This is a genomic window from Streptomyces sp. NPDC006208, assembly GCF_040613775.1.
GTDB lineage: Bacteria > Actinomycetota > Actinomycetes > Streptomycetales > Streptomycetaceae > Streptomyces.
Genome location: NZ_JBEXSW010000063.1, coordinates 1 through 42,895 on the forward strand (window position 1 = coordinate 1; position 42,895 = coordinate 42,895).

The window sequence follows — 42,895 nt, forward strand, 5'->3', positions numbered from 1 at the left end:
GGCCTCCGCGGCCACTTCGCCCTCGGCCGCCTCGGTCTCGGCCTCGGCAGCCTGACCTGCCCGGCGCACACCTGTGCCGCCGCCCCCGGGAGGGTGGCGAGCGCCTCCTGCGCGCTCGGATCTCGGTGCCGTCGGACGACCCCGGTTGAGCCCGCCGGATCCGAGACGGCCGGCCTCGAGTTCGAGACGTCCTCATCCTGACGTGCGCCGACGGTGGGGAGACGCAGGTCACATTCGTCCATGTCACAGGGGGTCGGGCTACCCCGTCTCAGGGGGTGTAGCCACTGACGACCGCAGAGGAGCACACCATGGACGCGCGACTGAACTACTTCGCCAGCCCGACCGCCGGCAAGGCCCTCAAGTACTTCATGTCGGCGGGCAGGACGCTCAAGGACTCGCCTCTGCCGACGGCCACGCAGGAGCTGGTGGCGCTTCGCGTAAGTCAGATCAACGGCTGCGCCGTCTGCATCGACATGCACACCAAAGAGGCCGCCGCGGCCGGCGAGACATCGGTGCGGCTGAACCTGGTGGCGGCCTGGCGGGAGGCCACGGTCTTCACCGGGGCCGAGCGTGCCGCGCTGGAGGTGGCGGAGGAGGGGACCCGGGTCGCGGATGCGGCAAGTGGGGTCAGCGACGAGGTGTGGGCGTCTGCCGCCAAGCACTTTGACGAGGAGCAGCTCACCGCCCTGGTGGTCCTGGTCTCCTTCATGAACATGGCAAACCGGCTGAACATCATCGCCCAGCAGCCGGCCGGCAACTACGAGCCCGGGCAGTTCCACTGAACGGCATCAGACACTGGCTCGGGGCCCGACTGCGGGCTCCGAGCCCCCGGACTCGCGGCGCTACTCCGGCCTGCCGGTGGGCCGGATGATCACGGAAGACGCCTGCGCCGGCGAGTACGGCACGGGAGGGCGTCAGGGGGAGGGGAGTCGGTGTGAGCAAGATCGAGGAGTTCGAGGAGCTGCGGCCGCTGCTGTTTTCGATCGCCTATCGGATTCTGGGCAGTGTGGGTGAGGCCGAGGATGCGGTGCAGGAGACGTGGCTGCGCTTCGACGGCTCGGCGACCCGGCCCACGTCGACCAAGGCTTTTCTGTCGGCCGCGGTGACGCGGATCTCGATCGATGTGCTGCGCTCCGCGCGGGTGCGGCGGGAGGAGTATGTGGGCCCGTGGTTTCCCGAGCCGCTGCTGAGTGATCCGTATCAGGATCCGGCGCGGTCGGTGGAGCTGGCCGACTCGGTGTCGATGGCGGCGCTGCTGCTGCTGGAGCGGCTCAGCCCGCTGGAGCGGGCGGTGTTTGTGCTGCGGGAGGTGTTCGGATTCGGGTTCGACGACATCGCCGCGGCGGTGGGGCGGTCCGAGGCGGCGTGCCGGCAGCTGCTGGTGCGGGCGCGGCGGCACATGGAGGCCGGGCGGCCGCGGTTCGAAGCGGACCGGCAGGAGCGGCAGGAGCTGGCCACGCGGTTCTTCGACGCGCTGAAGGACGGCGACATGGGCGGGCTGCAGGAACTGCTGGCCGCCGATGTGCAGCTGGTCGGAGACGGCGGCGGAAAGGCCCCGCAGCTTGCCAGGACCGTCATCGGCGCCGAGAACGTGGCCCGGCTCCTTGCCTCCGTCTTCCCCCGGATATGCCGGATCGGCGTGACGTTCGAGCCGCACGAGGTCAACGGTCAGCCGGGCGCGATCCTCCACGCCCGGGACGGCAAGGTGCTCCAGACCTTGGCGCTCGATGTACTCGACGGGCAGATCCAGACGATCCGCTCGGTGATCAACCCCGACAAGCTCGGACACGTGGGCCCGGTGGCGGACGCCTGGGCAATCGCCCGCGAGGTGAAGCAGGCCCGTCGGCAGCCGAAGTGACCTCGAGAAGTGGTCCAGGCCGTCTCGTTCGCCGGTGTGGGGTCATTTGCCCCGGGTAGCGTTGCGGCCGCCGCGCCGTGCCGATCAGGACGTGCATGACGCAATCGCATGGTGAACAGGCGGCCTTCGCCCCGCGGCTGACGGGCACTCCGAAACATACGGGCCATGCCGGCGCCGGCTCGGTGGCCCAGGGCTCGAGCCAGGCGCCCACAGGGCGTCAGTCCAGCGTCGCGTAGACGATGAGGTTGTTCACCGGGTGACCCTGGGCATCGAAGTCGCCGTCGCAGGTGATCAGCCGCAGGGCGTGGTCCTCGGTCGGGCCGTAGACCTTCTCGGTGGGGAAGGAGTTCTTGCTGACGCTCTCGGTGCCCGTGACGGTGAAGTGCACCGACTCTCCACGGTCGTTGGTGACGGTGATGTCCGCGCCCCTGGCGATCTTCTTGAGGTCGTGGAAGACGGCTTTGCCGAATCGGGTGTCGTTGTGGCCGATGATGACGGCGGCACCGGCTTCACCGGGCACGGGACCGCCGGTGTACCAGCCGGCTGTCATGCCCTTCTCGGCCGGCGGGACCTCGACGGTTCCGTCCGTGTTGAGACCGAGCTCCATCAGGGAACTGGTGACCCCGATCGAGGGGATGACGACCTTGGCGGGGGCCGCGCGCTGCTTGACCTCCGGGGGAGTGCCGACTGCGGCAGAGGCAGCCGGGCCAGATGGGTCGGGGGCGGACGAGCAGCCGGTGAGCACGGTGAGGAGCGCGAGCAGGGCGAGGGCCGACCGGGTGCCGAAGCGCCGTACCGGATGGTGTGCAGGGGGCAAAGCGGGCTCCAGAGCAGGACTGGGGAACACGCGTGGCGCCGCCCGGCGAAGGGCGGCGCCACCGTTGTGCCGGGTCAGAGATGTTGTGCCCGGGTCAGCCGTCGTGTCGCTCGGCGGAGCGGCGGCGCAGGACGAAGGTGCCGGCCCCCGCGAGCAGCAGAGCGCCGGTGACCGAACCGGCGAGGGTGGTGATGCCGGTGTCTCCGGCCGGGGCTTCGCCTGCGTCGACGCCGCCCCGCGGGAGCTTCCCTGCCTTCTCGGCAGCGGCCTCCTTCTCGGCGATCTTGGCCTTCTCGGCTGCGGCCTCCTTCTCCTTCTCGGCGGCCTCGGTCTCCTTGGTCTCCTTCTCCTCCTTGGGGGAGGGGGTCGCCGACGCGGCCGCGACCGGTGCCGAAGTTCCGTCCGAGGCGACGGCCGCGGCGGCCGGGACGAGCATCGCGCCGGTCGCGGCGGCGGTCAGAACGGCGAAACGCAGGGTGAGATGGCGGGACATGTATGGCTCCAGTTCCAGCCCGGCCTTGGTGGTACCTGGTTGCCGAGCCGCACCAGGTTCCGGGCATGGGCCAACCCTGGCGACCACTTGTCAAGAATCTGTCAGGACGTCATGGTCATCGCATAAGGGCCGGGCGGTGGTCTCCTCGGTCTCCTGGATCTCCTCCGGTCCGTGGAGCTGCCGGATCCGTGCCGTCCGCCGCTTCGCGGGGCCTGCCCTCCGTCTGTCCTCTACGCCGAACCACAGCCGGGCCGCCCCGCCGTACCTTCGCCTGGCGCGGTCGGCAGCCACAGGGTGAAGACCGAGCCCTGTCCCTCGGTGCTCACCACGTTCGCCGTGCCACCGTGGGCCTCGGCGAGCTTGAGGACGATCGCCAGGCCCAGGCCGCTGCCGCCGGTACTCCGGTTGCGGGACTTCTCCGCCCGCCAGAAGCGGTCGAACACGTGCGGGACGTCACCCGCCGGGATCCCGCTGCCGGTGTCGGACACCTCCACGGTCACGCCGTCTCCGGAATCGGTGACGTACGAGCGCAGCGTCACGCTGCCACCGGGCGGTGTGTGGCGTACCGCGTTGGAGAGCAGGTTGCTGACGGCCTGGCGCAGCCGTACGGGGTCGGCGTCGAGCAGCGGCGGACGAGGGGTGCCGGGCGGCGCCTCGGAGACTGCCAGGGTGACGCCTGCGGTGTCGGCCAGAAACTGGTGTGCCGCGGCGACCTGGCCGAGCAGGTCGTCGACGCGTACCGGCTCCAGGTGCAGCCGCAGTGCGCCCGCGTCGGCCGCCCCGAGGTCCTGCAGATCGTTGATGAGGTGCTGAAGCTGCACCGCCTCCTCGAGGAGCGAGGAGACGAACGCCGGGTCCGGCTCGGCCAGACCGTCTTCCGCCGCTTCCAGCCAGCCGCGGATATTGCTCAGCGGAGTACGCAACTCGTGGGCGACGTCGCTGACCATCACCTTGCGCTGCTCCTCGAGCCGGGCCCGGTGCGCGGCCATGTCGTTGAAGGCCGCCGCCAGCCGTCCGATCTCGTTGTCCGAGCCGACGGGTACGGGCGCGGAGTCCAAGCCGTCCCGCATCCGCTGAGCGGCGCCGGTGAGTGCGTGCAACGGGCGTACGAGCCGGGCTCCGGCGATCACCGATGCGCCGATGGTGAGGGCGAGGACCAGGGCCGTGACCCCGGCGATGCGTGCCTTGTTGGCCGGTGAGAGATCGAAACCGGGCGCGGCGACGGTGCCGGGGCCGTCGATGAACAGCAGTGCGGGCGCGGCGACATGGGCGATGAGCTGTTCGCGGCGGGCGCTGGCGACGCAGGCGGCTACGGCCCGGTCGTCCCCGCTGCTGCGGGCCTCGGGGGGACGCTCGCTGAGCCTGCCCAGCGCAGCCGCTTTCTCCTTGTCCGCTCCTGCCAGGGCTGCTTCATCCGCGGCCGCTTGCTGCTCGCCCGCCGTCTCCTCGGGGATGCCGCTCTCGGGCACAGGGAGCACGGCCGGTTGGCCGATGCCCGTGCCTTTCTGCCCGTATCCCCGTTCCCAGGACAGGTCCAGGTCCAGTTTCACGCCCTTGCGGCCCTGCCGCTTCAGGCAGGCGTCGGCCAGTCGGTTGAGTGCGCGGAGGGCCTCCTCCTCGGTCGGGGTGGGGCCGACCGAGAAGGCCGTCAGACACTTCAGTTCCATGGGGCGGTCGGTTTCGTTGCTGACGAACTGGACACGGGGCCGCCCGCTCGGGCTCTCGACGATGTCCGAGGCGATGCCCGCCAGGCTGAGACACTCCACGCTCGAGGCGGTGGCCTCCCGCAGCGCCGCACGTTCCTTCGCAGGCAGCAGGAAAGGCCCTACAGCGCGTGGGTCGATGCGGTCCGCGCCGGCAGACGCGGCATCGGGCACCAGCACGGTGTCGACCGACAGCGGGTCGACCACCGCCGAGGCCTGCGGGGGCAACGGAGCGGCAGACGCGGCGCTCTTGGAGGAGTCGAAGAGCGGCCGCCGGTCCTGGGTGGTCAGCACGATCCGGCGGTGGGACTGCCGGGCCAGTTCTCGCGCGGTGCCGTCGACGCCCTCCCAGCCAGGGTGGGTGGCCGCGTAACCCAGCAAAGTGTTGTAGATCTTCGCGTCTGTACCGAGATCCTGCCCCTGCTCCTCGCGGATCGCACCAGAGGTCGTTTGCACGGCGAGCCAGGCGGTGGCGGCGACCGAGCACGAGGCCACCAGCGCCGACACGGTCAGCAGCTGGCCGCGCAGGCTCTTGCGGAGCGGCAGGCGCGCCCGCTCGTCACGACGACGCACGGCGCACGTTCTTGGCGGGGTCCGTCAGCTTGTAGCCGACACCGAAAACGGTGAGCAGCCGGGTCGGCCGCCGCGGGGCGCGCTCTATCTTCTTGCGTAGATTCATGATGTGCACATCGACGGTGCGGCCGCTGATGTACTTGTCGAAGCCGTGCAGCTCCTCCAGGAGCCGTTGCCTGGTGAAAACCCGGTCGGGCTCGGCCGCCATCGCGGCGAGGATACGGAACTCGCCGGGTGTGCATATGACCGGCGTCCCTTCGACCGACACCTCGTGCCTGGCCGGATCGACCCTGAGCGTGCCGACCGACGCCGCCTCGTCCCCGTCGGCGGGCGCGGCGCCGGTGGCGGGGCCGGCGGAACGCCGGTTACGGCGCAGCAGCGTGCGTACCCGGGCCATCAGTTCACGTGGGCTGAACGGCTTGGTCATGTAGTCGTCAGCGCCGAGATCCAGGCCGAGCAGCAGATCATCCTCGGTACTGCGGGCCGTCAGCATGAGCACCGGCACCTCCCGGCACTCGGCGCGCAGAATCCGCACCACGTCGAGGCCGTCGGCGCGGGGCATCATCACATCGAGAACGAGAAGGTCGGGTTCCTCGTACCGCACCTCGTCAAGAGTCGTCCGGCCGTCCTCGACGACCGTGACCGTGTGTCCCTCGTGCTCCAGATAGCGGCGCACCAGTTCGGCCTGTTTCGGGTCGTCTTCGGCGACCACGATGTTTGCGCACACGCCGGACATCGTATCGAGCCCGGATTTCGGCAGGGGCGTGCGGCTTCATCGGTCTGAGCCACGCAGCCGCGCGCCGCAGGAGCAGGGGGCGTCGGCAAGAGGCCCGGCGTTCATGGCGTACCGAAGGCCGCCGCAGTGAAGAACGCGGTGCAACGAGTCGGTGCCGCAGGCCGTGTGACGGTCCTTCGCGGCGGGTGAGGAGCCGCCGCGCTTCTGGGCACAAAAACCGTTGGCGTCCGGCTGAAGCCTGAGGCTAAGGTTTGCTTCGTTCCCCTGGCGGCCGGTCGGCCGCCGTCGCCGGCTGAGCAAGACCAGGAGGTGTGACCGATGGCTGTCGTCGAGATGGGCGCTGCCCGCATCCGGAAGTTCATCCAGTCCACCTCCGTGGCCTCCGGCTGACCTCTCTCTTCATCCGCGCCGTCGAGCGCGGAGCCGGGGCCACCCTTGTGAAGGGTCACCCTTGTCTTCCTCTTCTCTCATGGGTTCGTCCTCGTCCTCCTCGCATCCCCTCACTCCCTATGGTTGGGACGAGGGCTGGGAGGCCGAGTTCGCCCCGTACGCGGCGCAGGGTCTGCTGCCCGGCCGTGTCGTACGTGTCGACCGTGGTCAGTGCGATGTCGTCACCCCGGCAGGGATCGTCCGTGCCGATACCGAGTTCGTTGTGCCCCGTGACCCGATGAAAGTCGTGTGCACGGGGGACTGGGTCGCTGTCGACCCTGAAGGCGGCGATCCGCGGTATGTGCGGACGCTGCTGCCGCGCCGCACTGCCTTCGTGCGGTCGACGTCGTCCAAGCGTTCCGAGGGCCAGGTGCTGGCCACCAACATCGACCACATCGTCATCTGTGTGTCGCTCGCGGTCGAACTCGACCTCGGGCGCATCGAGCGGTTCCTCGCCCTCGCGATGTCGAGCTCCAGCGGTGATGCGCTGTTGCACACGTCGGCACGTTCCTGGGCGAGCGGCGCCCAGCCCCTCGTCGTGCTCACCAAGTGCGACCTCGTCCCCGACGCCACCGGGCTGTCCTACCTCGTCCAGGACGTGGAGACGACCGCGCCCGGAGTGCAGGTGCTGCCGGTCAGCTCCACGACCGGAGAAGGCATCGACGTGCTCAGCGCGATGCTCTGCGACGGCGCCAGTGTGCTGCTCGGGGCCTCCGGTGCCGGCAAGTCCACGCTCGCCAACGCCCTGTTGGGCGAGGACGTGATGGAGGTGCAGGCCGCCCGCGACGTCGACGGCAAGGGCCGGCACACCACCACGACGCGCAATCTGCTCGTGCTGCCCGGTGGTGGTGTGCTGATCGACACCCCGGGGCTGCGCGGCGTCGGCCTGTGGGACGCGGAAGCGGGTGTGGGCCAGGTCTTCTCGGAGATCGAGGAGCTCGCCGAGGGCTGCCGCTTCCACGACTGCGCCCATGAGGCGGAACCCGGCTGCGCGGTCCTGGAGGCCATCCAGGACGGGTCCCTGCCGGAACGCCGTCTGGACAGCTACCGCAAGTTGCTGCGCGAGAACCAGCGGATCGTCGCCAAGACGGACGCCCGGCTGCGCGCAGAGGTCCTGCGCGGCTGGAAACTGCGGGGCGCCGAGGGCCGTGCCGCCATGCAGGCCAAGCGCGGACGCGTCCGCTGACACCCCCGGCCGGCTCCGTGTGCGACCCGACCCCCGTGCGGGCCGCACACGGAGCCGGTCACTCCAGACCCCAGCTGTAGATCTTCCCGGGGTGGATACGGATCAGCTCGTCACTGAAGTGCGGGCCCAGGTCGTGCGGGCCCGTCAGCAGCTCCGCCTCGCCGCGGATCTCGACGCCGCGCACCTTCCACGGACGGATGCTCAGGATGTCGTCCACCACGAGGGCGACCTTCGGGTTGGCCTTGAGGTTGCGCCATTTCTTCGTCGTGGCGAGGGCGTAGCCGCCGATCAGGATGGTCCCGTCCGGCTGCGGGAAGAAGCCGACCGGGTTCGCCTGTGGCTGGCCGCCCGGATCGACCGTCGCCAGCCGCCCCAGTCGCTGGGAGGAGAGATACGTGCGCTCGGCTGCGCTGAATTCCGCCATACAGGCAGCCTCACACGGGTACGCCGCCCTCCGCATCGGCTCACGGTCCGAGCCACGGCCTAGGACCTCCGACCGGGCCGGCGAGCGTGACATGGCGTATGCACAGGTCAGGATGTCGGGGCCAGGCTCGGCGGGCGGGACTCGACCTCGGGACTCAGCCCCACATCACCGCGCCCATCCACGCCCCCACCACCAGCAGACACGCGAAGAGCTCTACCAGCACACTCGTCCCCGCGGCCCGCATCACTGCCCGTGTGGCCGCCTTCGCCGGGCCGTGGCCGCCCAGACGGATGCGCTCGGAGCCGTAGATCCCCCCGACGAATCCCGGTACCGCCCCCACCACCGGCACCAGGAAGAAGCCCAGCAGCGCGCCCGCGCCCGCGAATACGGCCATCCGGCGGGTGATGCCCACACCACGCAGCCGGCGTGGCGGCAGCAGCCACACCACGACCTGGGTGAGCAGCAGTACCCCGGTCGAGCCCACCAGCAGCGCCCAGGCGAGACCGGTCTTCACATGCAGCGACCACCACAGCATCGCTGCCCACACCAGCCAGGGCCCCGGCACACCCGGGACCAGCACCCCTAGAAGACCCAGCAGCATCACCCCGCCCACCATCAGCAGCTGCCACACGCCCATCTGCCAAGGGTGCAGGATCAGGAGCGTTCACGCAGGTCGCGAATCACGCAATTCAGGGGCGTTCCTGCAGGTCGCGAGCCACCCAGCCCTTCGCGTACGCATGCCAGCCGAGCTGCAGCCGGGTCGACACTCCGGTGAGCTCCATCAGCCCCTTCACCCGGCGCTGCACGGTCCGCAGCCCCAGGTCCAGCTGCTTGGCGACGGCCGCGTCCGTCATCCCGGCGAGCAACAGCGACAGGACCTCGAGATCCGTGGCATCGGGCCCGGCGCTGTCCTGCTCGCTGACCTCGCCGCGCCCGCCGAGGCGCAGCGGCACAGCATCGCGCCACACCGACTCGAACAGCCCCGTCAGCGACTCAAGCAGCCCGCTCGCATGGACGACCAGGGCCGCGGGTTCGGCGCCGCGGCGGTTCAGGGGCACCATCGCGAGCACCCGGTCGGCGATGACGAGCTTTGTCGGCACCCGGTCCACCACCCGGACCTGCTCGTCCCGGCCCAGAGCCGCGCTCACTTCGGTGATGCCGTCCGGCGGCGCCAGCACCTCGCGCTCGATGACGACCCGGTACGTCACCCCGCGGGTGGCCGCCTTCTCCTCCGCCTCGTTGTCCATGCCGGTGACGGCGATCGGCTTGCCGGTCACCAGTGCGCACACCTCCTCCGTCGCGCCCAGCTGCAACTGCACGAAGCGGTGCGCGACGGCACTCGCCCCCGTCACCACCTCCACCAGGTCGTGCACCGCGGGCTCGTCCGACTCCACCCGGTACTCCTGCGCCAGCAGAGCCGCCGCCAGCTCCGCCTGCTCCAGTTCGTGCCGCTGCTGGTTGAGCAGCGCACCCAGCGCCACGCCCGGAGGCGCGGCCACCCAGCGCCCGGTGCGCGCCGACGACTGCGCTGCGAGCCCGTGCTGCTCCAGCCGGCGCAGGGCACGTTCCGTGTCCGGCTCCGGCAGTGCCAGCCGGTGTGCCAGATCGCCCACCTCGGCCGCGCCCAGCGCGACCAACGCGCGGTACGCCGACTCCTGTTTCTCGTCGAGCCCAATCGCTGCCAGCACCGTGACCCCTCCCGGACGTGCATGTATGGGCCGCCGTGGCGGAAAGTGGCCACGGCGTAAACCCGCCGCGTACATCATCCCTGTACCAACCGTCCCTCTGCCAAGGTGGCGCCACCGCAGCACCAACAGCCTTCGGCCATAGGGCCCTTGTGCCCTTTTCCGGCCGGATTCAGATGGGGAGAGCGATGCGTCCGATTTCGCGTACGGCGTTGGGGGCGGCGACAGCCGCCGTCCTGGCCGTCACGGCGGTCGCGCCGTCGGTGGCCGCAGGGCCGCACGACGACACGACCGGGAAAAGACCATTGGTCGGCAGCGAGGCCGCGACCCGGCACAGCGAGCCGCCGGCGACGGTCACCCTGATCACCGGTGACCGGGTCGCCGTCAGCCGCGACCGTTCCGGTACGCCGTCGGCCGCCGTGCTGCCGCGTGAGGACGGCACCTCCGCGCTGGTGCAGACCCGCCGTGCCGGCGACGACCTGTACGTGTACCCCGAGCAGGCCGTCGACGCCCTCGTCTCCGGCCGCGTCGACGAGGAACTGTTCAACGTCACCGGCCTGATCCGCCAGGGCTACGACGATGCGCACACCACCTCCCTGCCGCTCATCGCGACCTACACCGCGGCTGCCGCCCGCTCCGCGCCCGCCACACCGCGCGGTGCGGACAAGAGACTTGTCCTCGACGCCGTCAACGGCGTCGCGCTCACGACCGACAAGAAGCAGGCGGCCGACTTCTGGGCCGATGTCACGGGCACCCGCTCCCGGTCGGCGGCAGGACTGAAGAAGTTGTGGCTGGACCGCAAGGTCGAGGCCACACTGGAGCGTTCCACCAAGCAGGTCGGCGCCGACCTCGCCTGGGCCGCCGGATTCGACGGCAAGGGCACCAAGGTCGCCGTCCTCGACACCGGAGTGGACGCCGAGCACCCCGACCTCAAGGGCCGCGTCGCCGCGGCCGAGAACTTCACCGACTCCGACAGCACCACCGACCGCCATGGCCACGGCACCCACACCATCTCCACCGTGGGGGGCTCCGGAGCGGCAAGTGACGGGAGGAAGAAGGGCGTCGCGCCGGGCGCGGAGCTGATCAGCGGCAAGGTCCTCAACGACTACGGCAGCGGCGCCGAGTCCTGGATCATCGCCGGTATGCAGTGGGCCGTCGACCAGAAGGCCGACGTCGTCTCCATGAGCCTCGGCAGCACCGCACCGACCGACTGCACCGACCCCATGAGCGTTGCCGCCGAGCAACTGTCCCGGACCGAGGGCACGCTGTTCGTCGTCTCGGCCGGCAACTCCGGGCCGACGCTGAACACCGTCTCCTCGCCCGGCTGCGCCCCGAGCGTCCTGACCGTCGGCGCCACGGACCGCGACGACTCCACCGCGCAGTTCTCCAGCCGCGGCCCGGTCCGTGCCTCGCACACCCTCAAGCCCGAGATCGCCGCGCCAGGCGTCGCCATCTCGGCGGCCGCCGCGGGCGGCCGGGGCGTGTACGCGTACCAGGCGATGTCCGGCACCTCGATGGCCGCCCCGCATGTCGCGGGCGCCGCCGCCGTCGTCAAGCAGCGCCACCCCGACTGGAGCGGGCAGCAGATCAAGGCCGCGCTCGTGTCGTCGGCGAAGAGTTCCGTGCCCGGCGACGTACGCGAGACCGGCGCCGGACGGCTGGACGTCAAGGCGGCCGTCGATGCCACCGTGACCGGCGCCCCCGCGGTCCAGGGCGGCACGTTCAACTGGCCGCAGGACGGCAGCGACCGCACCAGTGTCGAGATCCCGTACACGAACAGCGGCGACAAGCCCGTCACGCTCGACCTCGCCGTCCGCTCGGTCACCGGCAACGACGGCTCCCGCGTCCGCTCCGCCGTCGCCCGCCTCGGCGACGGCTCCGTCACCGTCCCGGCAGGGGCGACGGTCAAGGTCCCGCTGACCCTGGACCCGTCGGCCCGCATCGAGCGCTCCCAGTACGGCGACGTCACCGGCCGCGTCGTCGCCACCGCGCGCGGCGGCGTCAGCGTCTCCACCCCGTTCTCGCTGTACGTGCAGCCCGAGACCGTCACCCTGCGCGTCAAGCTTCTCGACCGCGGCGGCGACCCGGCGGCAGGATCGTCCTCGCTGGATGTCGTGAGCACCGACATCGCGAGCGGCGAGCGCCGTTTCAACAGCGGCGCGGCGGACCAGGTGTACACGCTGCGGCCCGGCTCGTACCTCCTGTCCTCCTTCATCACCTCGCCCGACGGCACCGTCAGCTATCTGGGGCGTCCCCAGTTCGAGTTGACGAAGGACACCACGGTGGTACTCGACGCGCGCAAGGCGCACCGCCTGCGCATCAACACCGACCGCGCGTCCGAGAGCCGCACGACCACGCTCGCCTTCGCCCGCAGCTGGGACGACACCTGGCTGCACGCCGGATCCATCACCGGCTCGCGTCTGGCCACCGGCTTCTACGCGGACGTCCAAGGCCGCGCCCGCGACGGCGAGTTCGAGTTCGGCAGCTACTGGCGCGCCTACGCGCCGCTGATCGAGAGGCTCTCGGCCTCCCCGGGCGGCGACCTCCACCCGCTGGCCGCGAGCGTGGGTTCCGTGAACCTCGACGGCACCGGCGAGGCCGAGGTCGTGAACGCGGGAGGCGGCAGTCCGGCCGAACTCGAAGAGGCCGGTGTCAAGGGCAGGTTCGCCCTGGTCCGGCTGCCGGACGAGAGCACTGTGGCGACCACCGTGGCACGCAACGCCAAGGCCGCCGGCGCCCTCGCCGTCATCGTCCACCGCACCGCCCCCGGCCGCTGGCTGCCGGCCACCGGCTTCGGATCGGCACCGCACCCGGTGCTCGGCATCGAGGCCGCCGAGGCAGCGTCCCTGCTCGAACGTCTCGCGGCCGGCCCGGTCACCCTGCGCTGGAAGGCCACCGCCAAGAGCCCGTTCGTCTACAACCTGGGCTTCACCGAGGACGGCCCGGTCACCTCCCACCGCACCTACCGGGTGCACGACAACAAGCTCGGCCGGAACGAGGCCATGTACCACGCGATGGGAGTGAAGACCGACTACATCGACAGCGTCGTCGCCTACCGGCCGACCGGCACCGGCGCCTCGCTCGGCATCGCCGACCTCGTGCCCGCGCCCGGCACCCGCACCGAGTACTACACGGCCGGGGACACGAGTTTCGACCACTACGTCTCGTCCAGCTTCCCCTGGGGCGAGTTCATGATCGACCCGGCGCGTACCTACCGGGCCGGCAGGGTCGGTGAGGAGACCTGGTACGGCGGTGTCATCACGCCCGTCGCACCCCGCGACGCCTCGGGCAAGCAGGCGCTGGCCGCCGAACGGCAGGGCAACCTCATCGGCGCCGCCACCGCGTTCTGGGGCGACAGCGACCACGCGGGCATGGCCGGGTCGTTCGGCGACATCGGCAATCTGCGCCTCACACGCAACGGTGAGGAGATCGGCAACAGCCCCTACCCGTTCGGGGTCTTCGAGGTCCCGGCGGAGGAGGCCGAGTACGAGCTGACGCAGACCACCATGAAGGTCGGCCAGCCGGCCGCTGTCTGGAAGCGCTCCACGCAGGTGCAGACGACCTGGACGTTCCGCTCGAAGCTCGACGAGAACGTGTACTCGCAGGGCATCCCGCTGCTCTTCCCCGCGTACCGCCTGCCCGAGGACGGCCTCAAGACCGTCGCGGCGAAGGACGGTCAGCGGATCGCACTGAGCGCGAGCGGGCACGCGGGCTACGAGGCCGCTGCCCTGACCGCCGCGAAGGTGTCGTACTCGTACGACGGCGGCGAGACGTGGACCGAAGCGGTCACGCAGCGGCAGGGCGACGACGCCTGGACCGCGACCGTGAACCACGCGGACGCGGCGGGCAGGCCGGTCACCCTGAAGACCGAACTGACGGACGCGCGCGGCAACTCCGTCACCCAGCTCGTGGTCGACGCTTACGCGGTGCGGTGAGCCGCTGACCACGATTCCGGTCCGCCGGGCTGCCTTCCCGTGGGGGGTTGGGCCGCCCGGCGGACCTCTTGGCACACATGTCTTTTTCCGGATGCCCAGTTTTCGGATGCCCCCTGCGGTGGACAATGGGGGCATGAGCGAGCAGGGGGAGAGGCCGCCCGCCGAGGACGACTGGTGGGCACGGCTGTACGACGGTCCGGCCCCGGACACGGGCCCGGCGCGGTCGTCGGACGACACACTCGACGACCGCTTCGACTCCGCGGCCGGCACGGTGTCCCCAGGGGGCCCGCCCCCACCTCCGCCGCCCCGGCCCACCTCGTGGTGGGAAGTGCTTGCCCCGGACGCGTCCGGGCACGCGGGGACACAGGTGCCGCACCCGTCCGGTGCGTCGGACGACGGGTCGTCCGTTCCGCGTCCGACCGGGCCGGCCGGGGCTGCGGACCGGCCGACGGTGCCGCGGCCCGGCGGGCCCGGTGCCGCAGGTGACGGGCCGTCCGCCGAGCGGCCGGCAGGCGGTTCGGGCAGCCGGCCGGCCTGGTGGGAGTCACCCGTGACCGGCACGCCGCACGGCACGAGCGAACCGGACGGGCTTCCGCCGTCTACGCCGGGCGCCACGGGCGACGCCCCGTCCGCGCGGCAGCCGGCTGTTCCGCCCGCGCGGCCGCCCGGCGCCCCCGGCCCGGCCGGGCCAGACCGGCCGGGGCAGTCCGGACGGCCGGACGGCGTGCGCGCCGAGGCGGCACCTCCGGGGCAGGGCGACCTTCCTGACGAGGCGTCCGCGTCGCGCGTGCAGCCGTCGGAGCCGGGCGACACGTCACCACCCCCGCCCGGGCGGGTGTACGTACCCGCGCAGACGCGGGCCGAGCCCGACCCCGTGGCCGACCCGCGCTCGGCTGGGCCCGAGACCCCGCTGCGGCCTGTCGCCGGGGTGGTCGGGGGCGGGCCGCCCACCCACGATTCCGAGCCCGCCGCGCTGCCGGCCGCCCAGCCGGACGCTCTGGGCGAGCTCGTTGCCGACACTGTGCTCGACGGGGCCCGGTACGGGTCGTACACGCTCCGGGCCGCATCCGTCCGGGGGGACTCGGCACGCTTCCGGGGCGAGCCCCGCCGCGACGCCCTGCTCACCGCCCGCTTCGGCGACGGGCCGGACGGGCTCGTCCTGGTCGTCGTCGCCGCAGGGGCACGGGCCGCCGAGGGCGCCCATCTCGCCGCGTCCGACGCCTGCCGCCTGGTCGGCGGGGCTGTCGGCCGCAGTCACGCCCGGCTCGTCGAGGACATCAAGGCCGGCCGCCGGGGCAACCTCAAGTCGGGGCTGCACCGCCTGGTGGACCGCAGCTACGGCAAGCTCCGGGCCCGCGCCGCCGAGCTGGGGGTGGAGCCGGAGGAGTACACCGCGAACATCCGCTGCCTCCTGCTGTCCGCGGACCCCGACTGCCGCACCCGCGTCTTCTTCGGCGTCGGCGGCGGCGGGCTGTTCCGCCTCCGCGACGGCGCCTGGCAGGACATAGAGCCCCTGATCCCCGAGCCCGACGCCGTCACCGGCGCCCCTGTGGTCGGCTACGGCTCCCCGCGCGCGGGCGACGCCCCGTCCGAGAGTCCGGAGGGGGACCGGCTCACGATGGACCTGGGCATCCCCACGCCCCCGTCGCCGTACGTCGAGACGCCGCCCCCGCCGCCCGCCGAACCGTTCCGTTTCCGGGCCTCCGTGGCCCGCCCGGGCGACACTCTCCTGCTGTGCAGCACCGGCCTCGCCGACCCCATCCGGGGCGAGCCCGCCCTCGCGAAGGAGCTCGCCGCACGCTGGCGCAGCCCCGAAGCGCCGGGGATGGCGGCATTCCTCGCCGACACACAGCTGAGAGTGAAGGGGTACGCCGACGACCGTACAGCGGTGGCCGTCTGGGAGGCGTAAGGGCTCCGGCCATGGGTTGATGGACCTTCAGGCCGACGAAGCCGGCAGAAGGGTGCGCCTCCCATGGCCAAGCAGAATGTGGCGGAGCAGTTCGTCGACATCCTCGTCCGCGCGGGCGTCGAGCGTTTGTACGGAGTCGTCGGCGACAGCCTCAACCCGGTCGTCGACGCCGTCCGCCGCAACCCCGCCATCGACTGGATCCACGTCCGCCACGAGGAGGCCGCCGCCTTCGCGGCCGGCGCCGAGGCCCAGCTCACCGGGAAACTCGCCGCCTGTGCCGGCTCCTGCGGTCCGGGCAATCTCCACCTGATCAACGGCCTGTACGACGCACACCGTTCCATGGCGCCCGTACTCGCCCTCGCCTCCCACATCCCCTCATCCGAGATCGGCCTCGGCTACTTCCAGGAGACCCACCCGGACCAGCTGTTCCGCGAGTGCAGCCACTACAGCGAGCTGATCTCCCACCCGAGCCAGATGCCCCGCCTGCTCCAGACCGCGATCCAGCACGCCATCGGCCGGGGCGGCGTCAGCGTGGTCTCGCTGCCCGGCGACATCGCCTCCCGGCCGGCCCCCGAGAAGTCGATCGAGCACGCCCTGGTGACCACCCGTCCCACCGTCCGTCCGGGTGACGCAGAGATCGACAGACTCGTCGCCATGATCGACGAGGCCGACCGCGTCACCCTGTTCTGCGGCAGTGGCACGGCCGGCGCGCATGCCGAGGTCATGCAGTTCGCGGAGCGCATCAAGTCACCGGTCGGACATGCGCTCCGCGGCAAGGAGTGGATCCAGTACTCCAATCCCTACGACGTCGGCATGAGCGGCCTGCTCGGCTACGGCGCCGCCTACGAGGCCACCAACCAGTGCGACCTGCTGATCCTGCTGGGCACGGACTTCCCGTACAACGCCTTCCTCCCCGACGATGCCAAGATCGCCCAGATCGACGTCCGGCCCGAGCACCTCGGGCGCCGCTCCAAACTGGACCTCGCGGTCTGGGGCGATGTACGCGAGACGTTGCGCTGCCTCATCCCGCGTGTGCGCGCCAAGGCCGACCGGCGTTTCCTCGACAAGATGCTGAAGAAGCACGCAGACGCGCTCGAGGGCGTGATCAGGGCCTACACCCGCAAGGTGGAGAAGCACGTCCCCGTCCACCCCGAATACGTCGCCTCGGTCCTGGACGAACTCGCGGACGATGACGCGGTGTTCACCGTCGACACCGGGATGAACAACGTCTGGGCGGCCCGCTACCTCACACCGAACGGCCGCCGTCGGATCATCGGCTCCTTCAGCCACGGCTCGATGGCGAACGCCCTGCCGCAGGCCATCGGCGCGCAGTTCACCGACCGCGGCCGCCAGGTCGTCTCCATGTCCGGCGACGGCGGCTTCAGCATGCTGATGGGCGACTTCCTCACGCTCGTCCAGTACGACCTGCCGGTGAAGATCGTGCTGTTCAACAACTCGTCTCTGAGCATGGTCGAGTTGGAGATGCTCGTCGCGGGCCTGCAGCCGTACGGGACCGCCAACCACAACCCGGACTTCGCGGCCGTCGCACGAGCCGCCGGAGCGTTCGGCGTACGCGTGGAGAAGCCCAAGCAGCTCGCGGGCGCGCTCAAGGAGGCCTTCAAGCACAAGGGTCCGGCGCTGGTGGATGTGGTCACCGACCCGAACGCGCTGTCCATCCCGCCGAAGATCAGGGCCGAGATGGTGACCGGCTTCGCGCTCTCCGCCAGCAAGATCGTGCTGGACGGCGGGGTGGGCAGGATGGTCCAGATGGCCAGGTCCAACCTGCGCAACGTGCCGAAGCCCTGACCGGTGCGGTGCGGTGCGGTGCGGTGCGGTGCGGTGCGGGTCAGGGCCTGGGCACGAACGCTCAAGCGGGTGTCAGGCGCAGTGTCAGGATCTGGAACGGCCGCAGCCGCAGCGCAAGTCCTTCCTCGCCGGACTCGGCGTTCTCCAGCGGCCGTTCCAGCAGATCGACGACCTGCGCCCGCAGGACGGGGAATCCCGTCCGCAGTGTGCAGGTGGCGCGCCCGCCGCCCGACTCGTACAGCCGGACGACGACATCTCCGCTGCGGTCCTCGGCGAGCTTGACCGACTCGACGATGACGCGCGCGTTGCCGTCGACCTGCACCAGCGACGTGGCCTGCGGCACCGAGGCCACGCGCAGCGGCAGATTGAGCTCGAGGCCGCCCCGTACCGCCTCGGTGACGGTGCTGCCGGGCAGCAGCGCGTAGGTGAAGCGGTGGGTGCCCAGATCTGTCTCCGGGTCCGGGCTGTGCGGGGCGCGCAGAAGCGTGAGCCGTACGGTCGTGCCGAGCCCCGCTTCGTGCGGGGTCCGGGTCACATCGTGGCCGTAGGTCGAGTCGTTGAGCACCGCGACCCCGAAGTCGGCCTCCGCGACGCGGAGCCAGCGGTGGGCGCAGATCTCGAACCGGGCAGCGTCCCAGCCGGTGTTCTCGTGGGTCGGCCGGTGCACATGGCCGAACTGGATCTCGGCGGCGGACCGTTCGGCATGGATTTCGAGCGGGAAGGCGGCCTTGAGCACCTTCTCGGATTCCTGCCAGTCGACCTCGGTGGCGACGGCGATGCGCCGTGCGTACGACTCGAGCCGGATCTCCTGGGTGATCCGCGATCTGCCGAAGGTCCGCACGACGCGCACTGCGGCCCGGTGCGGCCCCTCCTCGATGAGTTCGACCGAGTCGGCGGCGGTCAGGTCGGTGTGGCTGCGGCGGTAGTGCCGGTCGATGTCCCAGGCGTCCCACTGGTTCGGGTGGTCGGGGTGCAGCTGGAGGAGATTGCCCCGGCTGCCGGGAATCAGCACCTCGCGTCCGGACACACGCACCGACGACAGCAGCCCGTCGCCGTCGACGACCGCCGTGACCCAGTGGTTCTCCAGCGTGATCGTGCCTGCCCCCGGGTCGGCGACCGCGGTCACCGGCTGCTGCCGGAAGTCGCCGAAGGAGCCGGGGCCATGGGCGGGTGCGACGACGGGCGCGAGCACCCGCCCGTCGGGCAGCGGCTGGGTCACGACACCGTCCGGTACCTGGTCCACGTCGAACACCACCGGCTCCTGGCGGACGCACGGAGCCGCGTTCAGCGCCGCAGGTGCCGCATCACCGCCGTCGCCGAGCGCAGCCAGCGCCCCCGCGATCAGCTCTTCCAGATCCGTGCGCACCGCCTCGTACGTGTCCCGCGCCTCGCGGTGCACCCATGCGATCGACGAGCCCGGCAGGATGTCATGGAACTGGTGCAGCAGCACCGTCTTCCAGATCCGGTCCAGGGCGTCGTACGGGTAGGCGTACCGCGGCACGCGCAGAGCGGCCGCCGTGGCCCACAACTCGGCCTCACGCAGCAGATGTTCGCTGCGGCGGTTGCCCTGCTTGGTCTTGGCCTGTGTGGTGTAGGTCGCCCGGTGCAGCTCCAGATACAGCTCGCCGGACCACACCGGCGCCGCCGTCCCGTACTCCGCCTCGGCCGCCGCGAAGAACGCCGGCGGTCTCTCGATCGTGACCCGGGGAGAGCCCTCCAGGTCCCGCAGCCTGCGCGCCTTCTCCAGCATCTCCCGGGTCGGCCCCCCGCCGCCGTCGCCCCAGCCGAACGGCACCAGGGACCGCGTTGCCCGGCCCTTGTCGGCGAAATTGCGCTCCGCGTGCGCGAGTTCGGCGCCGTGGAGCTGCGAGTTGTACGTGTCCACGGGCGGGAAATGGGTGAAGACCCGCGTCCCGTCGATGCCCTCCCACCAGAAGGTGTGGTGCGGCATCCTGTTGAACTGGTTCCAGGAGAGCTTCTGCGTCAGAAACCATTTCACCCCTGCCAGCCTGGCCAGTTGCGGAAAGGCAGCGGTGTAGCCGAAGGAGTCGGGCAGCCAGATCTCCTCCGTGTCGACGCCCAGCTCCTGAGCGAAGAAGCGCTTGCCGTGCACGATCTGGCGGGCCAGTGCCTCACCGCCGGGCATATTGGCGTCGGACTCCACCCACATGGAGCCCACCGGGGCCCAATGTCCTTCCCGCACCGCTTTCTTGATGCGTTCCCAGATGTGCGGCTGATGCTCCTTGACCCACGCGTACTGCTGCGCCTGCGAACAGGAGAAAACCAGCTCGGGGTAGTCGGCGGCGAGCGCGGTGACGTTCGCGAAGGTCCGCGAGGCCTTCCGGACCGTCTCACGCAGCGGCCACAGCCAGGCCGAGTCGATGTGCGCGTGCCCTGTCGCCGAGATGCGATGGGCACTGGGTACGGCCGGCCGGGCCAGCGTCCCGGCCAGCTCGGCGCGGGCCGCGGCCGCCGTGCCCGCCACATCGTGCAGATCGAGGACGTCCAGCATGTTCTCCAGGGCCCGCAGGATCTCGTGCCGCCGCGACCGGTCCGTGGGCAGTTCCCGCATCAGCTCCGAGAGCACCTCGATGTCCAGGACCAGATGCCACACGCTTTCGTCGAGGACGGCGAGATCCGCGGACGCGAACCGGTACAGCGGCCGGTCGCCCGCAGTCAGCACGTCGCCGAGGCGGGTGGGTTCGAAGTCGCGCAGGACGATCGGATTCGCCGCGGCCTCGAGCAGCAGGCGCACCTGCTCGCCGCCTGCCGCGGGCGCTGCGAGGGGGATGTGCCGGTTGCGTGGATGGATGCCCTTGAGCGGGACCCCAGAGGCGTCGTACACCAGTCCTTCGGCCTGGAATCCGGGCCCGTCACCGGTGAAGCCGGGGTCGATGACCGCCTCCACCCGCCGGCCCGCCCACTCCTGCGGCACCGTCCCCTCCAGGCGGAACCAGCTGGTGGACCACGGGGCGCCCCATTCGGTGCCGGTCGCGAACGGCTCGTACGAACCTTTCAGCGCTTCGGCGACGGGTACCGGCTCGCCGGGAGCGTGCCACGCAGCGACGGTGAGCGGGGTCCGCGCCGCATATTGCGCCGGGCGGATGAACTGGCGCAGGGCACGTTCCAGGCGTCCTTCCACCAGCATGCGGTCGTCATGCATCACGATTCCTCTCGGCGGATCCCATGAGTGGTGTTCCCCGCTCGGGGCATGCATCCCCGTGAACGCAAACGAAGCAACAACTCGTTCCGACGTGTAAGTGGGGGAAAATGACTGAGCGTCAGGGACGCGGGGGATCGCACGGCCGGCTGCACCGCAGACTGGGAAACGGGGATCTCACTGCTGTACCCGAAGTCCGACATGCATTACGCGACCTGTTGGTACGACATCCGGCGGAGCCCGAGACCGACGCCGCCCTGTCGGATGTGGCGGATGTCGCGGAGCTGCTGGCGAGCGAGCTGGTGACCAATGCGCTGATCCATACCGATCAGGGCGCGGTGTTCACCGCCACCGTCGCCGCCGACACCCTTCATGTGGAGGTACGGGACTTCATGGCCGGGCTCCCGGTGCCACCGCACGTGCCGCCCGCCGACCTCGGTACGCACGGCAGGGGACTGGTCCTCGTGGAGAGTCTCGCGGACGCCTGGGGTGTCCGCACCACCCATGGTGTGGGGAAAGTGATCTGGTTCGAGCTGCACGGAGGGCCGGCCTGAGAGTCTCGGGCCGGCCCTCTCGGCAGTGTTCCGGGATCAGCCGAACTGCCGCTCAAGGTCCTGGAGTTTGCGCTCCAGGGAGTCGAGGCGGGGCAGGGCCTGCGTGTCGTCCTCCGCCGTGAGGTCCACCGTGAGGGGCTCGGCCCCGCGGGGCCGCACCGCGGACAGGGAGGGCCGGGAGCGCACCGGAACGGGAGCGGGCAGTGGCGGTGGCGCCGGGTCGGCTATGGCAGGCTCCGCTGCCGGCGCCGCGCTCTGCCCGCCGCCGTTCGCGGAGCCCAGGGCCGGCAGTTCGGCGGGGCGGTCGGCCCGGCCGAGCCCCCAGGCCCGGTGCTGCCGGCTGTAGGCCTTGAGCTGAGCGCGGTTCAGCTTCTCGTGGTCGCGCCGGCGCAGCCGGTTCCGCTGCTTCTCCCGCCGGTCCTCGCGTACCTCGTCGACCGCCTCGTCCAGGGTGCGGATGCCCTCGAGCAGCATCAGCGACCAGGCGGCGAAGGTCTCCCGGGGCGCGCGCAGCCACCGTACGATCCGGATCTGCGGCAGCGGGCGGGGCACCAGACCCTGCTCGCGCAGCGCCGCCCGGCGGGTCTGCTTGAGCGCCCGGTCGAACAGCACGGCGGCCGAGAGCGACATGCCCGCGAAGAACTGCGGTGCTCCGTCGTGGCCGAACCCGCGTGGTGCGTGGACCCAGTTGAACCAGGCTGCCGCGCCCGCGAACAGCCACACCAGCAGCCGTGAGCCGAGCGCCGCGTCACCGTGGCTCGCTTCGCGTACGGCGAGGACGGAGCAGAACATCGCCGCGCCGTCGAGCCCGAACGGGACCAGATACTCCCAGCCGCCGGACAGGTTGAGGTTCTGCCGTCCGAAGCCGACCAGGCCGTGGAAGGAGAGTGCCGCGGCGACGGCGGCACAGCAGAAGAGAAGCAGGTAGGAGGCCATGCCGTAGATCGCCTCCTTGCGGCGGCGGCGTTCCTCGCTGCGTTCCCAGGAGTCGTCGGTCACGGCCTTCTCGCCGATGCGCTTGCCGCGCGCGACCACCGTCACAGCCGCCAGGACTCCCACGAGCAACACGCCGCCCGGAAGCAGCCAGTCCAGCGATATGTCGGTCAGTGTCATGTGCGGTGTCCCTTGCGTCGCGTAGGGCGGTTCGGCCGCCCATCTTGGCCGAAGCCGACATGTGCCCAGGGGGTTTCGGGGCAAGAGACGGCCAACGGGGCCATGAGGCACACAAATAGGTATGATCTGCTCGAACTCCAGCTTGAACAGTGGGAGTTGTGTTCGATTCGGGTCTGCGCCCCGTGCCGCTCGATGCGGCTGTGGCCGTGCCGGTCAGTCGGACTGCTGCAGGCGCCTGACGCGCTCGGCGTCGCATGTGCGCGGGCAGGTGGCGCAGGTGTCCTCGGGGCTCAGGGTGTAGAAGAAGCAGCAGCTCGCCCGGTCGCGGGTGGGCAGCCGCTTGCCGCCCGGTCCGGTCAGCTCGCGGAATCCGGCGGAGCCGACGTACGGCCCGGTGGTACCCGGCAGGAGCTGCTCCAGCTCTGCGATCGCGCGCTGCTCCTCGCCGAGCAGGTGTGCGATGTACCACAGTCCTTCGACGACGTCGTCGGTCGCCATGCCCCACAGCGCGCGCTTCCCGCGGCGCATCCGGGGACCGAATCCGTCCAGCAGGGGCTCGATGTGCTCGGCGACGGCCGCGCGGATCTCGGCGCGCAGCGCCTCCTCGTCCGGTACGACGCGGGCGCCGGGCAGCTCGGCCGCCGGGTCACCGGGCAGGCAGGCGAATTCCCGGACCCGTACGGTCATACGCCCCAGTGCACGCTGGAAGGCGACGTCGGCGGCGGACAGCCGCGGGACCCGGCGGTGCAGGAACCACGGCACGGTGATCAGCAGGCAGGCGGGCCAGGTGTAGCGATGGAGGCCGAAGCCGGCCACGACGTCGGGGCGGGCCTGCCGGCCGTGGTCACGCAGCACCTGTGCGTTGTCCCAGGCCAGAAAGGCGTCGAGGGCGGGGCCGCCGGCGGCGAGGTCGTCCGCGCCCACCCAGCCCCCGCCGAGCGGTGGCGTCTCGCCGTCCCGCAGTTCGTCGACGCGCAGCCCGGGGAACACTTCGGTCAGTCGCGCGTAGGCGTCGCCGACGGGTGAGGTGCAGACCGGGAGCACTGCGGGAAGGGTCATGCCGGGACCACCGTATCGCGATCGTTAGCAGGTTAGCCTTACCTTACCCGATGTGATCGGTGTTTGAACTGCGCGCGCGTCCGCCTATCGTGCACATGGGGCCATACCGATGCGAGCCGGGCCCCGCCCGAGCCCGAGGAGGACCCGAGTGGAGCAGGCCCGAGCGCGCGATGCCGCCGCGACGCAGCCGTACGCGCCCGCCCGCGTCCCCCGGCAGGCGGACGCGGCCCGTCCGCACATCCCGGAGCAGGCCCGCGGCGAGCACACCCACAGCGAGCCTTCCGCGCCGCGCGCCCCGCGCCCGGTGCAGCGCCATTCGGTGCGCGGCCAGATCCTCGCGGCGCTGCGCACCGCGCTCGTCGACGGCGAGCTGACTCCCGGCGAGGTCTACTCGGCGCCGGTGCTCGGCGAGCGCTTCGGTGTCTCGGCCACGCCGGTCCGTGAGGCGATGCAGCAACTGGCCGTCGAGGGCGCGGTCGAGGTCGTCCCCAACCGGGGCTTCCGTGTCGCCCGGCGCAGCGCCCGGGAACTGGCCGAACTGGCCGAGGTCCGGGCCCTGATCGAGGTCCCGATCATGCTCCGGCTGGCGCGCACCGTCCCCGCCGCGCACTGGACGGCACTGCGCCCGCTCGCGGAGGCGACGGCCGTGGCGGCGGCGACCGGCGACCGCGCCGGCTACGCGGACACCGACCGCGCCTTCCACCACGCGGTCCTGGCCCTGGCCGGCAACCAGCAGCTGCTGACGATCGCGGACGACCTGCACCGCCGCTCCCAGTGGCCGTTGAGCGGGGCCCCCGCCATCCGGCGCGCCGATCTGGTTGCGGACGCGGCGGAACACATGGCGCTGCTGGAGGCCTTGATCGCCCAGGACCTGGTGGTGGTCCAGTCGCTGGTACGGGAGCACTTCACGGGCTCGCAGGGCTGAGGGCGGCTACCGGCCGATCGAGACCGTGCGTGCGGGCCGTCCGTCATCGGACAGGTCGATGACGTGCACCCGGCGGTCCTCGCCTTCGCCGGTGACGAGCCGTATCCGGTCGGCACCTGACCACGAGGCATCGGTCAGATGTCCGTCGGCGGCGTCACCGTTCAAGTAGGCAACCCGCCAGCGCCTTTTGGTCGGCCAGGATCCTTCGTCGACATAGACACGCCACACCGGGTCGATCATCGCGGCCCCCTCTTCCACGACCAGACGCCGGTCGGAGCGGCCGGGCGCCGCTGCGTTCAGCGTCTGCTCGCCCCCTGAACCGAACATGAGATGCACGGGCACCACGATCAACGCCACCGCGACGGCGATGAGTCCGGCCAGGAACCTGACGACGGGGTTGCGTACGGTGGTGAACACGGCGCAGATCAAGGCGGCCAGTGCCGAGCAGCCGAACAGCAGAGGGTGATGGAACAGCTGCGCCGGCAGCCGCAGTCCGCCCGACCGGGCGCACCATGCACCGATCACCTCGGTCACGACCAGGACGCCGGCGGCACCGACGAGTGCCACCGCGGTCCGTTTCCGGCGGCGGTCCGTCAGTTCTGCCATGCCTGCCCCCTGATCGCCCCAACTCCATGGTGAAGATCGGTCAGGTGTATCACGCCCCCGGTGTCAGGTCTCGGCCAGGCGCGGGCACCATTCGCTACACAAAGCTGATGCTTGGCCAAGGCTGCATTACCCTGTGCGGCCGAACAGTCAATCGGTGAGCGGGGGGCAACGCCATGAACGGGGACCAGCCGGACTCGTCCATATCCGACGAGGAATGGGCGACGTTCCAGATCGAGAGCGAGGGGCCCGCTCGGCTTGCCGCGCCCAAAGAGCCGTCCGCGCGGGCGCGGATGGTGACGGAGCGTCTGCGGCGCGCCGACGAGGAGGCCGCCAGGCAGCAAGGGAGGGCGCGACGCTGGGCCCGCCGGGGCAAGGCTCCCGTTCAGGCCGAGCCGGACGGTTGGCGGTCCTGGCCCACGTCCCAGGCGCAGAAGCGGCGCAGTCGCCTCTGGGGCCTCGTGTGGGTCGCGGTGGCGATCGGTGTCCTGTTCGTCCTCCTCAACCCGGGGCGGACGCTGGCCTGGCTCGGCTGATCAGCGCCGCTCGGGCGGCGGCTCCAGACCGGACAGCAGTGACGCGACGTCCAGTCCCGTCAACAGGTACTGCTCGAACGCCAGGTTGTGCAGCGCCCACGGCGAGCGGCGCAGCCTGACCCGGTCGATGGCTCCCGCGCCGTCGTGACCCAGCTCGACCAGCGTCTGCGCGGCCACCAGTCCGGACCGGTTGTAGCCGGAGTAGCAGCGGACGAGCACGCTGCGGCCCGTCCGTACGACATCGGCGGCGACGACCGCGAGGCCGCGGACCCGGTCGATCTCCTGCGCGGTCAGCCAGTCGTCCGGGATGGGGACGACATGGTGCTCGACGCCGTCGGCAGGACCGTGGCCTGCTCGCGTGTACAGACTGATCACGACGTCGAACTCCCGCTCCACGACGACGTCCTGGTGCCGGTGATCGGCGTCCGACCAGACATGGCCGCCCATCCACAGGCCGGTGGTGATCTCGTCCCAGCGCGACCGTGGCTCCGGGACGTCGCCCTCCCTGCGTCGGGTCTTCACGGGGTCTCCGGTGTCATGCGGCGGGTTCGGACTCGGCCGTGGGGTGCACGGAGTGCTGGGCCGGGACCGCCGGGGACAGCTGCGCGGCCAGCCACACCGGAACCCCGCCCAGCAGTCGGTACAGCCGGGCCGCCTCGGTGCGCAGCCGCGTCGCCCCCGGCTCGGGTTCGCAGTCGGCGAGGCCGGCCAGCGCGGGCGCGGTGCCGATCAGATAGCCGAGCTCCTCGCGGATGCGCAGGCACTCCTCGAAACCGTGCCGCGCCTCGGCCAACTCGCCCTCGCTCAGGGCGAGATGGGCCTGATGCTGCCAGGTGAAGGAGAGCAGCAACGGATCGTCCTGGGCCGTGGCCCCCGCGTGGGCACGCTGGTACGCGGCGCGGGCGGCCTGCGGGGCGTCGCCGATGTGTTCGGCGACCAGACCGCGCCGGAAGTCCAGCAACGGCCGGCGCGACGACGTCGGGGAGAGCAGCGCCGCCGCCCTCCCGAGCGCCGAACGGGCCTCGTCGGCCCGGTCCCTCACACCGAGCCGGGTCGCGGCGTAGGCCAGCCTGCCGCGCTCGGAAGCGGCTCCGCCGCGCTCCTCGTCGTCACGGGCGACGGCCTCCGCGGTACGCAGCGCGTCCTCCGCGTCCGCCCAGCCCTCGCCGGTGAACAGGCAGCGTTCGACGAGCAGTCCGGCCCGCTCCAGGGCGGCGGCGGGGTCCGCGGCGTGGGGCGCGAGCAGCGCCGCAGCATCGGTCCAACAGCCGCGCGAGCGCAGCCGCCATACCGCGGTCTGGAGTGGATCGTCACCTGCTGTGGTTCCGGAACCAGACATGGCGGTATGCGCCACTTGCCCTCCCCGAGCACGCCATTGAGCTGTTGAGTCAGACCGCATTTCAGCATGGACGGGCAGGCCTGACCAAGAGATCTGGTGAATCAGTTCACAATCATTCGGTCATGGGCCGGACCGTCGCTGGGCCGCTGCCCACTGGGCTGCGTGCGGGAACGGGCGTCACCAGGGAGGACGTCTTGGGATCACCCGAACGGGGCCCGCTGTCCTTCTCACGAGTGACGGTCGGAACTGCCTGAGCGGAATGGCGTGTTCTGCACCGCGGCGCTTTTGGAACCGGGGCTCCGCCCCGCCCCTCGGGAAGGGGCGGGCCCGACCGCACATCCGCGCGGGCGGCAGCTTCGCTCCGACAGACCCTGGGCGACGCGTTCGTGCCCTGTGACGCGCTCCGTCGGCCCGGAGTTCGCACAAGCGGCACCATGTCCGGACCTTTGCGTCGGCCGCTCGCCCCGCGCAGCGAGTGGGTGCCTTCCTGCGGGTGTGTTCGCGTGCGTGCCGTGGTCTGCGCGCCCGAGCGGTCGAGGGCCTGGCCGATACCGTCCGCTCGGCAACGGGCTGCGGCGCGCAGCCCGTGACCGGGTCGGCAGTGCCACGGCGGTCGAGCGGTCAGCTCATCCGCAGGGCCAGGAAGAAGTCCAGCTTGTCCTCCAGGCGTGACAGGTCGCGGCCCGTCAGCTGTTCGATGCGGCCCACGCGGTAGCGCAAGGTGTTCACGTGCAGATGCAGGCGGCTTGCGCAGCGGGTCCAGGAACCGTCGCAGTCGAGGAAGGCCTCCAGCGTCGGGATCAGTTCCGCGCGGTGACGCCGGTCGTAGTCACGCAGCGGGTCCAGCAGACGGGCCGTGAACGCGCGGCGGACGTCGTCCGGGACGAACGGGAGCAGCAGTACGTGCGAGGCCAGCTCGTGGTGGCCGGCCGCGCAGACCCGGCCCGCGCGGGCCGCGGCCACGCGGCGGGCGTGGCGGGCCTCCTCCAGCGCGCCGCGCAGGCCCTCCGCCGAGTGCACGGCGGCGCTGACGCCCAAGGTGAGGCGGCCGTCGTCGGCGAGGCCCGCGGAGAGCGGGGCACGCACGGACTCCAGCAGTGCGTCTGCATGCAGCCCGGCCTCCGACGCGGCACTCTCCGGGTCCGGCTCCGCGTCCGCGTCCGCGGTCAGCCCGAGGCCGGCGGCCGGCAGCGGTACCAGGGCGATCGCCTCGTCGCCGGTGTGGGCCACGGCGATCCGGTCCGCCGAGTCGGCGCCGGCCGCCGACGGTTCGACCAGGATCTCCTCCAGCAGCGACTGGGCCACCGGGCCGGACTCGATGGCCGAGTCGGCGCCCCAGTCGACCCGGGCCACCACGACCTGCCAGTGCGGTGCGGCTCCCAGGCCCGGCAGCAGGACGGGTGCCGCCACCCGCAGGCGGGCCGCGATCTCGGCGGGCGCCGCGCCCGCCTGGACCAGCTCCAGGACCTCCTGGGCGAGCCGGCGCCGTACCGTGCGTGCCGCATCGCGCCGGTCCCGTTCCACCGCGATCAGCTGGGTGACGCCCTGCAGCAGGTCGAGCCGGGCGGCGGGCCAGTCACCCGCGTCCGCCTCGACCGCGAGCAGCCAGTCCGACAGGACCGTCTCCCGCACATCGCGGGCGGCCGGGGCCGCACCGCGCCCGGTGTTCCGGATCGGGAACAGCGAGTACGTCACTCCGCCGACCACCGCCCGGTGCGGCGCCCGCCGGCCGGTGCGTACGGCGGCCAGGTGCTCCCCCGCAAGAGCGGCGCCCACCTCGCTCGCAAGTGCATCACCGGCGCTCGCGATCTGGCGCCCGGTGGGGGAGAGGACCCAGGCCCGCAGATCGAGGTCGGAGCCGAGCAGATCCAGCACCGCGTCGGGGCCGCCGCCCGCCGGACCGGAGGTCATCAGCCTTCTGTGGCGGTCCACAACAGCAGCAAGATCGCCGGCCCGTTCCCCGGAGACCTGCCGTACGACATACTCTGTGATCGTCGCGAATGCAACGGATTCATTCACTGCGAACAACGGCAACCGGTGGCGCAAACATGCCTCGACGAGATCATCGGGAATGTCGCCGAGCTCCGCCTCGCCCGCCGCGAGCCCGGCGACCTGCGCGCCCGCGAGGATGCGGACGAACGGCTCCGAGTCCTCGGGCGAGCGCCGCCAGGCGAGCCCTGTCAGCACCAGTTCGCCGCCCGAGAGGTACCTGCTGGGGTCCCGCAGGTCCGTGGTCATCACGCCGCGCACGCCGCGGTCGAGCTCGTCCTCGCCGCCCAGCAGCCGCAGGCCCAGCGCATCGGTCTCCAGCAGTGCGCGAAGCCGCATCTCGTCGCCGCCGATCTGTCTCGTTGTTGCCGGTGACCTCTGGCCACCGTTTCCAGGGGAAAACGGTGAGGTTGCCGATCCTCGCCTTTCGTTCGAATCTACAAGACATGGGTGTGGCCCAGCCAACTCCTTCATGTTTTCGGTGACTGCACCGGACCGGTCACGCCTTGTGTACTGGCTCCACACCGCGTTAACAGGACATGAACACCATGTCGAGGGCCGGCCGTCCCGGGCCCGGGTGACGAACGACCCCGATTACTAGAAGAGAGCCACTCATGGACTTCCTTCGCCCCGCCAGCTGGGAGGAGGCGCTCGCCGCGAAGGCCGAGCACCCCACCGCAGTCCCCCTCGCGGGTGGCACCGATGTGATGGTCGAGATCAACTTCGACCACCGCCGGCCCGAGTACCTCATGGACCTGAACCGCATCGGTGAGCTGACCGAGTGGGAGGTCGGTGGCGAGCACGTCCGGCTCGGTGCCTCCGTCCCGTACTCCCAGATCATGGAGCACCTGCGCACGGAGCTCCCCGGTCTGGCCCTGGCCTCGCACACCGTGGCCTCCCCGCAGATCCGCAACCGCGGCGGCGTCGGCGGCAACCTCGGCACCGCGTCCCCGGCCGGCGATGCCCACCCGGCGCTTCTCGCCGCGGGCGCCGAGGTCGAGGCCGAGTCGGTGCGCGGCAGCCGCCTCATCCCGATCGACGAGTTCTACACGGGCGTGAAGCGCAACGCGCTCGCCCCCGACGAGCTCATCCGGGCCGTCCGCATCAAGAAGGCCGACGGACCGCAGCAGTACTCGAAGGTCGGCACCCGCAACGCCATGGTGATCGCGGTGTGCGCCTTCGGTCTGGCGCTGCACCCCGAGACCCGCACCGTGCGTACCGGCATCGGCTCGGCCGCCCCGACGCCGGTCCGGGCGAAGGCCGCCGAGGACTTTCTGAACGCCGCGCTCGAAGAAGGCGGATTCTGGAAGAGCGGGAACATCATCACCCCGTCGATCGCCAAGCAGTTCGCGCAGCTCGCCTCCGCCGCCTGCAACCCGATCGACGACGTGCGTGGCACCGCCAAGTACCGCCGCCACGCGGTCGGCATCATGGCCCGCCGCACGCTGGGCTGGACCTGGGAGCAGTACCGCGGCACCGCCCGCACGCTTGAAGGAGCTGCATGACCATGCGCGTGAATTTCACCGTCAACGGGCGCCGGCAGGAAGCGGACGACGTCTGGGAGGGCGAGAGCCTGCTGTACGTGCTGCGTGAGCGGCTGGGACTGCCCGGCTCCAAGAACGCGTGCGAGCAGGGCGAGTGCGGTTCCTGCACGGTCCGCCTGGACGGCGTGCCGGTCTGTTCCTGCCTCGTCGCCGCAGGCCAGGTGGAGGGCCGTGAGGTCGTCACCGTCGAGGGCCTGGCCGACTTCGCCGGGCAGCGCGACGCCGAGCACGGTTCCTGCGGGACAGGGGCCTGCGGCACCTCCCTCCAGGACGCCCGGCTGTGGTCCGCCAAGGGCACGGACTCGCAGACCGGCGAAGGCACCGAGCTGGCCCCGATCCAGCAGGCGTTCATCGACGCCGGCGCCGTCCAGTGCGGCTTCTGCACCCCCGGCCTGCTGGTTGCCGCGGACGAGCTGCTCGAGCGCAACGCCGAGCCCTCCGACGCGGACATCCGCGAGGCCCTGTCCGGCAACCTCTGCCGCTGTACCGGCTACGAGAAGATCCTGGACGCGGTCCGCCTCGCGGCTGCCCGCCAGGAGCGTCAGGAAGAGGCGGTCTGACGATGGCGCTGAATCCACGGGCCGCCACCGCTCCGGCCGGCACCCCCACCAACATCTCCCAGGGTTCGCAGACCAAGGGCGGCATCGGCGAGTCGACACTGCGCCCCGACGGCACCCTGAAGGTCACCGGCGAGTTCGCGTACTCCTCCGACATGTGGCACGAGGACATGCTGTGGGGCCACACCCTGCGCAGCACCGTCGCGCACGCCGAGATCCGGTCGATCGACATCTCCGAGGCCGTCGCGATGCCCGGCGTGTACGCCGTGCTGACCTATGACGACCTGCCCACCGAGGTGAAGAACTACGGCCTGGAGATCCAGGACACCCCGGTCCTCGCCCACGGCAAGGTCCGCCACCACGGCGAGCCGGTGGCCCTGGTCGCCGCCGACCACCCGGAGACCGCGCGCCGCGCCGCAGCCAAGATCAAGATCGACTATGCCGAGCTGCCGGTGATCACGGACGAGGCGTCCGCGACCGCGCCCGGCGCTGTCCTGGTCCACGAGGGCCGCGACGACCACCACATCGGCCACGTCCCGCACCCGAACATCGTCCACCGCCAGCCGATCGTCCGCGGCAACGCCGACGAGGCCGCCCGGCGGGCCGATGTGATCGTCAGGGGCGAGTACACCTTCGGTATGCAGGACCAGGCCTTCCTCGGCCCGGAGTCCGGCCTCGCGGTCCCCTCCGAGGACGGCGGTGTCGAGCTGTACGTCGCCACCCAGTGGCTGCATTCCGACCTCCGCCAGATCGCCCCCGTACTCGGCCTGCCCGAGGACAAGGTGCGCATGACGCTCTCCGGCGTCGGTGGGGCGTTCGGCGGCCGCGAGGACCTGTCGATGCAGATCCACGGCTGCCTGCTGGCACTGCACACCGGCAAGCCCGTCAAGATCGTCTACAACCGGTTCGAGTCCTTCTTCGGGCACGTCCACCGGCACCCGGCGAAGCTCTACTACGAGCACGGTGCCACCAAGGACGGCAAGCTCACGCACATGAAGTGCCGGATCGTCCTGGACGGCGGCGCCTACGCCTCCGCCTCCCCGGCGGTCGTCGGCAACGCCTCGTCCCTGAGCGTCGGCCCGTACGTCCTCGACGACGTCGACATCGAGGCGATCGCGCTCTACACCAACAACCCTCCCTGTGGCGCCATGCGCGGCTTCGGCGCGGTGCAGGCGTGCTTCGCCTACGAGGCCCAGATGGACAAGCTCGCGGCGAAGCTGGGCCTGGACCCGGTGGAGTTCCGGCAGCTCAACGCCATGGAACAGGGCACGATCATGCCGACCGGTCAGCCGGTCGACTCGCCGGCCCCCGTCGCCGAGCTGCTGCGCCGCGTCAAGTCCCGCCCGCTGCCGCCGGAGCGCCAGTGGGAGACCACCGAAGGCGCCGACGTCCGAGCGCTGCCCGGCGGTCTGTCGAACACCACGCACGGCGAGGGCGTCGTACGAGGAGTCGGGTACGCGGTCGGCATCAAGAACGTCGGATTCTCCGAGGGCTTCGACGACTACTCCACCGCCCGCGTACGGATGGAGGTCATCGCCGGCGAGCCGGTCGTGACCGTCCACACCGCGATGGCGGAGGTCGGCCAGGGCGGCGTCACCGTCCACGCGCAGATCGCCCGCACCGAGCTCGGCGTCACCCAGGTGACCATCCAGCCGGCCGACACCCAGGTCGGCTCGGCAGGGTCCACCTCCGCGTCCCGCCAGACCTATGTCACCGGCGGCGCGGTCAAGAACTCCTGCGAGGCCGTACGCGAGAAGGTCCTCGAGATCGGGCGGCGCAGGTTCGGCTCGTACCACCCCGCCTGGGCCACCGCCGAGCTGCTGCTCGAAGGCGGCAAGGTCGTCACCGACGGCGGCGAGGTACTCGCCGACCTGGTGGACGTCCTGGAGGGCGAGGCGGTCGACATCGAGCTCGAGTGGCGCCACCGCCCCACCGAGGCCTTCGACCTCCGCACCGGCCAGGGCAACGGCCATGTCCAGTACTCGTTCGCCGCGCACCGCGCGGTGGTCGAGGTGGACACGGAGCTCGGACTGGTGAAGGTCATCGAGCTGGCCTGCGCACAGGACGTCGGCAAGGCGCTCAACCCGCTGTCCGTCGTCGGCCAGATCCAGGGTGGCACCACCCAGGGCCTGGGCGTCGCGGTCATGGAGGAGATCATCGTCGACCCGAAGACCGCGAAGGTGCGCAACCCCTCCTTCACGGACTATCTGATCCCCACGATCCTCGACACGCCGACCATCCCCGTCGACGTGCTCGAGCTGGCCGATGAGCACGCGCCGTACGGACTGCGTGGCATCGGCGAGGCCCCGACCCTGTCCTCGACCCCGGCCGTCCTCGCGGCGATCCGGAACGCGACGGGGCTGGAGCTCAACCGGACGCCGGTGCGCCCCGAGCACCTCACCGGCACCTGACCCCCCAGAACTCCCCGGGCGGTGCGTGCCATGCCTCCAAGGAACGTCACACTTCCCCGCCTGTCCGCATCGCCCGGGGACACCAAGTGCCGCACCGCTCGCGGCCACGCATCACCGAGCAGTAGGAGCAGTACGAGCAGTACCCCGCAGTTCCAGTTCGTCTCGGGCCGTCCCCCGGGTCGTGCGCCAAGCACCATCCCAAATCCCGCCGCCGAACGAGTGCGGTGGGTGCCCCTGTGAACCTTGGGAGTAGGCACCATGACCCAGCAGTCCACTGAGCCGAGGACGACGGCGGAGGAAGCCGGCGCGGGAACGCGCCAGCCCGCCGGCCGCTCCTGGCTCGACCGGTACTTCCACATAACCCAGAGAGGGTCGACTCTCGGCCGGGAGGTGCGTGGCGGCATCACCACCTTCATGGCGATGGCGTACATCATCCTTCTCAACCCGGTGATCCTGTCGGTGCCCGATGTGGCCGGCAACCGCCTCGACGGTGGTCAGCTGACCACCGCGACCGCCTTCGCCGCCGCCGCAACCACCATCGTGATGGGTCTCATCGGCAATGTGCCGCTGGCCCTCGCCGCGGGACTGAGTGTCTCCGCCGTCATGGCATTCCAGGTCGCGCCCGAGATGACCTGGGAAAACGCGATGGGTATGTGCGTCATCTACGGTGCCGTGATCGTCCTGCTGGTCGTCACCGGCCTGCGTGAACTGATCATGAACGCCATCCCCCTGGCCCTGAAGCACGCCATCACCATGGGGATCGGCCTGTTCGTCTGCTTCATCGGCCTGGTCCAGGCCGGCTTCGTCACCTCCATGCCCGGTGAGGGCGGTGTCGCCGGCGCCAAGCCCATCCAGCTCGGCACCAGCGACATGCTCACCGGCTGGCCGGTGCTGTGCTTCGCCGTCACCGTGATGCTGATCTTCCTGCTCCAGGTCCGCAAGGTCCCCGGCGCGATCCTCATCGGCATCCTCGGCGGCACCCTGTTCGCCGCCGGTGTCCACCAGTTCGCCGGGCTGGACAAGGCCGCCTGGGGCGGACTGAACGCCCCCGAGATCACCGGTTCCATCGTGAGCACCCCGGACTTCGGCCTGTTCGGCAACGTCTCCTTCTCCGGCATGGGCGAAGTCGGCGGGATCACCGTCGGAGTCATCGTCTTCACCCTGGTGCTGGCCGGCTTCTTCGACGCCATGGGCACCATCATCGGAATCGGCCAGCAGGCGGGCCTCGCCGACGACAAGGGCCGGATGCCCGGCCTGAACAAGGCTCTGGCCATCGACGGCGCGGGCGGTGCGATCGGCGGTGTGGCCGGCGCGTCGGGGCAGACGGTGTTCGTCGAGTCCACCGCGGGTGTCGGGGACGGAGCCCGTACCGGCCTCGCCAGCCTGATCACCGGACTCGCCTTCACGCTCTGTCTGTTCTTCACCCCGCTGGCCCAGGTCATCCCCACCCAGGTTGCGGCGGCGGCACTGGTCGTGATCGGTTCGATGATGCTGACGAACGCCAAGCACATCGACTGGAACGACTCGGCGACGGCGATCCCGGTGTTCCTGACCACCGTGCTGATGCCCTTCACCTACTCCATCACCGCGGGTATTGCGGCCGGTGTCATCGCCCATGTACTGATCAAGGCGGTCCAGGGCAAGACACGTGACGTCGGCTGGCTGATGTGGGTCCTCGCCGTCGTCTTCCTCGCCTACTTCGCACTGCACCCCATCGAGGGCTGGCTGGGAGTCAAGTAGCGCCCCGCAGGAGAACCCGCCGCTTTCCCCACACCTTCACTCCCATTGACACCCAAGGAGAGCGAACATGCTGGACATCGCCGAAGAGCTGAACCGGTGGGTCGAGCAGGGCCGTTCGTTCGCCGTCGCCACCGTGGTGGCCGTCGGCGGCAGCGCGCCCCGGCAGCCGGGGGCCGCTCTCGCCGTCGACAGCGAGGGCACGGCCATCGGCTCGGTCTCCGGAGGGTGTGTGGAAGGCGCGGTGTACGACTTGTGCCGACAGGCGCTCGAGGACGGCGAGACCGTCCTCGAGCGCTTCGGATACAGCGACGAGGACGCCTTCGCCGTGGGCCTGACCTGCGGCGGCATCATCGACATCCTGGTCACCCCGGTGCGCGTGGACGCTCCCGCCAGGGCTGTGTTCGGGGACGCGCTCTCCGCCGCCGCCCAGGGACGGGCGGCGGCGGTCGCGCGGATCACCGACGGGCCGGCCGACCTCGCGGGCCGCGCCCTGCTCGTACGCCCCGACGGCACCTACGAGGGCTCGCTCGGCGGCCACCCCGAGCTGGACCGCACCGCGGCGGGCGAGGCCCGCGCACTGCTGGACGCGGGACGTACCGGCACGGCCGTCATCGGCGAGGCCGGCAGCCGCTGCGGACAGCCGCTGACGCTGTTCGTCGAGTCGAGCGTCCCCGCCCCGCGCATGATCGTCTTCGGTGCGATCGACTTCGCTTCGGCGCTGGTCCGGGTCGGCAAATTCCTCGGCTATCACGTCACGGTCTGCGACGCGCGGCCCGTCTTCGCTACGAGGATCCGCTTCCCGGACGCGGACGAGATCGTCGTCGACTGGCCGCACCGCTATCTGGAGTCGACCGAGGTCGATGCCCGCAGCGTGCTGTGCGTGCTGACCCATGACGCGAAGTTCGACGTACCGCTGCTGCAACGGGCGTTGCGGCTCCCGGTCGCCTACGTCGGGGCGATGGGCTCGCGCCGCACCCACGAGGACCGCAACAGGAGACTGCGCGACGTGGGCGTCACCGAACTCGAACTTGCCCGGCTGCGCTCCCCGATCGGCCTCGACCTCGGTGCGCGTACACCGGAGGAGACGGCGCTGTCCATCGGCGCGGAGATCGTCGCGGGCCGCCGCGGCGGGAGCGGTGTCTCGCTCACGGGTGCGCACACACCGATCCACCACGACGCACCTGCCCGGCCGGTGGGGCGTATCGGGTCCGTGGCCTGACCGGACGGGCCCGTACGGCGCGCCGATCGGCGCGCAACGTCTCGGCGAAGGACCCCGCAGCGCTGCTGCGGGGTCCTTGCACCTACCGGGCGGAGTGCGCTCCTGCGCGGCCGCTGGACGGTGGCGCGACCGTCGGCCGGGGCGCCGAGGACCCTGCCCGGCCGAGGCCACGTCGGAGCCGTCCGGTCCCGCGCCGAGCCTGACAGGTGTGACGTTTCCTTCAGTGCTGACGCTGATCTTGAAGGGGGAGAAACCGGCACGGGTGCGCAGCGCCCGCACGACGAAGAGGATCACGTGGTCAAGGGGGGCGGGGGCCGACCTGCGCAGACGTCCGACGCCGAGCTCGGTGACGCGGTCGCTCGCGCCCAGAAGGGCGACGAAGCCGCCTTTGCCGCGGCCTACCGGATCGTCCACCCCCCGCTCCTCGGATTCCTGCGCGGGCTGGTCGGTGACGACGCAGAGGACGTGGCATCCGACGCCTGGCTGGAAATCGCTCGTGATCTGGGACGGTTCCGGGGCGACGGAGCGGGCTTTCGGGCCTGGACGGCGAGCATCGCGCGCAACCGGGCCATCGACCATCTGCGCCGTCTGAAGAGCCGCCCGCGTGCAACCCTGCTCGAAAGCGACCTCGCCGAACGGCCTGGGCGCGTGGACACCGCCGGCGAGGCCTTCGAGGTCATCTCCACCCAGCAGGCCCTTGCCCTGATCTCGGCGCTGCCCCGCGGGCAGGCGGAGGCGGTGCTGCTCCAGACGGTCATCGGTCTCGACGGACCGGCCGCGGCACGCGTCCTCGGCAAGCGGCCCGGGGCGGTGCGGTCGGCGGCGCACCGCGGGCTGAGGCGTTTGGCGAAGAGCCTGGAAGCCCTGGAGCCGAGACGTGTGACGGATTCGGACTCTCGTGCGCTGGAACGTGAGAGATGAACGAGAACCATCGATCGGGAGACCCGGTGGAATCCGGCGCCGAGCCGCAGCCGTATGCGCGGGGACGCACGAGGCAGCCGTCGCTCGACGAGCTGCTGTCTGCCGCTGCCCGCCCGGCAGCCGTCGCACCGGCGGCCGAGGAGCACGCGGTGGCAGCCTTCCGCGCGGCTCGCGACACGGGCGCGCTCAGCAGGCCCACCAGGCGCGGTGACGACTGGCGCCCGTGCACGCCACGGCGACGGTTCACCTGGGCGAAGATCGGCGCAGGCACACTCGTCGGAGGCGTCGTGCTGGGCGGCGTGGCCATGGCGGGCGGAGTGATCCCGGCGCCCTTCGACGAGCCCGAGGGGGGACGGCGCCCGGCACCCTCCACCACGCCCGGTCCCGCACAACACAGGCCCGGTCCCGCACAACCGCCGACGAGTGCACCGCCGTCGGGCCCGGCGGCGCCGAACGGCCCGGCGGACAGGGGCACTCGGGGCGAACGGCCGCCGACGGCCGCGGAGCGGCGCGCGCACTGTCAGGCATACGGGACCCAGCAGAGGCGCGGCACCGCGAAGGACGGCGGACTGCAACAGCGCCTGGAGGCGGAAGCGGGCGGGGGGCCCGAGACGGTGGCCGCATACTGCGCCCGGCTGCTGGACCGGCAGCCGCCGGTGGAGGTGCCGAAGCCGGTCAAGTCCGGGCCGGTGAAAGGCAGTAAGGCCGCTGCCCCGTCCGACGGCCCGGACGCGGCCGGCGAAGAACCAAGAGCGGACTGAGAGCGCCCCTTCACACGCGGAACGGGCTGCACAACACGACGGAGCCGGCCGGCCGTATCGGCCGACCGGCTCCGCTTCGTGCTTCCGGCTTACGGGGTCAGCACCGAGCCGATGCGCACACCGGCCGGGGCGCCGAGCGCCGTGGTGCCGTAGTACACCCCGGAGCCGGCCACGATGCCGCTGCTGCCGCTGTTGTCGATCTGCAGGACCGTGCCGTTGTTCGCGTCCTCGCCGTCGGCACCGATCGCGAGGTCGGCCCTGACGAACCCGGACAGATCGGCCAGCGTGACGGACGAGCCGAGACGGTCGTTCGCCTCCGTCGAGCCCGGCACGCCCGTGGTGTCCTGGCTGTAGGCGGCCGAGCCGGTGCCCGTGGGACCCGTCGACGAGCCGCGCAGCAGCAGCACTTGACCGGCGTTGGTCTGCGAGACACCGCTGCGGGTGATGTCCTCGCCGGGCAGGCCCGTGAGGATGTCGTCGTAGCCGTCGAGGTTCGCGTCGCCGACCGACACGGACGCGCCCATGTCGTCGCCGGTCTCGCCGGTGCCCGGCACACTCGTGGTGTCCTGGCCGATCGACTTGCGGCCGGTCGAGGTCAGTCCGGTGGACGAGCCGAACACCGCAGTGACCGCACCGCCCTTGAGGGTGTGACCGGACTCCGTGGGACTCGGCTGGCCGACGGCGAGGTCGGCGTACCCGTCACCGTTCAGGTCGCCCGAAGCGAGCGAACGGCCGCCGCGCGCGTCGAGGATCCCGACCCGCTGCAGTCCGGACGCGGACCCCTTGAGCCACAGCAGCCGGCCGGCGCCGCCCGGATCGCGGAAGGAGACCGCCGCGTCGGCGTACCCGTCCTTGTTGAAGTCGCCTGCCGCGGCGCTCGCGTGGGCGACGGCACCGGTGTAGGCGGCCGAGCCGAGGTTCCCCGACCTGGCGGCCCCGGTCGCGCCGTCGAACGACCACCAGCGGCCCGGCTTGCCCGGTGCCACGGAGAAGACGTCGGACCTCCCGTCGGCGTTGAAGTCGCCGGTGGCCACGGTGGTGCCGAGCTTCTCGCCCGCGGTGCGCGTGGTCGCGTTGGTCCAGTACGACGTGCCGGTGTTGAGGGCGGGACCGTACATCACCGTCACCTGTCCGGTGTCGGTCTGGGCGCTGGTGCCGTTCTCGCCGGGAGCGCCGACGAGCAGGTCCGCGGCGCCGTCGCCGTTGACGTCGCCCCAGGCGCTGTCGGTGCCGAACTGGTCGCCGGCCTCCGAGCCGCCGGGCACACCGGGGCTGTTCTGGTTGAAGGTCTTCCTCGCCGCGGAGGTGGGACCGTCCGATCCGCCCGGCAGCACAGTGACGCTGCCGTCGCTGCTCGCGACCCGCGGCAGGCCCACGACCAGGTCGGGGACGCCGTCCCGGTTGAAGTCGGCTGTCGGGACGGCGGAGTTGCGGCCGGCGCTCGCCGCGAAGTCGCGGATCGCAGGCAGCTTCGCGTAGAGGTTGGTGCCCGGGCACGCGGTGGCGAAGGCGTCGCGGTGGCCGGAGATCACGTTCATGGTGGCCTGCTGGCCCTTGGCGTAGACGCCTGTGCTCTCGACGGCGGTGAGGGTCACCTTGCCCTTCGGGTTGCCGCCGTACTGGCCCAGCTTCCAGGCGGCGACACGGGCCGCCGACTGCAGCGCCGCGTTGGTCGGCCGGCCGGCCGGCTTGCCTGCGGCCGAGTCGCCATGGAAGTCGCCGAGCAGGGCGATGCCGGTGGAGTAGCTGTTGAAGCCGTAGGTGTGTGCGCCCTTGACCGGCAGGTCGGTGCCACCGGCCCGGCCCTCGAAGATCCGGCCGCACTTGTCGACCAGGAAGTTGTAGCCGAGGTCGTTCCAGTCCTCGGTCTGGACGTGGTACGTCATGATGCCGCGGACCAGGGCGGCGGACTCGGCGCAGCTGTAGTTGTTCGAGCCGACGGTGTGGTGGATGTAGACCGCCTGCACCTTGTCGATGTACTCGGCGGGGTCCTCGACCAGCGACTCGTCGGCGCCCCACTGAGCGCGGGGGACGATCGGCGGCTGACGCACCGTCGACGGCGGTGCGGTCGGCTTGGTGGGTGTGGGGCTGGGTGTCGCCGTGTCGGTGGGGGTCGCGGTGTCCGTCGGCGCCATCGTCTCGGTCGGCGTCGGCGTTACGGGATCAGTCGGCGTTACGGGATCGGTCGGCGCGGCCGTGTCGGTGGGCGACGGTTCTGCCGTGTTCGTAGGGGAGTCCGTGGGGGAGGGGCTCAGGCTCTCGGCCACGGTGAACGCGGCCGGATCCATCGGCGCAGCCGCCGGGTTCTTCGCCTCGGCCTTGCTCACGCCGGGGTCGACCATGTGCAGCTTCAGGTTCTTCGGCAGCGTCCTGTGCCCGTCGACCCGTACCTGCACCGCGGTGGAGGGCCCGACCCACAGCGGATCGGAGGCCCCGTGCCCGGTGCCCTCGGGGGTGTCCGGCCCGTGCGCGTCCAGCTCGAGCGGCTGCCAGCCGGACCACTTGCCGGTCACGGCGTCCCGCGTGCGCACCTCGGCCGTGCCGTCGACCTTGGCGGCGCCGTCCCATCCGATGCCGACGAGCGAGAAGGGCGCGGTGCCGGTGGCCGGCAGCTCGCGTTCCTTCGCACCGCCCTTGGCGAGCTGGAGTGTGCGCAGCTTGGCGGCCCGCTCCTGAAGCCGATGGGGTTTCTTGACCGGTTCCGACGGGTTGGCCGTGGCGATGGTGACGATCCCCGCCCCGCCGAGGACGACGGCGCCCAGCGTCAGCCAGGCTCGGCGTCTCATGCTCAAGGGTCGGTACGCGTGCGACGTACGCGGGCTCAAGTGCCCCACCTCTCAGAGAAGTATCTGTGTGGCACACCCATTTCTTGGACGTCCCGCAGTACCCAGCGCACCGGTGGTCACAAGCATCACGGGGAGACGAGGGAATGTGAGCCAGATCACGAGCTTTTCACGGCCGGTGCGGGCTGCCCGGCGCCCGTGCCCCTTGAACACCGGACCTGCCCCATCCGTATCTCAGGGGGGCCCGACTCATCGCGGGCCGTTCCAGGCAGGGGAGGCATGTCTTGGCCGGCAGCAATGTCACCGCACTTTTCCGCAGTTCAACCGCGCACAGCCCGTCCTACTTCACGCTCAACCGGGCAGGCGGCGGCGCGGCCGGCGAGATCGTGGACTTCTGCATCCCCTGCAACCCGTACTTCCCCACCCCTGCCATGTTCGAGCGGCTGGGCGACAGCCTTCGTGACATCCTCACCTACTACCCGAGCAGCGCCGACACGATCACCGCCGAGCTGTGCCAGGTCCTCGGACTCAACCCGCAGACCGTCGCGATGGGCAACGGCTCCACCGAACTCATCACCTGGATCGACCACTTGCTGGTCCGCGAATCCCTCGCCGTACCCGTGCCCACGTTCGGCCGCTGGACCGACCAGCCGATGGAGACGGGCAAGCGGGTGGACATGCTTCTCCTTCCCGAAGCGCGCGGCTTCGAGCTCGACCCGCAGTCCTTCGTCCAGTTCATCCGCACCCGCGGCTCCCGCGCCGCCGTCATCTGCAACCCCAACAACCCGGACGGCGGACTCCTCACCAAGCAGCAGGTGCTCTCGCTCGTCGACTCGCTCCAGGACCTGGACCTGGTCGTCGTCGACGAGTCCTTCCTCGAGTTCGCCGATGCCGACCAGGACCCGAGCATCGTGGCGGAAGCGGTGCTGCGGACGAATGTGATCGTGCTGCGCAGCCTGGGCAAGAACTTCGGCCTGCACGGCGTGCGCTTCGGCTATCTCGTCTCCAACCCGCAGCTCGCGGGCAGAGTGCGGGCCGCCCTGCCCAAGTGGAACCTCAACTCCTTCGCCGAGACCGTGGTGTTCATGCTCAAGGAGCACCGCCAGGAGTACGCCGAGAGTCTGCAGCAGGTGCGCCGCGACCGGCAGGAGATGATGTGGCGGCTGTCCCAGCTGCCGGGCCTGACGGTTTATCCCTCCCAGGGCAACTTCGTGTACGTCCGGCTGCCCGAGGGCGCCGACGGGTCGATCCTGCGCGACCGACTGCTCGCCGAACACGGCGTCCTGATCCGCGAATGCGGCAACAAGATCGGCAGCTCCAGCCGCTTCGTACGCCTGGTCGTGCGCCCCGAACAGGATGTGATGCGTCTGATGTCCGCGATGGAACAGGTCCTCTACGGCCAGCGGATCCCGGCCCCCGCCCCCGCTCCGGCACCCGAGCCCCTCGCTCCGATGCTCGCCCAGGTCGCCCCTGCCCGGCCGCAGCCGCAGCCCCAGCCACAGCCGCAGCCCGTGATGGCGGCCGCGGGTGCGCTCCCCCCGATGCTCGCCCTGGCCCAGCAGCCGGTCGCCGCCCGCGGCCTCGCGCCGGCCCCGGCGCCGATGACGGCCGCCGCCGCGAGAGCCATGACGGCGGGCTACACCTCGGGCACGCCGGCGGTCGACCGCCTCGTCTCCCAGGGATAGGGCACAGCGGGTCGGCCTCTCCCTCGCCCTGCCTCCGAGGACCCTATTTGACCTGCGCTGATCGCGCTGCGCGACGACTCGGGATGCGCACCCGCGAGGCCGCTGGTTCGCTGAAGGGGCCCGCTCATCCCGACGTCCGAGGAGTGACCATGAGCGTTTCAGGCGAGTCCGGCGGCCGCGCCCGGCAGATGCGTCAAAAGGCCGAGGAACTGAAGCAGGCTGCGGAACGTGCGACCGATCCGGAGGAGCGTCAGCGCCTCCAGGACAAGGCCCGCAGGCTCAAGGAGCAGAGCGAGCAGGAGAGCGCCATGAGGGCGGGGGACATCTACCCCCAGGAGTAGCCCCTCCCCGGAACGCACCCGGCCGGTGGCCGCCCGCGACACGCGGCGACGACGACGTACTGCGCGCCGTGATCAACGAGTCGGCCCCGCTGCCCGCCGAC

The 42,895-nt window shown here is 71.2% G+C and carries 33 protein-coding genes; 18 read left to right on the forward strand and 15 right to left on the reverse strand.

The annotated features are described in order from the left end of the window. Positions 1–308 precede the first annotated feature (308 nt). Entirely contained in the window at positions 309–782 is a 474-nt protein-coding gene (locus ABZ208_RS34770; RefSeq protein WP_356913430.1) for a carboxymuconolactone decarboxylase family protein, read from the forward strand. Between the two features lie 152 nt (positions 783–934). Continuing rightward, positions 935–1,858, forward strand: coding sequence for an RNA polymerase sigma-70 factor (locus tag ABZ208_RS34775; RefSeq protein WP_356913431.1), 924 nt, complete (start codon positions 935–937; stop codon positions 1,856–1,858). 217 nt (positions 1,859–2,075) lie between these two features. Here ABZ208_RS34775 and ABZ208_RS34780 read toward each other — a convergent pair whose 3' ends face one another. The 4 genes from ABZ208_RS34780 to ABZ208_RS34795 form a co-directional block, all read right to left on the reverse strand. After that, a complete protein-coding gene (locus ABZ208_RS34780; RefSeq protein ID WP_356913432.1) occupies positions 2,076–2,675 on the reverse strand; it encodes a class F sortase in 600 nt (199 codons plus the stop codon). 94 nt (positions 2,676–2,769) lie between these two features. After that, complete coding sequence (locus tag ABZ208_RS34785) at positions 2,770–3,168, reverse strand: hypothetical protein (protein ID WP_356913433.1); 399 nt, start codon at positions 3,166–3,168, stop codon at positions 2,770–2,772. Between the two features lie 230 nt (positions 3,169–3,398). After that, positions 3,399–5,444 (reverse strand): HAMP domain-containing sensor histidine kinase, encoded by a 2,046-nt coding sequence (locus ABZ208_RS34790; RefSeq protein WP_356913434.1) that lies wholly within the window; start codon positions 5,442–5,444, stop codon positions 3,399–3,401. Further along, positions 5,431–6,171 carry a response regulator transcription factor gene (locus ABZ208_RS34795; RefSeq protein WP_356913435.1) on the reverse strand — a complete coding sequence of 247 codons (741 nt, stop codon included), beginning with the start codon at positions 6,169–6,171 and terminating at the stop codon, positions 5,431–5,433. The genes ABZ208_RS34790 and ABZ208_RS34795 overlap by 14 nt, the downstream gene beginning before the upstream one ends. A gap of 478 nt (positions 6,172–6,649) precedes the next feature. Here ABZ208_RS34795 and rsgA point away from each other — a divergent pair, with 478 nt between their 5' ends. Further along, a complete protein-coding gene (rsgA, locus tag ABZ208_RS34800; RefSeq protein WP_356913436.1) occupies positions 6,650–7,795 on the forward strand; it encodes a ribosome small subunit-dependent GTPase A in 1,146 nt (381 codons plus the stop codon). Between the two features lie 58 nt (positions 7,796–7,853). Here the strand turns inward: rsgA and ABZ208_RS34805 are convergent, their stop codons facing one another. The 3 genes from ABZ208_RS34805 to ABZ208_RS34815 form a co-directional block, all read right to left on the reverse strand. Beyond that, positions 7,854–8,219, reverse strand: coding sequence for a PPOX class F420-dependent oxidoreductase (locus ABZ208_RS34805; RefSeq protein WP_356913437.1), 366 nt, complete (start codon positions 8,217–8,219; stop codon positions 7,854–7,856). 154 nt (positions 8,220–8,373) lie between these two features. Further along, positions 8,374–8,856, reverse strand: a complete 483-nt coding sequence (locus tag ABZ208_RS34810) for a DUF456 domain-containing protein (protein WP_356913438.1) — start codon at positions 8,854–8,856, stop codon at positions 8,374–8,376. Positions 8,857–8,908: 52 nt separating this feature from the next. Next, entirely contained in the window at positions 8,909–9,907 is a 999-nt protein-coding gene (locus ABZ208_RS34815; protein WP_356913439.1) for a helix-turn-helix domain-containing protein, read from the reverse strand. Between the two features lie 185 nt (positions 9,908–10,092). Here ABZ208_RS34815 and ABZ208_RS34820 point away from each other — a divergent pair, with 185 nt between their 5' ends. From ABZ208_RS34820 to ABZ208_RS34830, 3 genes are all read left to right on the forward strand, one after another. Next, a complete protein-coding gene (locus ABZ208_RS34820) occupies positions 10,093–13,839 on the forward strand; it encodes a S8 family serine peptidase (RefSeq protein ID WP_356913440.1) in 3,747 nt (1,248 codons plus the stop codon). A gap of 133 nt (positions 13,840–13,972) precedes the next feature. After that, entirely contained in the window at positions 13,973–15,748 is a 1,776-nt protein-coding gene (locus tag ABZ208_RS34825) for a protein phosphatase 2C domain-containing protein (protein WP_356913441.1), read from the forward strand. 63 nt (positions 15,749–15,811) lie between these two features. Further along, positions 15,812–17,554: a pyruvate dehydrogenase gene (locus ABZ208_RS34830; protein ID WP_356913442.1), complete on the forward strand. Its 1,743-nt coding sequence runs from the start codon at positions 15,812–15,814 to the stop codon at positions 17,552–17,554. A gap of 61 nt (positions 17,555–17,615) precedes the next feature. Here ABZ208_RS34830 and ABZ208_RS34835 read toward each other — a convergent pair whose 3' ends face one another. Beyond that, positions 17,616–20,717 (reverse strand): glycoside hydrolase family 38 C-terminal domain-containing protein, encoded by a 3,102-nt coding sequence (locus tag ABZ208_RS34835; RefSeq protein WP_356913443.1) that lies wholly within the window; start codon positions 20,715–20,717, stop codon positions 17,616–17,618. A gap of 107 nt (positions 20,718–20,824) precedes the next feature. Between ABZ208_RS34835 and ABZ208_RS34840 the strand changes: the two genes are divergently transcribed. After that, a complete protein-coding gene (locus ABZ208_RS34840) occupies positions 20,825–21,268 on the forward strand; it encodes an ATP-binding protein (RefSeq protein WP_356913444.1) in 444 nt (147 codons plus the stop codon). 36 nt (positions 21,269–21,304) lie between these two features. Here ABZ208_RS34840 and ABZ208_RS34845 read toward each other — a convergent pair whose 3' ends face one another. Then, positions 21,305–22,381: a DUF2637 domain-containing protein gene (locus ABZ208_RS34845; RefSeq protein WP_356913445.1), complete on the reverse strand. Its 1,077-nt coding sequence runs from the start codon at positions 22,379–22,381 to the stop codon at positions 21,305–21,307. A 213-nt stretch (positions 22,382–22,594) separates the two neighbouring features. After that, on the reverse strand, positions 22,595–23,440 hold the full coding sequence (locus tag ABZ208_RS34850; protein WP_356913446.1) for a (2Fe-2S)-binding protein: 846 nt from the start codon (positions 23,438–23,440) through the stop codon (positions 22,595–22,597). A gap of 148 nt (positions 23,441–23,588) precedes the next feature. On the opposite strand from ABZ208_RS34850, the gene ABZ208_RS34855 reads away from it, so the two are divergent. Next, positions 23,589–24,365, forward strand: coding sequence for a GntR family transcriptional regulator (locus ABZ208_RS34855; RefSeq protein WP_356913447.1), 777 nt, complete (start codon positions 23,589–23,591; stop codon positions 24,363–24,365). 6 nt (positions 24,366–24,371) lie between these two features. On the opposite strand, the gene ABZ208_RS34860 is transcribed toward ABZ208_RS34855, so the two are convergent. Beyond that, positions 24,372–24,971, reverse strand: coding sequence for a hypothetical protein (locus ABZ208_RS34860; protein ID WP_356913448.1), 600 nt, complete (start codon positions 24,969–24,971; stop codon positions 24,372–24,374). 173 nt (positions 24,972–25,144) lie between these two features. Between ABZ208_RS34860 and ABZ208_RS34865 the strand changes: the two genes are divergently transcribed. Beyond that, a complete protein-coding gene (locus tag ABZ208_RS34865) occupies positions 25,145–25,504 on the forward strand; it encodes a hypothetical protein (RefSeq protein ID WP_356913449.1) in 360 nt (119 codons plus the stop codon). Here ABZ208_RS34865 and ABZ208_RS34870 read toward each other — a convergent pair whose 3' ends face one another. From ABZ208_RS34870 to ABZ208_RS34880, 3 genes are all read right to left on the reverse strand, one after another. Beyond that, positions 25,505–26,026, reverse strand: coding sequence for a protein phosphatase (locus ABZ208_RS34870; protein ID WP_356913450.1), 522 nt, complete (start codon positions 26,024–26,026; stop codon positions 25,505–25,507). 13 nt (positions 26,027–26,039) lie between these two features. Continuing rightward, entirely contained in the window at positions 26,040–26,843 is an 804-nt protein-coding gene (locus ABZ208_RS34875; protein ID WP_356913451.1) for a hypothetical protein, read from the reverse strand. A gap of 621 nt (positions 26,844–27,464) precedes the next feature. Further along, a complete protein-coding gene (locus ABZ208_RS34880; RefSeq protein WP_356913452.1) occupies positions 27,465–29,171 on the reverse strand; it encodes a PucR family transcriptional regulator ligand-binding domain-containing protein in 1,707 nt (568 codons plus the stop codon). Positions 29,172–29,446: 275 nt separating this feature from the next. Between ABZ208_RS34880 and ABZ208_RS34885 the strand changes: the two genes are divergently transcribed. The 7 genes from ABZ208_RS34885 to ABZ208_RS34915 all read left to right on the forward strand — a co-directional run bounded on the left by ABZ208_RS34885 (position 29,447) and on the right by ABZ208_RS34915 (position 37,985). Next, the gene (locus tag ABZ208_RS34885) at positions 29,447–30,337 is read left to right on the forward strand and encodes a xanthine dehydrogenase family protein subunit M (protein ID WP_356913453.1); all 891 of its coding nucleotides are present in this window, start codon (positions 29,447–29,449) and stop codon (positions 30,335–30,337) included. A gap of 2 nt (positions 30,338–30,339) precedes the next feature. Continuing rightward, positions 30,340–30,936 (forward strand): (2Fe-2S)-binding protein, encoded by a 597-nt coding sequence (locus tag ABZ208_RS34890; protein WP_356913462.1) that lies wholly within the window; start codon positions 30,340–30,342, stop codon positions 30,934–30,936. Positions 30,937–30,938: 2 nt separating this feature from the next. After that, positions 30,939–33,344 (forward strand): molybdopterin cofactor-binding domain-containing protein, encoded by a 2,406-nt coding sequence (locus tag ABZ208_RS34895; RefSeq protein ID WP_356913454.1) that lies wholly within the window; start codon positions 30,939–30,941, stop codon positions 33,342–33,344. A gap of 258 nt (positions 33,345–33,602) precedes the next feature. Then, positions 33,603–35,084, forward strand: a complete 1,482-nt coding sequence (locus ABZ208_RS34900; RefSeq protein WP_356913455.1) for an NCS2 family permease — start codon at positions 33,603–33,605, stop codon at positions 35,082–35,084. Positions 35,085–35,151: 67 nt separating this feature from the next. Further along, positions 35,152–36,303 carry an XdhC/CoxI family protein gene (locus ABZ208_RS34905; RefSeq protein WP_356913456.1) on the forward strand — a complete coding sequence of 384 codons (1,152 nt, stop codon included), beginning with the start codon at positions 35,152–35,154 and terminating at the stop codon, positions 36,301–36,303. 294 nt (positions 36,304–36,597) lie between these two features. Next, positions 36,598–37,224 carry an RNA polymerase sigma factor gene (locus tag ABZ208_RS34910; protein ID WP_356913457.1) on the forward strand — a complete coding sequence of 209 codons (627 nt, stop codon included), beginning with the start codon at positions 36,598–36,600 and terminating at the stop codon, positions 37,222–37,224. Then, the gene (locus tag ABZ208_RS34915) at positions 37,221–37,985 is read left to right on the forward strand and encodes a hypothetical protein (RefSeq protein ID WP_356913458.1); all 765 of its coding nucleotides are present in this window, start codon (positions 37,221–37,223) and stop codon (positions 37,983–37,985) included. The genes ABZ208_RS34910 and ABZ208_RS34915 overlap by 4 nt, the downstream gene beginning before the upstream one ends. Positions 37,986–38,074: 89 nt before the next feature. Here the strand turns inward: ABZ208_RS34915 and ABZ208_RS34920 are convergent, their stop codons facing one another. Continuing rightward, positions 38,075–40,771 carry an FG-GAP-like repeat-containing protein gene (locus ABZ208_RS34920; protein WP_356913459.1) on the reverse strand — a complete coding sequence of 899 codons (2,697 nt, stop codon included), beginning with the start codon at positions 40,769–40,771 and terminating at the stop codon, positions 38,075–38,077. 281 nt (positions 40,772–41,052) lie between these two features. Between ABZ208_RS34920 and ABZ208_RS34925 the strand changes: the two genes are divergently transcribed. Continuing rightward, positions 41,053–42,453, forward strand: coding sequence for a histidinol-phosphate transaminase (locus ABZ208_RS34925; protein ID WP_356913460.1), 1,401 nt, complete (start codon positions 41,053–41,055; stop codon positions 42,451–42,453). 149 nt (positions 42,454–42,602) lie between these two features. After that, on the forward strand, positions 42,603–42,794 hold the full coding sequence (locus tag ABZ208_RS34930) for a DUF6381 family protein (protein ID WP_356913461.1): 192 nt from the start codon (positions 42,603–42,605) through the stop codon (positions 42,792–42,794). Positions 42,795–42,895 lie beyond the last annotated feature (101 nt).

Coding starts and splice junctions, on each gene's coding strand:
- ABZ208_RS34770 (WP_356913430.1), top strand. CDS start 309: ATGGACGCGCGACTGAACTACTTCGCCAGCCCGACCGCCGGCAAGGCC.
- ABZ208_RS34785 (WP_356913433.1), bottom strand. CDS start 3,168: ATGTCCCGCCATCTCACCCTGCGTTTCGCCGTTCTGACCGCCGCCGCG.
- rsgA (WP_356913436.1), top strand. CDS start 6,650: ATGGGTTCGTCCTCGTCCTCCTCGCATCCCCTCACTCCCTATGGTTGG.
- ABZ208_RS34805 (WP_356913437.1), bottom strand. CDS start 8,219: ATGGCGGAATTCAGCGCAGCCGAGCGCACGTATCTCTCCTCCCAGCGA.
- ABZ208_RS34810 (WP_356913438.1), bottom strand. CDS start 8,856: ATGGGCGTGTGGCAGCTGCTGATGGTGGGCGGGGTGATGCTGCTGGGT.
- ABZ208_RS34820 (WP_356913440.1), top strand. CDS start 10,093: ATGCGTCCGATTTCGCGTACGGCGTTGGGGGCGGCGACAGCCGCCGTC.
- ABZ208_RS34825 (WP_356913441.1), top strand. CDS start 13,973: ATGAGCGAGCAGGGGGAGAGGCCGCCCGCCGAGGACGACTGGTGGGCA.
- ABZ208_RS34830 (WP_356913442.1), top strand. CDS start 15,812: ATGGCCAAGCAGAATGTGGCGGAGCAGTTCGTCGACATCCTCGTCCGC.
- ABZ208_RS34835 (WP_356913443.1), bottom strand. CDS start 20,717: ATGCATGACGACCGCATGCTGGTGGAAGGACGCCTGGAACGTGCCCTG.
- ABZ208_RS34840 (WP_356913444.1), top strand. CDS start 20,825: ATGACTGAGCGTCAGGGACGCGGGGGATCGCACGGCCGGCTGCACCGC.
- ABZ208_RS34845 (WP_356913445.1), bottom strand. CDS start 22,381: ATGACACTGACCGACATATCGCTGGACTGGCTGCTTCCGGGCGGCGTG.
- ABZ208_RS34850 (WP_356913446.1), bottom strand. CDS start 23,440: ATGACCCTTCCCGCAGTGCTCCCGGTCTGCACCTCACCCGTCGGCGAC.
- ABZ208_RS34860 (WP_356913448.1), bottom strand. CDS start 24,971: ATGGCAGAACTGACGGACCGCCGCCGGAAACGGACCGCGGTGGCACTC.
- ABZ208_RS34865 (WP_356913449.1), top strand. CDS start 25,145: ATGAACGGGGACCAGCCGGACTCGTCCATATCCGACGAGGAATGGGCG.
- ABZ208_RS34875 (WP_356913451.1), bottom strand. CDS start 26,843: ATGTCTGGTTCCGGAACCACAGCAGGTGACGATCCACTCCAGACCGCG.
- ABZ208_RS34880 (WP_356913452.1), bottom strand. CDS start 29,171: ATGCGGCTTCGCGCACTGCTGGAGACCGATGCGCTGGGCCTGCGGCTG.
- ABZ208_RS34885 (WP_356913453.1), top strand. CDS start 29,447: ATGGACTTCCTTCGCCCCGCCAGCTGGGAGGAGGCGCTCGCCGCGAAG.
- ABZ208_RS34890 (WP_356913462.1), top strand. CDS start 30,340: ATGCGCGTGAATTTCACCGTCAACGGGCGCCGGCAGGAAGCGGACGAC.
- ABZ208_RS34895 (WP_356913454.1), top strand. CDS start 30,939: ATGGCGCTGAATCCACGGGCCGCCACCGCTCCGGCCGGCACCCCCACC.
- ABZ208_RS34900 (WP_356913455.1), top strand. CDS start 33,603: ATGACCCAGCAGTCCACTGAGCCGAGGACGACGGCGGAGGAAGCCGGC.
- ABZ208_RS34905 (WP_356913456.1), top strand. CDS start 35,152: ATGCTGGACATCGCCGAAGAGCTGAACCGGTGGGTCGAGCAGGGCCGT.
- ABZ208_RS34915 (WP_356913458.1), top strand. CDS start 37,221: ATGAACGAGAACCATCGATCGGGAGACCCGGTGGAATCCGGCGCCGAG.
- ABZ208_RS34920 (WP_356913459.1), bottom strand. CDS start 40,771: ATGAGACGCCGAGCCTGGCTGACGCTGGGCGCCGTCGTCCTCGGCGGG.
- ABZ208_RS34930 (WP_356913461.1), top strand. CDS start 42,603: ATGAGCGTTTCAGGCGAGTCCGGCGGCCGCGCCCGGCAGATGCGTCAA.